The sequence below is a fragment of the Mesorhizobium sp. B2-6-4 genome (assembly GCF_006441495.1).
Classification (GTDB): Bacteria; Pseudomonadota; Alphaproteobacteria; order Rhizobiales; family Rhizobiaceae; genus Mesorhizobium.
The window spans coordinates 1-53,545 of sequence record NZ_VFUE01000027.1 but is presented as its reverse complement, the minus strand read 5'-3'; the positions used below and the strand labels follow the sequence as shown (position 1 = coordinate 53,545).

Here is a 53,545-nt window from a genome sequence, read left to right as displayed (position 1 = left end):
CGGAACTGACAAGAAATCTTTTTCATTCCCTGGGACTTGATCCGAGGCCCCTGAGCGCCGAGCAAAACCTGCTGCTGGAATGCTATCTGGCCGGGCAAATCCCGGAATCGGCTTGGAACGACTACGTCTTCGAGACACCCGACCTGGCGCGGCACGCCGAGGCGCGGCGTACCAGCCACTGACCGGTGAAGGCGGTGCTGGGCGAGATGGTTTGGTGGTAGTCGCTACCTGAGCGGCTGGCTGGCAGACGTTTTCCGTCAGGATTGCGTAAAAAATTGAAGCGGGATCGGCGATCCGAACGCCGAACGGCTCTAGCGCATTAAGCCGCGGCGCGCCCTGCGCGGAGAGTTGCGGAAAACAGCTATTGGCCGATCTTGGGAGATACGAATTGCAAGGTGAACACGTTGCCGGCAATCCCTTGCGCCAGTTGCGGCGAAAGGCTGAGCGGCGTGCAATTCTTCACCGCGGTCATTGCGGCGTCGATGAACGACTTTCGCGCCTTGTCGTCGCCGGCCACCTTGGCGGCGGTCGGCCGTGGCGGACCAAGCAGCGTGCCGTCGCGCTTGAAGCTGAAGCTCAGAGTGACGATGGAATTTCCAGCATCCGCCGGCGGCGTCCAGCATGCCTGGATCGCCGTGCCGACTTCGTCCATCGTGTTGAGCTGGGCGGCAGCCGACGGGCAGGTGGCGCCAATCGCCAATGCGCCGCTAATCAGGAGCATTCCAGCGGTTCTTTTCATTGCAATTCCTCCACCGTCGACCCTTCCGGCCGCCCGCGTGCGATCGTCAGGATTGATGGTAGGGCTGGAGATGGCAAGGGCAATATGCTTTGGCGAAAGCATTGGAGGCAGCCCTGCCCGCAGCGGCCGGCCAAAAAACAAAAGGCCGGCAGTGGGCCGACCTTTGTTTTCACCGCAGCGCCAGTACATCCGTGGTCGCGGGTGAATTGTCTCCAATAGACAGATTATAGGTAAACGAAACGTTAATCGAAGCCGCCATGCCATAGCTCCGAGCCCGGCTTTTGCCAGCGCTCCATGCGGTCATATGCGCGCATATGACGAAGCTTCCGCGGAGGCCTTGAACATTGTTTGATGCTGGAGGGATCATCAACGGCTGAGCCGTCGCCTTCTTGGTACGCCCAAGGGGAATCGAACCCCTGTTCCCGCCGTGAGAGGGCGGTGTCCTGACCGCTAGACGATGGGCGCGTTCAAGAACCGGCGATATAGGCTGGCGGCGGAGAAAAAGCAACTGGGGTCCGCCGGCTTTCCCGGGATCAAGAAAAAGCTGGCTGCTGCTAGCGTTTTGGCTCGATCAGGTCCCATAGATTGCCGTGGAGATCGGCGAAAACCGCCACCGTGCCGTAGGGCTCCAAGCGCGGTGGCTCGCGAAATTCGACGCCCTTCGCCACCATCGCCGCATGATCGCGGGCAAAGTTGTCGGTTTCCAGGAAGAGAAAAACCCGCCCGCCGGTCTGGTTGCCGATGCTCTTCCTTTGTGCCTCGTCGGAGGCCTCGGCCAGAAGCAGCCGCGCGCCGCGCCCGCTGGCCGGCGCGACCGTCACCCAGCGCTTGCCGCCGCCAAGGTCCACATTCTCCAGGAGCACAAAGCCCATTCGCTCGACATACCAGTCGATTGCTTCGTCATAGCTGTCGACGACCAGCGCAACGGTGGCGATATGACGGTTTTCGGCAAAGCCGGTCATTGCGCGCCGGGCTTCATTTGTTGCGGATTGCGAAGCGGCCGATTATGCGCCGCTCGCCCATATCGTAGACGAAGATCGTGCGGCTGCCATCGACAAGTTCGGCCTCGATCGAGACGCGATTGCCGGATAGCGACTGGCTGACCACCCTGGCGCCGACCGGCAGCACGATGTCTCCGCTGAGCGGTTCGCCGGCGGGCACCTGGATGTCGCCGGCCAGCGGCGGGCTCACCGGCGCTGCCTTGCGTGATTTGTAGACAATCGCCGCGATCACCACCATAAGGGCCAGCAAGAGCAGGCCGAGATTGATGGCCATGAAGCGGATGAGCCTGCCGCGCACCTTTTCGATCTGGGGGTTGAGCGGCTTTTCCCCGCCTTCAACAACGGCGTCTTCGTCGGCGGCGGGGCGGGCCATGGCAAACATTCCGGAACGATTCTCGATGAGCGCTCATAACGAAGAGGCCCCCGGATTGATAGAGGACCAATTCATGCAGGCAGAACCGATCGTGCTCGTGGCCGGCGCCGACGATGCCGGCCAGCGCATCGATCAGTGGCTGGCAGGCAGGCTCGGCCCGGAAATGTCGCGCAGCCGCGTGCAGATGCTGATCAGGCAGGGCGCGGTCTTGGTCGACGGCAAGGCCGTTGTCGAGACCAAGTGCAAGATGTCGCCGGGCGAAACTGTCTCGGTCGCCATGCCGGAGCCGGAACCGGCGGAGCCACAGGGGGAAAACATCGCCCTCGATATCCTCTATGAAGATGACGAACTGATCGTCATCAACAAACCCGCCGGGCTTGTCGTCCATCCCGGCGCCGGCAATTGGACCGGCACGCTGGTCAATGCGCTGATCCATCATTGCGGCGACAGCCTGTCCGGCATCGGCGGCGTGCGCCGGCCGGGCATCGTTCATCGCCTCGACAAGCAAACCAGCGGCGTCATGGTCGTGGCCAAGACCGACCGCGCCCACAAGGCGCTTTCGGAGGCCTTTGCCGATCACGGCCTGACAGGCGATCTCGAGCGCGCCTACCTGGCGCTGGTCTGGGGCATACCGCAGCGGCCGGCCGGAACGGTGGATGCCCCACTCGGCCGCGCCGCCGACCGTGTACGTCGCGCCGTAGTACCCGAAGGACGCGACGATGCCCGCCACGCCGTCACCCATTTTGCGGTGCAGGAGCGCTTCGGCGAAAACCAAAAGGAATTCGCAACCGCAAGTCTGGTTGAATGCCGGCTGGAGACCGGCCGCACCCATCAGATCCGCGTCCACATGGCCCATATCGGTCATCCGGTGCTCGGTGATCCCGATTACGGCCAAGCCTTTCGCACCAAGGCCAACCGGTTGCCCGAACCGCTGAGAAGCCAGGTCAAGGCCTTCTCCCGGCAAGCTTTGCACGCCTGGCTCCTTGAATTTCGCCATCCGACTACCCATCTATCGATGAGGTTCGAGGCACCGATACCGAGGGACATGGAGGAACTCGTCGGCGGCTTTCGCAGTCTTTGAATCCGCCGCCCGGCAAGCTTCAAATCAACCATCAAAAAACCTGACTGGCGTTGTTCACTTCAGCGTGACACACTGTTTCGTGTTGAACAAATGCCTGTCTTTTCTGGTTTTGTTCCTGTATATATCTGATGTCGCGAGCGAGCCTTTGGTGCTCGCGTCACATGCCCGCCGCGTTTCGGGGGCATCACTCCAATAGAGAGGGGGCGCTATCATGGCCCAGTCACTACCCAGTATCGTTTCCGGCGAAGGCGGCCTCAGCCGCTACCTGGAAGAGATCCGCCGCTTTCCGATGCTTCAGCCGCAGGAAGAGTACATGCTCGCCAAGCGTTATGCCGAGCATGAGGACACTTCCGCAGCGCACAAGCTCGTCACCAGCCATTTGCGGCTCGTCGCCAAGATCGCCATGGGCTATCGCGGCTACGGCCTGCCGATTGGCGAAGTGATCTCGGAAGGCAATGTCGGCCTGATGCAGGCCGTCAAGAAATTCGAGCCAGAGCGTGGCTTCCGCCTCGCGACCTACGCCATGTGGTGGATCAAGGCCTCGATCCAGGAATACATCCTGCGCTCGTGGAGCCTGGTCAAGATGGGCACGACCGCCAACCAGAAGCGTCTGTTCTTCAACCTGCGCAAGGTGAAGAGCAAGATCCAGGCGCTTGACGACGGCGACCTCAAGCCCGACCAGATCGCCGAAATCGCCACGAGGCTGAACGTCTCGGAAGCGGAAGTCGTGTCGATGAACCGCCGCCTGTCGGGCGACGCCTCACTCAACGCGCCGATCCGGGCGACGGAAGGCGAGTCCGGCGAATGGCAGGACTGGCTGGTCGACGACCACGAAAGCCAGGAAGAGATGCTGATCGAGCAGGACGAGCTGGAAAACCGGCGCGGCATGCTGTCGGGTGCTCTTGCGGTGCTCAACGAACGCGAACGGCGCATCTTCGAGGCGCGCCGCCTCGCCGATGAGCCGCTGACCCTGGAAGAACTGTCGGCTGAGTTCGACATCAGCCGCGAGCGCGTGCGCCAGATCGAAGTGCGCGCTTTCGAGAAGGTTCAGGATGCCGTCAAGGCCGCCGCCAAGCGCCAGACCCAGGCGCTGCGCACCATCGAGGCGCAGCCGGCGGCTTAAAGCCGGCATCGGCAACAAGATAGAACGGCGGCGTCAGGAGACTGGCGCCGCCTTTTTGTATACCGCAGCGGGTGCCGTGATTGCTTCAAAGCCCATCCAGCGGAAATTTCAGATACCGTCGGCCATTGGCTTCCGGTTCCGGCAGGCGTCCGCCATTCATGTTGACCTGCAGCGCATGCAGGATCAGCCTCGGCATCGGCAATGTCCGGTCGCGCGCCTCGCGCAGGGCAACGAATTCGGCCTCGCCGCGCGCGGCGGCAAGATGTATGTTGTCGGCTTTCTGCGCGGCAACCGTGCTCTCCCATAATGCCTGGCGCCCGCCGGGCTGATAATCATGGCCGACAAAGACGCGCGTGTCCTCCGGCAGGGCCAGAATGCCCTGGATCGAGTGCCACAGGCGCGCGGCGCTGCCGCCGGGAAAATCCGTCCTTGCCGTGCCGCTGTCGGGCATGAACAGCGTGTCGTGAACAAAGGCTGCATCCCCGATCACATAGGTGATCGACGCCAGCGTGTGCCCGGGCGAGAAAAGCACCCTTGCTGGAAGCGTTCCCACCCGAAAAACCTCGCCGTCGCCGAACAGCCGGTCCCACTGCGAGCCGTCGGCGGGGAAATCCGGCCAGTTGTAGATCGCCTTCCACAATTTCTGGACCTCGACGATCCTCTCGCCGATCGCCGTCGGCGCCGCGGTCCTTTGCTTCAGGTACTGCGCGGCCGAGAAATGATCGGCATGCGGATGGGTGTCGAGAATCCATTCGACGCTCAGTCCCTCCGCCCTGACGAAATCCAGCAGCGCATCGGCATTGGCTGTCGAAACTGCGCCGGACTTCTCGTCGAAGTCGAGGACCGGATCGATTATGGCACACCGCTTCGTCACCCGGTCGGCGACGACATACTGGATGGCGCCGGTCGGCTTGTCGTGGAAACCGGTGACCTCAGGCTTTGCCGAACCTATGTCCAATCCGACGTCCCCTCCGTTAGCCAGACAGGAATGATTTTCTCTGCCAGAGCAACATAAGAGCATGCTTGTCTAGCGGGGCCCTGCCGTCAAGCACGCCTTGCCAGAAAAGCGACGGAAGTCGAAAAATGCCGGCCAGGCAACTGGAGCAATTCCAAGCGGTTTCCCGGGAAAGGCGCGTGGCGCTTTGCCCAAGGAATTGCGCAAAAACAAAGAGATGGTTCGCCGTTTCCGTGAACCGGAGAGCCGCTTTACGCGGAAGGCTGCTTGGTCTTCCTGAGATAGGGCAGGATGGTCTCGTAGGCGCCGAAGCGCTTGATGGCGTCCTCGTTGGAAACGGCCGCGGTGATGATGACGTCCTCGCCCTGTTTCCAGTTCGCCGGCGTCGCCACCTGGTGCTTGGCGGTCAGCTGCATGGAATCGACCGCGCGCAGGATCTCGTCGAAGTTGCGGCCCGTGGTCATCGGATAGGTCAACACCAGCTTGATCTTCTTGTCGGGCCCAATGACATAGACCGAACGCACGGTGGCATTGTCGGCGGGCGTGCGGCCTTCCGAGGTCTCGCCGGCACCAGCAGGCAGCATGTCGTAAAGCTTGGCGACCTTGAGATCCTTGTCGCCGATCAGCGGATAGTTCACCGAATGGCCGGTCGCCGTCTTGATATCGTCCTGCCATTTGCCGTGGCTTTCGACCGGATCGACCGAAATGCCGATGATCTTGACATTGCGCTTCTTGAACTCGCCCTCGAGTCCCGCCATCGTGCCCAACTCGGTCGTGCAGACGGGAGTGAAATTCTTCGGGTGGCTGAACAGCACCGCCCAGCCGTCACCGATCCACTGGTGAAAGCTGATCGGTCCTTGCGTGGTCTCGGCGGTGAAATCCGGGGCGATATCGTTGATGCGAAGGCTCATGTTGTTTCCCTACCCTTGAAATGTTGCCGGCAACGGCTGGCGAGCGCTCAAATCTTTTTAACACCTCGGCGGCAACCCACAAATGCCTAAAGCCACAGGCGCCCGTCGCGCCCGCGAAAAAATTTCTCTTCTTGCCGCCAAGTTCGGCAGGAATTTCCGAGGAGACCGCTTATGCCTTGTTGACGGCCAGCGTCGCCGCAAGATCTTCCATGCGCTGCGCCAGCGCGCCAAGCGCATTTGTCAGCACGCTGTCGCTCTTGTCGGCCTTGGTCAGCGCCTCGTCGCGGGTCTTGCGCAAGGTCAGCACTTCGCTTTCCATGCCCTTGACGCGCTTCTGCAGCTCCGACAGTTCATCCATGACCATGATGCCGGCCATGACCGTCAGCCGCTGGTCGCCGATCTCGCCGAATGAATCCTTCAGATGCGAGACGTAGCGGTCGAAACGCTCGGCGAGATCGATCAGATGCTCTTCCTGGCCTTCGTCGCAGGCCATCCGATACTGCTTGCCGTCGATGGAAACCGTGACCTGTGCCATGAGCCTACCTATCCAACACAGCGCGGATGGTTTCCATGGCGGTCACCAGTCGTCGCGACACTTCCTTGTTGGCATCCTCCAGCCGCTCGGCGCGCGCCTCGGAATTGTCGAGCTCCTGCGCCAGCCGCGAGCGGTCGGCATTCATCCGCTGCACCTCGGCCTCGGCTTCCGAATAATCGCGCTCATGCTCGAGCTTGGCCGCGACGGCGTTTTCCAGGCCTTCCATGGCCTTGCCCAGCCTTGCGATGACTTCCTTGAGTGTCGTTTCCCCGGTCATGGCCTCGTCCTGTGCCCTGCCCATCACCGAATCGTTCGCGTTCAGAACGCGTTATCTCTGAAACATTAGGCACCGGGTGAAGGCGACGTCAACAAAGCTCTCGCGACTGTCCCCTGCTAACGCTAATATAGGCCTGCCCGCGGCATCACAAGGCCGGCAAATGCGCACCGGTTTGTTGACTAAAAGTGCGCGCCTGCTATGTGTCGCGCACGCTTTTCAAGGGCTCTCCCAAGGCCCCGAACCCCACCCCGGAGGAACCATGACGTCGCGTGAACAACATGACCGGATGGCCAATGCGATCCGCTTTCTCTCCATGGACGCGGTCGAGAAGGCGAACTCCGGCCATCCCGGCCTGCCCATGGGCTGCGCCGACATTGCCACGGTGCTGTTCACCCGTTTCCTGAAATTCGACGCCAAGGCGCCGCATTGGGCCGACCGCGACCGCTTCATCCTGTCGGCCGGCCATGGCTCGATGCTGCTCTACTCGCTGCTTTACCTGACCGGCTACGAAGACATGACGATCGACCAGATCAAACACTTCCGGCAGTTGGGCTCGAAAACCGCCGGCCATCCCGAATATGGCCACGCCGCTGGCATCGAAACAACCACCGGCCCGCTCGGGCAGGGCCTTGCCAATTCTGTCGGCTTCGCGCTCGGCGAGCGCATCATGAACGCCGCCTTCGGCAACGACCTCGTCAGCCACTACACCTATGTGCTGGCCGGCGACGGCTGCCTGATGGAAGGTGTCTCCCAGGAGGCGATCGCGCTTGCCGGGCACCTCAAGCTCAACAAGCTGATCGTGTTCTGGGACAACAACAACATCTCGATCGACGGCCCGGTGTCGCTGGCTGACAATACCGACCAGGTCGCGCGCTTCCAGGCTTCCGGTTGGAACGCCAGCCACATCGACGGCACGGATCCGGAAGCCATCGCCTATGCGATCGAAGCCGCCCGCCATTCCGACAAGCCGACGATGATCGCCTGCAAGACGACCATCGGCTTCGGCGCCCCGACCAAGGCCGGCACCAACAAGGCGCACGGCTCGCCCCTCGGCGCCGACGAGATCGCCGGCGCGCGCAAGTTCTTCAACTGGGAGTCACCCCCCTTCGAGGTTCCAGCCGACATCCTCGATGCCTGGCGCACGGCCGGCACGGCCGGCGCCGAGGCGCGCGCCGACTGGGAAGGTCGCCTCGCCAAGGCCGACGCCAAGCTCAGGGCAGAGTTCGAGCGCCGCGTTGCCGGCAAGCTGCCGTCCAACTTCGACGCCGTCATTGCCGACTACAAAAAGAAGCTCTCCGCCGACAAGCCGAAGGTCGCCACCCGCAAATCTTCCGAAATGGCGCTGGAAGTCATCAACGGCGCCGTGCCCGAAACCATCGGCGGCTCGGCCGATCTCACCGGCTCCAACAACACCAAGACCAGCCAGACCAAGAACATCACCCCGGACGACTACGGCCAGCGCTATGTCCACTACGGCATCCGCGAACACGGCATGGCTGCCGCCATCAACGGGCTGACGCTGCATGGCGGCCTGATCGCCTATGGCGGCACTTTCCTGTGCTTCTCCGACTACGCCCGCCCCTCGATGCGGCTGGCCTCGCTGATGGGCATCCGCTCGATCTTCGTCATGACCCATGATTCCATCGGTCTCGGCGAAGACGGCCCGACCCATCAGCCGGTCGAGCATGTGGCGGCACTGCGCGCCATCCCGAACCACAACGTGTTCCGTCCGGCGGACGCGGTCGAGACCGCCGAATGCTGGCAGTTGGCCCTTGAATCGGAAAAGACGCCGTCAACGCTGGCGCTGACCCGACAGAACCTGCCGACCGTGCGCACCGAATTCACAGAGAAGAACCTGAGCAGCCAGGGCGCCTATGAGCTCGCCGCCGCCAGCGGCGAAGCCGCGGTGACGATCTTCGCCACGGGTTCGGAAGTCGAGATCGCGCTCGGCGCCCGCGACCTCCTGGAGAAGCACGGCCATCCGACCCGCGTCGTCTCGGTTCCTTGCTTCGAACTGTTCGATAAGCAGAGCGAGGACTACCGCCGCAAGACGATCGGCAATGCGAAGGTGAAGATGGCGATCGAAGCCGGCATCCGCCAGGGCTGGGATCACCTCATCGGCTCCGATGGCATCTTCATCGGCATGACCGGCTTCGGCGCCTCGGGGACGATCGAGCAGCTCTATCCGCATTTCGGCATCACCGCCGAGGCGGCCGCCAAGGCGGCGGAAGCCCGCCTGCATGGCAAGTAAGGCCGTGCTTGTTGCCCAAAAGTGTATCTCGATTTTGGGACAGCGACATGTATGAAACAAGAACGCTCGGCGAAACCGCGTACAGCGGTTCCGCCGGACTGGCCTGACCTAATCGATTTAAATCCACGTCGCCGCGGCTGGATTCTTTCCGCTTCCGCCGCTATGAAGCTGCGGACCAATCGTCTGCCCTCCAGCTCCCAAGGAGAGAAAAATGACCGTCAGAGTTGCCATCAACGGATTCGGCCGCATCGGCCGCAACATCCTGCGCGCCATCCATGAATCCGGCCGCAAGGACATCGACGTCGTCGCCGTCAACGACCTCGGCCCGGTTGAAACCAACGCCCACCTCCTGCGCTACGACAGCGTACACGGCCGCTTCCCGCACGAAGTATCGGTTTCCGGCGACCAGATCACCGTCGGCAAGGAGACGTTCAAGGTCACCGCGATCAAGGATCCGACCCAGCTGCCGTGGAAGGAGCTCGGCGTCGACATCGCGCTCGAATGCACCGGCATCTTCACCGCCCGCGACAAGGCAGCCGCACACCTGACCGCCGGCGCCAAGCGCGTCCTCGTTTCGGCGCCCGGTGAAGGCGCCGACCTCACCGTCGTCTACGGCATCAATCACGACAAGCTGACCAAGGACCACATCGTCATCTCGAACGCGTCCTGCACCACCAATTGCCTGGCGCCGCTGGCCGCAGTCCTGCACGAGACGGTCGGCATCGAAAAGGGCATGATGACGACGATCCATTCCTACACCGGCGACCAGCCGACGCTGGACACCATGCACAAGGATCTCTACCGCGCCCGCGCTGCGGCACTCTCGCAGATCCCGACCTCGACCGGTGCCGCCAAGGCCATCGGCCTGGTGCTGCCCGAGCTCAAGGGCAAGCTCGACGGCATCTCGATCCGCGTGCCGACGCCGAACGTCTCGCTCGTCGACTTCAAGTTCATCGCCAAGCGCTCGACGTCGGCGCAGGAGATCAACGAGGCGGTGATCGCCGCCTCCAATGGCAAGCTCAAGGGCATCCTGTCGGTTACCCATCATCCGAACGTGTCGATCGACTTCAACCACGACCCGCACTCCTCGATCGTGGCGCTCGACCAGACCAAGGTGATGGACGGCAACTTCGTTTCGGTGCTGTCCTGGTACGACAATGAATGGGGCTTCTCCAATCGCATGGGCGATACCGCGGTCGCCTTCGGCAAGACCATCGCCTGATCGCGGGCCCATCTTCCAGAGACTTGAAACGCCCGGTTTCGTCCGGGCGTTTTCGTCGGAGTGCTCGGCAACGCGTCGCTTCGCTCCTGCTAAGCCCAAGGACGATGAAGTTGTGGGGCTTCGGCCCAAAAAACCGCTCTCCCGCCTTGCGCCGGCCATGCCTTCGCCCCACTCTTCCTTGAATCGAGAGAAGAGGCAGGGGACAAGTCACGGATGGAGCATGCGATCTATCTCGTCACGCTGGTGGGCACCGCGCTTGTCGTCGTCGCCGCGTTTTCGAGCCTGATCGCCTTCCGCTTCGGCGCACCGCTGCTGCTTCTGTTTCTCTGCATCGGGCTCGCCACCGGGACCGATGGCCTCGGCATCGAGTTCGACAATGCCCGCATCGCCTATTTTGCCGGCTCACTGGCGCTGGCGGTGATCCTGTTCGATTCCGGCTTCGGCACGCCTCTCAATGCCTTGCGGCAGGCAGCCGGGCCGGCGCTGTCTCTGGCCACATTCGGCGTGATCCTCACCACTGGCCTGTTCGGCGCCGCCGCCTACTATATGCTCGATCTCACCTGGCTGGAATCCTTCCTGCTCGGTGCCGCCGTCGCCTCCACCGACGCGGCCGCCGTGTTCTTCCTTTTGCGCGCCGGCGAGATCAATCTGCGCGAGCGCGTGCGCTCCACGCTGGAGGTGGAGTCCGGCACCAACGATCCGATCGCCATCTTCCTGACCATCACCCTGGTCGAGATCATAGCCGCCCATGCCGACCCCGAGGCCAATGTCCTGGTCACCAACCTCGTCCTCGGCTTCCTCATCAACATGGGCCTGGGCGCCATTGTCGGCGTGCTGGGGGGCCTCGCCATCGTGCGCCTCGTCGACCGGCTCAATCTCGACCATGGCCTGCTGCCGATCTTCGTGCTGACCCTATCGCTGATGGTCTTCGCCGCCGCCGGCGCCATCGGCGGCTCCGGTTTCCTGGCGGTCTATCTTGCCGGTCTCGTCGCGGGTAATTCCGACATCCGCGCCGTCACTATCCTCAAGCGCTTCCAGGACGGCATGTCCTGGCTGGCGCAGATCATCATGTTCCTGATCCTCGGCCTGTTCGCGACGCCCTCGCAATTTCCGGCAATCATGGTGCCGGCGGTGCTGCTCGGCCTGTTCCTGATGTTCGTCGCCCGGCCGATCGCGGTCTGGCTTTGCCTGGTCCCGTTTCGTCTGCCGCGCCCCGAAGTCGCCTTCGTTTCTTGGGTCGGCCTGCGCGGCGCCGTCTCGATCCTGCTTGCCATCACTCCCTTGCTCGGCGGGCTGGAGAATGGCCGCACCATCTTCAATGCTGCCTTCATCATCGTCCTGGTGTCACTCGTCATCCAGGGCTGGACCGTTGGTCCGCTGGCGCGCCGTCTCGGCCTGATCGTGCCGGCGCGGCTCGGACCTCTGGACAAGGTCGAGCTCGAACTGCCGGGCTCGGCCCATCACGAGCTCCTCGCCTACCGCGTCGCGCCGGGCAGCCCGGTGGCGCGCGGCGAGCGCATCCCGCGCTGGGCGCGGCCCTCGCTGGTGTTGCGCGATGGACGCTCGATGCGTTTCCAGGACATGGGCAGGCTTGCCGCCGGCGACCAGGTCTACATCTTCGTGCCGGACCGCTATCCACGCCTGCTCGACAAGCTGTTCGCCAGCCGCGCCGTCGTCGACCCCGAGGACGCCGATTTCTTCGGCGCCTTCGCCGTCGATCCGGCGCGTTCCGCTGCCGAACTGGAAGCCGCATACGCGCCGGGCCTGAGCGAGGCGGAACAGAACCTGACCGTCGGCGCTCTGGTCACGGCGCGGCTCGGCGGCCACGTCGAATACGCCGACCGCGTGCTGATCGGCCCGATCGAGCTGATCGTGCGTGACGTCGACGACAAGGGCAGGATCACAGGCCTGGGCCTCTCCTTCGAACCGACCGCGCCCGTGGCGCGGGTACCGGTCTTCCTCAGCGCCGGCGAGATCGCCGACCGGATCAAAGCTTTCGTCCAAACCTGGCGCAAGCCGGTGGAAACACCGATCACCGCGGCACGCGCAGACGAGAAAACCGAGCCGGCGGTGGAAAAGGCAACGACCGAAAGCTGACACGGCGATCCTTTGCGCCGCACCCATCCGCCTGCCGTGACGCTTCGCGACGTCGACGCCTTCGCCTTCGCCTTCGCCTTCGCCTTGAAAATTTCGCGCCCTCCCCAGCCAAGTCTTGCATCGTCGTCGGTGCGGGGTATGGTCCCGGCGATTTCTCAGCGAAAGGAACCAGCATGGCCAGCTTCAAGACACTGGACGATATCGGCAACATCAATGGCAAGCGCGTGCTGGTGCGCGTCGACCTCAACGTTCCCGTCGCTGACGGCAAGGTTACCGACACGACCCGCATCGAACGCATCGCGCCGACCATCGCTGAATTGTCAGGCAAGGGCGCCAAGGTCATCCTGCTCGCCCATTTCGGCCGGCCCAAGGACGGTCCCTCGCCGGAATTCTCGCTGGAGCCGATCGCCAGGGCGACGGCCGAGGTGCTTGGCCGTCCCGTGGGCTTTGCCGGCGACTGCGTCGGCGACACGGCGGGAAGTGCGGTCGCCGCCATGAACAAGGGCGACGTGCTGCTGCTCGAGAACACCCGCTTCTACAAGGCCGAGGAGAAGAACGACCCGGCCTTCACCGAACGGCTCGCCGCCAATGGCGATATCTTCGTCAACGACGCCTTCTCCGCTGCCCACCGGGCGCATTCCTCGACCGAGGGACTGGCGCATCTGTTGCCAGCCTTTGCCGGCCGCACCATGCAAGCCGAACTGGAAGCGCTGGAGAAGGGCCTTGGAAATCCTGTTCGCCCGGTGGTCGCCATCGTCGGCGGCGCCAAGGTCTCGACCAAGATCGACCTGCTGATGAACCTGGTCAAGAAAGTCGACGCGCTGGTCATCGGCGGCGGCATGGCCAACACCTTTCTCGCCGCACGCGGCACCGATGTCGGCAAGTCGCTGTGCGAGCACGACCTCGCCGCTACCGCCAAGCAGATCATGATCGAGGCGGCCGAGGCCGGCTGCGCCATCATCCTGCCCGTCGACGGCGTCGTGGCGAAGGAATTCAAGGCGGGTGCGGCCAGCGAAACCGTGGCCATCGCCGACGTGCCTGCGGATGGCATGATCCTCGATGTCGGCGAAAAGACCGTGAGGGCCGTTGCCGACTGGATCGACCGCGCCGCGACCTTGGTCTGGAACGGGCCGCTCGGCGCGTTCGAGATCGAACCCTTCGATCGCGCGACGATGGCGGCAGCCAGGCATGCGGCGGCCCGCACCAAGACCGGCAAGCTGGTTTCGGTGGCCGGTGGCGGCGATACCGTGGCGGCGCTCAACCAGGCCGGGGTTGCCGACGATTTCACCTATGTCTCGACTGCCGGCGGCGCCTTCCTCGAATGGATGGAAGGCAAGCCGCTGCCGGGCGTCGACGTGCTCAAGCGTTGAGACGATCAACTCGAGGCGAGCGCGCGGCGTTGCCGGGAGTTTCGATCGATTGGAGCTTTCCGGCGTCATTCCTTTGGCGGTAGTGTTCTGTCAGGCGTAGAACAACACCGTCAAGGAGAAGCACGATGAGCGAACGTCTTGAAGACATTGCCGCCGCGATGGTGGCCAACGGCAAGGGCCTGCTGGCCGCCGACGAAAGCTCGGGCACGATCAAGAAGCGCTTCGACGTCATCGGCGTCGAATCGACCGCGGACAGCCGGCGCGACTACCGCGAGATGATGTTCCGCACTAGCGATGCCATGACCAGGTATATTTCCGGCGTCATCCTTTACGACGAGACCATTCGGCAGAGAGCGGCCGATGGCACGCCGCTGGTCGATATCATCAAGGCTTCAGGCGCCATCCCCGGAATCAAGGTCGATGCCGGCGCCAAGCCCCTGGCCGGCTTTCCCGGCGACACGGTCACCGAGGGCCTCGACGGCCTGCGCGAGCGGCTCGCCGACTATTACAAGCTCGGCGCCCGCTTCGCCAAATGGCGTGCCGTGATCGACATCGACAAGGCCAAGGGCGTGCCGTCGGTCACCTCGATCAGCGCGAACACCCATGCGCTCGCCCGCTATGCGGCCCTTTGCCAGGAAGCCGGCATCGTGCCGATCGTGGAGCCGGAAGTGCTGATGGACGGCGCCCACGACATCGACACGTGCTATGAAATCTCGAGGGCGACGCTGACGAAGCTCTACGACGAGCTCTACGCGGCCCGGGTGGTGCTCGAGGGCACGATCCTGAAGCCCAACATGGTGCTGGCGGGCAGGAAGTCGGGCGCGGTGAGCAGCCCTGAAGAGGTCGCGGAAAAGACCATAAAACTGTTCCGTGAGGCCGTGCCGGCGGCGGTGCCGGGCATCGCCTTCCTCTCCGGCGGCCAGGAGGACGAGGAAGCGACCGCCAACCTCAACGCCATCAACGCCATCGGCCCGCATCCGTGGAAGCTGACCTTCTCCTATGGCCGCGCCCTGCAGGCTGCCCCGCAGAAGGCCTGGAGCGGCAAGGCATCCAATGTTGCCGCGGGTCAGGCCGCCTTCACCCACCGTGCCCACATGAACCATCTGGCGGCGCTTGGACAATGGAAGCCGAGCCTGGAGCAGGCTGCCTGACCACGGTTTTCCGTCTCTATCGGACCCGGGCCATGCGCCCGGGTTTTGCTGCGCTTCGCCGGACTTGGGATGAAGCGCCTCCATCCCTATTTCTCTCCAGCGCAGCCGGCGCGATGTCGGCTCATGCCCGTCCCGAACGTCCTTGGGATGAAGCCAGGGATAGGTTCATGCATCGCAACAAGGTCGTTTCACGCGAGGATTGGTTCCGGGCACACAAAGCGCATCTGGCGCGCGAGAAGGAATTGACGCGATTTCGCGAGCGCATCGCGGCGGAACGGCGCGAATTGCCTTGGCTGAAGGTGAGAAAGGACTACGTCTTCGAAACCGAGCAGGGTCCAAGATGCCTGGCCGAACTGTTCGCCGGCCGCAGCCAGCTGATCGTCTATCATTTCGTGTTCGGGCCCGGCTCGACCCATCATTGCGAAGGCTGTGCGTTCGTCGCCGACCACATGGACGGTGCCAATCAGCATCTGAGACACCATGACGTGTCACTTGTCGCGGTGTCACGCGCGCCGCTCGCCGAGCTGCTGCCCTACCGAGAGCGCATGGGTTGGAAATTCGACTGGGTCTCATCCTATGCCTCGGACTTCAACTTCGACATGCAGGTGTCGTTCACCGACAAGCAGATCGCATCCGGTGAAGCGATCTACAACTTCGAGACGCCCGTTCTGAAATCGAAAGACCTGCCGGGCACCACCGTGTTCTACCGGGACGAGACCGGCGACATCTTCCTGACCTTCATGTCGCGCGCCCGCGGCAGCGAACAGCTGATCGGCGCCTATCAATATCTCGACCTTGCGCCGAAAGGCCGCGACGAGACCGGGCCTTATAGAACCTTGATGGACTGGGTGCGGCTGCATGACCAGTATGGAAACAGGTCGCAAGCGGACAGGGCTTAGGCATTCAGCGATCCCATCGAACATTGGACGCTTGAAGGCGTCCGCCACCGGTGCAAGGATCGTTCACCTCCGGCGCAACATGCGTTAAATGCTGCTCGATGCGACGCTTTCCGGCTCTCCTCACTTGGCTCGCCTTCCCTGTCTATGTCTGGCAGGGGCTTGGCGTGCGCCGACGCACCTCGCGCATGCTGCCCGCGCAAGGCCCGGTCACGCATGAGATCGCCGGCGGCCAGCCGGCGGTCTGGCTGCTGGTGCTGGGCGATTCCTCCGCCGCCTCGGTCGGCATCGAAAAATCCGAGAATGGCCTGGCCGCGCAGCTGGCCGTCCTGATCTCGCAGCGAACCGGCCGCGCCGTGCGCTGGCGCGCCGCCGGGTTCAATTCGGCGACGTCGGGGCAGATCCGCGACCACGTCCTGCCCAATCTCTCGGCCGATCCGTGGACGCATATCGTGCTCGCCATTGGCACCAACGACACCAAGAATTTCCACTCCGTGCCCCGCTTCAAGAGAGCGTTCGGCGGTCTGCTCTACGCCCTGCGCGCCAAATGGCCTGAGGCCCGCGTGGTGTGGTCTCCTGTGCTGGAGTTCACGCAAGCGCCAGCCATGCCGCCGCTGCTCGGCAAGATCCTGGAAATTCGCGCCGGTGAGATGAACCGGATGGGCAAACGTCTTTGCCTCGAACGCGGTGCGGTGCCGGCGCCGCGCTTGCCGATCACCAATCCCGAAGCCGGCTTCGCCTCGGACGGATTTCATGCATCGGAAGCCGGTTACCGGGCCTGGGCCGGGCACCTCGTCGGCTGCGTGATCGAAGAGTGATTGCCGCCGGCTCGTGCCGGCCCGATATGCCATCCTGCGCATTCCAGGCGGGAAACCGCCAGACACCTTCCTGGAACTGCGCTACGTCCAATGTCCAAGCACGGCCGTTATCGAAATGGCCGCCATGGCCAGGAGCGCCAGCTTCCAGAAGTCGCTGCGCCGTTTCAGCCCCGGCCAGCCGAGCGGCTTGATCAACTGGATGACCATGATGCCAAGGATGACGAGGGCGAGGAGTTTCGACATGCCGCCTTTGACCAGCATCGCGGTCGGCTGTCAAAGCGCGTCGTTCGTCGCTCGAAAAAAATAGGCGCCGCGATCCGGACTGGAACGCGGCGCCAGCCTTTGTTCGGGGAACGATCTACTTCAGCGGCTTGAGGCCGGCCTCGATCGAAGCGCGCTTCGATTCCAGGAATGGCGGCAGGGCCAACTTTTCGCCCAACGTCTCCAGCGGTTCGTCGGCGGTGAACCCCGGCCCGTCAGTGGCGATCTCGAACAGGATGCCATTCGGCTCGCGGAAATAGAGCGAGCGGAAATAATAGCGCTCGACCTCGCCGCTCGACGGCAGACGGAATTCGGCCAGCCGCGCCGTCCATTGATGCAGCGTCTCCTGGTCCGGCGCCCTGAAGGCGACGTGATGAACCGCACCGGCACCTTGCCTTGCCGGCGCCAGTCCCGGCTGCACCAGGACGTGCAATTCCGCCGCCGGCCCACCCTCGCCCATTTCAAAGACCTGAACCTGGCCCTCCGGCGAGGCATAGTCTCGGACCTTGCGCATGTTCATCACTTGCGTCACCACTGCTTCGGTATTGGTGAGGTCGGGAACGCTGATGACGATCGGCCCGAGCCCGCGGATCTGGTGTTCGACCGGCACGCGGCTTTGCGCCCAGGGGCGGCTGTCGCCCTTGCCGTCATCGCTGACGAGGCGCAGACGCTGGCCCTCGGGGTCCTCGAAATCCAGGCTGGCGTAGCCACCGATGTCGGCAATCTCACTCGTGACGATATTTTCGTCAGTCAAGTGTTGCTTCCACCAGGCAAGGCTGTCCTCGCCACCAACCCTGAGGCTGGTCCGGACAATGCTGTGGGTGCCGCGTCGCTCGCGGCCGACCGGCCAGTCGAAGAAAGTAAGGTCGGTGCCCGGCGTCGCTTCGCCATCGGCATAGAAGAGATGGTAGGCTGAGGTATCGTCCTGGTTCACCGTCTTCTTGACCAGCCGCAAACCCAGCACCCTTGTATAGAAATGAAGATTTCCACGCACATTGGCGGTGATGGCGGTCAGATGGTGAATTCCTGTCAGTTGAAGGCTCATGGTCGTCTCCCTGTTTTTGGGGAAGAATTTTCTCCTTCCATATCAGAACTTCGGATCCCTGGCTGGAGACCACGTATCCTGACAGTCCGTCGCCAAAGGCTGAACAATGGATCATGACCAGGCATTGCATTAGTGAACAATCTCGGCCTTCTAAACCTGCTTCGGGCCGCGGTCTGATGCAGTGAAAACGACACCTTCACAGGGATAACGCACCGATCGCAACCAGCCCTGCCATCCTCCTGACAGACTGCTGTCAGGAGGGGTGTGCGATACTGTCTTCATTCACAGAGAGGAGACTAGCCATGACCGGTTCCACCATTCTGCGCGGCATGCAGCACTATGTCGGCAAGATTCGTACGATGCGCAACGAGATCCGCACCCAGCGGTTCATCAACTCGCTGCCGGCGGACATTCGCAAGGATATCGGCTGGCCGGACATGTATGCCGAACGTCGCCTTCGCGACAATTGAGACGAATTTTTCGGCAAAGCGGTTGGATGTAGGCGCCCCAACGCCCAGAGGATAAGTCCGGCACGCGAGGGACGGAGCGAGCGTATGCCCAAGCAGAAGACAATTGGCCTTCTTTTCATGGACGGCTTCGCCGACTGGGAATATGGCCTGCTGGCCGCCTCGGCGGTCGAATGGTTCGGCGCCCGCGCGGTTTCGCTGACACCCGATGGCAGGCCGGTGAGCGGGATCAGCGGTTTCCGGCTGACGCCCGACCGCTCGGCCGGCGCTGATGAAAATGCCGATCTCGATGCCATCGCCGTCATTGGCTCCGACCGATGGGCGGGCGAGGCGCCGCCCGAGGTGGCGGAATTGCTTAGGGACGTTGCGATGCGGGATGGTGTCGTCGGCGGTATCTGCGCCGGAACGCTGGCGCTGGCCCGAGCCGGCATGTTCGAGAAGGCGAGGCACACCAGCAATGGCCGTGACTGGATCAACCGCCACATTGCTGGCTATGCCGGCGATCACAATTATCAGGACGTGCCGCATGCCGTGTCCGATGGCAAGATCGTTTCCGCGCCAGGTTCGGCGCCCGGCACCTTCGCGCTGGCTTTCCTGAAGACGCTCTATCCTGAACGAAACGGCGAACTTGCCGAGATGCGGACGCTGTTCGCCAGGGAGTATGCTGAACCCTCCTGACAGAATGGTGTCAGGAGCGCCATGCCATAGATGCGAGCGGTGAACAGGACGAGCGATGAAGAGCTGGACCGACAGATTGAACACGCCGGGGGTCAACGGCATCAGACCGGCCCCGCGCACGGTGGCAGATGGAGTCGAAGACCAGACGACGCTGGTGCCGACGGCGCAACAGGTCGACGAATTCATCCGCTCGATTCCCGAAGGCGTCGAGATGGACGTTCGCGTGCTGCGCACGGCGCTTCCCTTTGAACGTGGCGCCGAAGTGACATGCCCGGTCGCGATCGGCTATCATCGGCGTACCGTTGCCGAAGCAGCCATTGAGTATCTCGGGCGCGGCATGACGCTGAGCGATGTCGCGCCTTTCTGGCGCGAGCTCGATGCCAATGACGCCGACAAGGAGGAAATTGTCCTTCGGCGCGGAATTTGTGGCCGCGCAGCGCAAGTGCGAAGGCTTGAAACCATGATGCATGCCGCCGAGTGTTCTGCGGTTTCGGAATAAAGGCATGCGCAAGAACACGATGCATGCAGCCCAACCGGTTTTGGGCGACATGCATAGGAACAACATCGAGGGACCATACGATGCGACGCGCCGACAGGCTCTTCCAGATCGTGCAGCATTTGCGCGGTGGCCGTCTGGTCACCGCGCAGAAGCTTGGCACATGGCTCGAGGTTTCCGAGCGAACCATCTATCGCGACATAGCCGACCTTCAGTCGACCGGAGTGCCGATCGATGGGGAAGCGGGCGTCGGCTACATGATGAGGGAGGGTTTCGACCTTCCACCGCTGATGTTCACGCGTGACGAGATCGTGGCGCTGGTCGCCGGCGCCCGCATGGTGCGTGCCTTTGGCGGTGCGGCCATGGCCCGGGCCGCTGATGAGGCTTTGGTCAAGATCGGCGCGGTGCTGCCCGATGCCGAAAAGGACCGTATCGCTCGCACCGAGATCCACACGCCGATGTGGGTGGTGAGCGATGCCGCGCGCGAGGCGATCGACCTGATCGAGCGCGCCATCGAGAAGCGCCAGGTGCTGACCATCGACTATTCGGACGAAGCCGGCCGCGGCACCGCCCGCGACATCAGGCCCTTGGGCCTTTGGTTCTGGGGCAAGGTGTGGACGCTGGTCGCCTGGTGCGAGATGCGCGACGATTTCCGCGCCTTCCGCATCGATCGCATCGCCTCGGTGGTCATCGCAGGCCGCGTCTTCAAGCCGGAGCGCGGCAAGCAGCTCGCCGATTTTTACCGGGCGGTGGAACGCAGCGAGGATTACGGCATGGCGCCGGACCGTGCGGCGCGAAGCTGAAATCTCCCAACCCGTAAAAAAGCCCGCTCGAAGCGGGCTTTTCGGTCGAGTTCGCGAGAATTCTACTCCTCGTCGTTATCCCTGTCCTTCGACTTCAGAGCCGAGAGCTTGGCGAACACGGCGTTGGCGTCGAGTTCGGCATCCTCGTCCTTCGGCTTTTCGGGAGCCGGAACCAGGCGCTCGGTCAGCGCCGCCGGCAGCAATGTGTCGCCGACCGGCTGTGCCTGCTCGCGGCCGCGCGATGCGCGGTTGACTTCCATGTCAAGATCGATCTGCGAGGCGAGACCGAGCGTCACCGGGTCCATCGGCTGCAGGTTGGCAGAGTTCCAGTGCTTGCGCTCGCGGATCTGCTCGATCGTGGACTTGGTGGTGCCGACGAGGCGCGAGATCTGCGCGTCCTTCAATTCGGGATGGTTGCGCACTAACCAGAGAATGGCGTTCGGTCGGTCCTGACGCTTCGACAGCGGGGTGTAGCGCGGCCCCTTGCGCTTGGATTCCGGCACCCGCACCTTGGGGTCCGAAAGCTTCAACCGCTGGTTCGGATCCTTCTCGGCACGCGCGATCTCGTCGCGGGTCAACTGGCCGGTCATGATCGGATCCATGCCCTTGATGCCTTGCGCCGATTCGCCGTCGGCGATCGCCTTGACCTCGAGCGGATGCAGCCCGCAGAACTGTGCTATCTGCTCGAAGGAAAGCGCGGTGTTGTCGACCAGCCAGACAGCGGTCGCCTTTGGCATCAGCAGCGTATTGGCCATTTTAAAAATCCTTCTCGTTCGCCCGCGTTCCCGCGCGGGCGGTGGTTTAGAGCCACCAAAATGGGAAATTCGCAGGTTATATAACCGCTCTCCGGCGGTTCCGCAATGTTTTTGGGAAGGCGTTTTTGGGAACGCCCGTCGATCTGGCAACCACACCGGGGCAGATCAATCACGGGCGGCATGAAAATGGTGCCGCGAATATGTTTGGGGTCCAGAAAGACAAAACCCGCCGGACAGGTCCGGCGGGTTCGGAACCGGCGACGAGCAAGCGTCTGCGGCTGCTCTGCTTTGCGACCCCGCCTTGCGGCGGGGCGGTTCTTGAAGTCAGATCGCCTGGCGGGCGATCTTTTCGATGTCGGCGCGGTTGATGCCGAGATCGCTGAGCTGGCGCGCGTTGAGGCGGTTCAGTTCGCGCACGGTCTCGTTGTACATACGCCAGTTACGGAAAGCGCGGATCGGGTTCATGTCAGTCCTCCAAATGGGGTGTTCGTTTCGATGATGCTCAAATAGTCATCATCGAGCGGCACTTGAATGGCTGATTTTGCATAGCAATGATGCAAATGCTGCATTGCACCATTAAGCTTTTGTTCAGCTTGCAGGCAGGGGCCGGGTCGCGGGTATGAGCCCGCCTCGGCCAGCCGGGCATCGGCAATGTTCCCGTCAGCCGACGTCGAGCACGATCTTGCCGATATGATCGCCTTCCTCCATACGCTCATGCGCCCGCCAGGCATCGGCAAGCGGGAAGATCATGTCCATGACGGGCGCGATCCGGCGCGTGCCGAGCAACGGCCACACCTGCGCTTCGAGCGCGGCTGCCAGCGCCGCCTTGAACTCGACGGTGCGCGGCCTCAGTGTCGAACCGGTATGAACAAGCCGCTTGACCATGATTTTCGAGAAATCGGCGCTCGCCACCGCGCCGCCTTGCAGGGCGATCTGGACGATCCGGCCCTCGACCGCCGCGGCCTCGTAGTTGCGCGCCACATAGTCGCCGCCGACCATGTCGAGGATGACGTCGGCACCCTTGCCGCCCGTCGCTTCCTTGACCGCTGCGACGAAATCCTCCTCGCGGTAGTTGATCGCCCGGTCGGCTCCGAGCTTCAGGCAGGCATCGCATTTCTCCTTGTTGCCGGCCGTAGTGATGACATGGGCACCGAAGGCCGATGCAAGCTGGATCGCCGTTGTGCCGATACCCGAAGAGCCGCCATGAACCAGCAGCGTTTCGCCTTTCTTCAAGCCGCCGCGCTCGAACACATTGTGCCAGACGGTGAAATAGTTTTCCGGCACGGCCGCCGCTTCCGTGTGGGTGAAACCGGCCGGCAGCGGCAGCACGCTGCCGGCATGAACCTTGACATATTCGGCATAGCCGCCGCCGGGGGTGAGCGCGCAGACGCGCTCGCCAAGGCGCCAGCGAGAGATTTCGTCGCCGAGCGCGGCCACTTCGCCCGACGCCTCCAGGCCCGGCAGGTCCGACGCACCGGGCGGCGGCGGATAGGCGCCCTTCCGCTGCTGCACGTCGGGCCTGTTGACGCCGGCGGCGCGCACCTTGATCAATATCTCGCCGGGACCGGGCACAGGCACATCGCGCGTCTCCGGTTTCAGCACCCTGGGCCCACCCGGCTCGGAGATCGCGATGGCCGTCATCCTTGCCGGAATTTTAGATCCGCTCGCCATGAAATCTCCCGTCTTTCCTCGCCGCATTCTTGCCGGCTGTTTGCATCGACGCCCCTGCCCTATGTATGCTCATTGGCAAATCAGGCAAATGGCCAATCGGTATGGCGGAGGAGGAGCACAAATGGCGATCTTCGACGACGAACCCAAGAAGAAGGCGCGTCCGCACGAGATCGGGCAGGACCTGTCGCTGCTCTCCGTCGGCGAGTTGTCGGAACGGATCGGCATCCTGCGTGACGAGATCGCCCGGTTGGAGGCTGAACTCAAGTCGAAGGACAGCACCAAATCCGCGGCCGAGGCGCTGTTCCGCCGCGGATAAGGCCGAAAAGACCCGCCTCCGAAAAGCCCGAATGCGACTGTCTTCAGACTCTGCGTCTCTCCTCGATTTCAGCCGGATCAAAAAATGCTCGCAGCCTACAGACCGATCCTTTCGCTGCTTCGGGGCACCGCCTTCCTTTTGGCAGCGTCGGGATTGCACGGCTTGCTGTTGCCGCTGCGCGGCCAGGTGGAAGGCTTCTCCACCGCATCGCTTGGCCTGATGGGCACAGCCTGGGCCGGCGGCTTCGTCACCGGCTGCTTCTTTGCACCACGTATCGTGCGCCGTGCCGGCCACGTGCGCGCCTTCGGCGCCTTCGCCGCGTCCGGCGCCATCGTTGCGCTGCTCACCGGACTGGTCATCGACGAATATGTCTGGATCCTGTTGCGCGCCTTCACCGGCTTCACCATGGCCGGCGCCTTCATGGTCATCGAAAGCTGGCTGAACGAAAAGGCCACCAACGAGAATCGCGGCACCGTTTTCGGCCTCTATATGATGGTCACCTATGCCTCGATCATGGGCGGGCAGATGATCGTCGCCGGCGGCGACGTGAAATCGGCCTCACTCTTCATGATCACCGGCATCCTGTTCTGCCTGTCACTGATCCCGACCGCGGTATCGACCGCCTCGCACCCCAAGCCGCTCCAGGACGTCAAGCTCGACGTCAAGGGGCTCTACGCCAACTCGCCGGTCTCGGCCATCGCTTGCGTCCTCATCGGCATCGCCAACGGCGCATGGGGCACGCTTGGCGCCGTCTATGGCGCCCGCATCGGCATCTCCACCGCTGAGATCGCCTTGATGATGAGCCTGGTGGTGGTGGCGGGTGCCGCCATGCAGCTTCCGGCCGGGCGTTTCTCCGACAAGACCGACCGGCGCTTCGTGCTGGCGGGTGCCGCTTTCGGCGCTGCGCTGTTCGCGCTCTTGATCTTCCTGTTCGAACCGCGCTCCGGCGTCTTCGTCATCGTCTTCACCGCCGCCTACGGTGCTTTCGCCTATACGCTCTACTCGATCGCCGTGGCGCATGCCAACGACCACGCCAGTGCCGAGGACTTCGTCAAGGTTTCGGGCGGCCTGCTGCTGCTCTATGGCTTCGGCACCATGATCGGACCCTTGCTGGCGGCCGCCCTGATGGGCTGGATGCGTCCGGAGGGCCTGTTTCTGGCGACCGCCTTCGCGCATCTTTCCCTGGCAGGCTACACGCTGCTGCGCATCAGCCGCCGCGCGCCGGTGCCGATCGAGGACCGCGACGCCTTCAAGACGCAGCCCGCCGACCGTTCGGTGACGCCGGAAGCATTGCGGCTTGACCCACGAAGAAAAGCAGAAGCAAACGGTTGAGATTCGAAGAACTTTGCCCCACAAATGAGGCATGATGCTTTCCGACGCCTTCATGGCGATCGCCGATCCCAACCGGCGCCATCTCCTGGAAGAACTTCGACGCGGTCCCAAAACCGTCAATCAACTGGCAGCCGGGCTGCCGGTCTCACGTCCGGCCGTATCGCAGCATCTGAAGGTGTTGCTCGATGCCGGCCTTGTCCACGCCAAGGCCGAAGGCACGCGGCGCGTCTATACGGTGAGCAATGCCGGCTTCCTGAAACTCAACATCTGGCTCGACCAATTTTGGGAGACTTGATCGTTCCTGTTCAAACGACCGGTCACGCACCACGATCAGCCATCATTATAGGGGAAGAGCTTGAAATAGGGCTGCGCCTCCTCAATCACCTGGGCGAAGGCCGGCCGCTGCAACAGCCGGTCATGGTAGCGACTCACGGCAGGATATCTGTCGCCGAATGGCTCGACCTTGTTGGCGTAGAACAGGGCCGGCGAGGCCGCGCAATCGGCCATGGTGAAGGCGTCGCCCACAGCCCAGTTCCTCGACGCCATCTCCTGCTCGATGATCGCATAGGAATTGCGCAACTGGTCGCGCGCCTGTTCGACGCCGAACGGATCGGTCCTACGTTCCGGGCGCAGCCGGTCCCCGACGATCTTCTGCATCGGTTCCTGCACATAGAGATCGTAAAAGCGATCGGCCTGGCGAACCGCGATTGCGAGGTCGATATCGGCGGGGACGAGGTCGACCGGTCCGGGATAGTGCGCGGCCAGATACTCGATGACGAGGGTCGACTCCAGCACGGTGCGGTCGCGCGCATCGTCACGCAAAGCGGGCATCTTGCCCCAGGGCGCTATCTTCAGGAAGGCCGCTCGCGACTGCTCGTCGCCGAGATCGACGATGACGGACGCGAACGGCGTGCCGTTCTCGTAGAGCGCGATCAGCGGCTTCCAGCAAAACGAGGCCAGCGGATGATAGTGAAGCGTCAGGGACATTTTTGCTCACCTGTCTCGGGGTTCACGTCGTCTAGTACCGAAATGTTTACTTAACTATTGCCCAAACTTGTGGCGTCAGGACCGCGCTTTGAGTGCCAATCGGCCCGGATATGAGCAACGATGCCGGTGACGATCACATCCCAATCGTCCGGATGCAGTTCGTGGCCACCGCCTTCAACCCGGAGGAGTTTCGCGCCGGCGACCGCCCCGGCCAGCGCTTCGCCATGCTCGACCGGAAAGATGGGATCGGCCGTACCATGGATTACCAGCAGCGGCGCGTTCATCTCGTGCAGTCGGCCCCTCCATCGATCACTATCGCCCTTGAGCAGGAAATGATTGGTCGCGCTGAGCAGGCCGCCGGAGCGATCATAGTCCCGCTCGATGAAGGCTCTCATGCGGCCCTCGTCGAAGGGATGCGCTGTGCTGGCGATCGCCTTGGCATCTTTGATCATGAAGTCCATGACCTGGCGGCGATCCGACCAGTCAATGTGCGCGCCTTCAGCCGAATGTTTGATATAGGCATCGCTGGTCTGCGGCAGGTTCGAGGTGTCCACTCCCATCGGCGAGCTGCTGATCACGGTCAGCGACGCGACGCGGGACGGATGCTTGAGCACCACGAGCTGCGTGATCATGCCGCCCATCGACATGCCGGCGATATGCGCCTTGTCGAGGCCGTGGCTGTCGAGAACGCCGATCGCATCGTCGGCCATGTCGTCGAACGTGTAGGGCGGCTCTCCCGGCGGATATTTGGTCGAGCGGCCGGTATCTCGATTATCATAGCGGATTACGAACAGTCCCGCGGCGGCGAGTTTCCGGCAAAACGCCTCCGGCCACCACAGCATTGAGGCCATCGCTCCCATGATCAGCAGCAGAGCGGGGTCGGCGGGGTCGCCAAAGGCTTCGGATATGATAGTGGGGCGTCCAGTCTTCGTCATCGCGTCGCCTCCTCATCTGCTTGCATTTTGCAATCGGTTGCACCATAATAAAACCGATACAATAATGCAACCGGTTTTGGAGAAGTCGAATGAACATCGATCGCCGCTCGGGTTGCCCGATCAATCTTTCGCTGGAAGTGTTCGGCGACCGCTGGAGCCTGATCATCCTTCGCGACATGATTTTTGGCGGCAGGCGCCATTTTCGCGAGTTGCTCAACGGGTCGATGGAAGGCATTGCTTCCAACATACTGGCCGACCGGCTGAAGCGGCTGATGGATCTGGGCATGCTGACCAAGGCCGACGATCCTTCGCACAAGCAGAAGGCGATCTACAGCCTGACCGAAATGGCGATCACCCTGGTGCCGATCCTGGCCCATCTCGGCGCCTGGGGCCGCGTCTGGCTGCCGGTCAGCGAGGAATTGTCGATCCGGGCCGAGCTTCTGGAAAAGGGCGGGCCGCCGCTATGGGAGAAATTCATGGATGAGTTGCGCCACGAGCATCTCGGCACGCCCCTCGATGCAGCGTCCGGCCCCTCTGTACGCGCGACCCTGCAGGCCGCCTATGAGGCCGTGCTCGCCAGCAAGGCTCTCGGCGCCAACCCGGCCGCGTGACCAACTATTTTCCCCGTTGAATGGCCGGCTCTGCTACAAGAGGCCGAAAATCACGTCACGAGATTGGAACAGACTCTTGGTTGAGAACTCTAGGGATACTGCCCGCGCGCGCGCCGATCTGCGCTTCAAGAAGCAGGAGGAAGCGGCCACGGTCCGACAGAAGGCGATGGCCGAGTATGTCGCCGAGAGCGCTGCCCGCAAGGTCAAGACCGACAAGCTGCGGGCGCTGCGGCTGGCCAAGGAAGCCGAAGACCTTGCCAACGCGCCGGCAGTGCCCGCCAAGAAGCCCGCCCGCGCCAAGAAGAAGTAGCACGCCGCTCCCGGTTGCTTCGTTGCCGGCCCTGAGCCGGTGGCCGTTGATCGCATTTGGTGGATCGCGGCATAGGCGCGATCCGGATCGGCGCGTTCACCCCGCTTTCCACGAAGCAATTTCAACCGGAACCTGGATTGCCTCGTCCGGCTGGCTGCCGATGATTATCCGTTCAAACAGGAGATCGCCATGACCGCACTGCCGCTCGACAAAGCCCTCGAGATCATCGATGCCGCCTTCACCAAGGGCGCGGAGCTCAAGCTCAGGCCGCTCGGCGTCTCGGTGCTCGACGCCGGCGGCCATCTCGTCGCCTTCCAGCGCCAGGACGGCGCCTCGTTCCTGCGCCCGCAAATGTCGGCCGGCAAGGCCTATGGCGCGCTCGCCATCGGCATGGGCTCGCGCCGCGTCGAGGCCTTCGCCAAGGAGCGCCCGCATCTCATGACCGGCATCTCCGACGTCTCGGGCGGACGCGTGTTGCCGGTCGTGGGCGGCGTGCTGATCCGCGACAAGGCAGGCAGCATCATAGGCGCGGTCGGTATTTCGGGCGACAGCTCGGACAATGACGAAGCCGCCGCCATCGCCGGCATCGAGGCCGCCGGCTTCACCGCCGATCCGGGCTGAGGCTAATTCAGGTTGATATCCCTGCTCGCCGACCGCATCGACACCGAGAAGCCGGCGAGCACGTCGAACAGCGCGATGATCATCAGCGTGAAGAAGACCGAATGCGCGGCGCCCTTGACCAGTAGGAACTCGACCAGGAAGGCCACGAAGACCAGCGTCGACAACAGATGGTCCATGATCGAGGCGTTCGTAGTGCGCGCCGATTTCACGATCTCGACGAAGAGGAAGATGAGCCCGATCAGCACCATAAGGTCGCCGAGCGTCATCGAGAACACCCCGCCGGACATCATGCCGACGGAAAAGACCTCGCTTGCCCAGGGATCGTCACCGCTGCCGAATATTCCGAGCAGCCCGAGATTGTAGAGGACAAAGGGCACGATCAGCAGCGGGACGGCACCGAACATCTGGCGTCTCCATTTGGGGGCACCCCTTTGTAGAGTGCGCCACCGGCACGCCGTCAAGAATTTTCGCAGCACGCCCCAAACACGCTAGAAAACCGAATGCAACAACGATGTCAGCCGGTTGTCCGGCCGACATCTTTGAAATCGAGCCGCGGGATGCGTGAACGCGCACCCCGCTCGCGATCAGCGCTTGAAGTAGCCGGCGCGCACGGCCGCGCCGATGACGTTGAGGATGATATGGCCGGCCGTCATCGAGGTGATCTCGTTGACGTCGCGCGCCGGCGCGATCTCGACGATATCCATGCCGACCAGCCTTCCTTTGCCGACCAGCCCCTTGATGAGCTCAATCGTCTGCCGGTAGCTGACGCCGCCCGGCTGTGGCCCCTCGACCGCCGGCATCACCGCCGGATCGAGGCCGTCGGCATCGATGGTGAGATAGTAGCGACCGCCGTCGGGAATTCGCTTCAGGAGCGCGGCGGTGCCGATGTCCTGCCATTCATTGGTGGTGATGATGTTGGCGCCATAGGCGCGGGCGGCCTCGACCTCCTCGGTGCGCGCGCTGCCTTGGCCGCGAACGCCGACCTGAAAAATATCCTTGATATGCGCCATTTCCGAGGCCCGCCGGATAGTGCTGGAATAGCCCTCCTTGACCCCGTTGACGTTGTCACGCCAGTCGAGATGGGCATCGAGCTGGACCAGCGTGATCGGACCCTCGCCGTCAAGCGCCCGGAAGATCGGGATCGGAATGCCGTGGTCGCCGCCGATTGTGATCGGCAGTGCGCCCGCGGCGCGGATCTTGCGGATCGCCGCTTCGGCTCTGCCATAGTGCCCGACATGATCGGCCGCCGCGCCGGGAACGTCGCCGACGTCTACCACCTTGATGTCCTTGCCGTCGAAGACTGGCCCACCAATGTCGAAATCATAGCGGTCGAGCGCCTGGCTGATCCGCTGCGAGGCGCGCCGCACTGCGGTCGGCGCATTGGTCTGGTCGTTGATCAACTCGTCGATCGTGTAGGGATCGCCATAGGGCATGCCGATGATGGCGACATCGGCCTTCAGCGTGTCGAGATCCTCGACCAGCGGAAAGTTCATGAATGTCTGGAAGACATCGCGCGGCGCGGTGGTGAGTTTGGACATGGGGTCTCCTCTGCGTTGAAGCTTTTTTGGATCAGGCGCCACGGCGGGCTGCGAGATGAGGCTGCAGCCTGTGCTCCAGGCTGCGCGAGATCGCTGCCACGAAGGCCGTCAGCCCCCAGTACAGCAATGCGATGGCGGTGAAGATCTCCACCGGCGAGAATGTGCGGCCAATGATATTCTGGGCCATGTAGGTGAGTTCCGGCACGGTGATCGCCGACAGGATCGCCGATTCCTTGATCAGCGTGATGGTGAGATTGGTGGCCGCGGGCAGGATGTAGCCGAGCACCTGCGGCACCAGGATCTTGCGGAAGATGGTCAGGTAGCGCAGTCCCAGCGCGTAGCCGGCCTCGACCTGGCCGTACGAAATCGACTGGATCGCGCCCCTGATGATCTCGGCGGAATAGGCGCTGGCGTAGGCCGACAGCGCCCCGATCGACACGACCACGGGCGAGAGCCTGACACCGAACATCGGCAAGGCGTAGAACAAAAGGAAGATCTGGATCAGGAACGGGATATTGCGGAATATTTCGACATAGGCCGAGACGATCGCCGTCGGCACCCGTCCGCCGCGCAGCCGGATCAGCGCCAGCACGGTACCGAGCGCGAAGCCGAACGGCAGTGCGACAGCGCACATCAGCGCCGTGTTGCCGAAGCCCTTGGCGAGTATGTGCCAGTTGTCCGCTATGACGGAAAAATCGAAGTTCATGCGCGTACGCCTTGCGCCTTGCGTTCCAGGCGCTTGGTCAGCACGCTGCATGAGAGCAGCACGACGAAATACAGCACCGCCGCGATGCAGAAGGCCTCGACCGGCCGGTAGGTGACGTTCATGATGTTCTGCGCGGTGCGGGTCAGTTCCACCACCGCGATCACCGACAGGATCGAGGATGCCTTCACCAGCATGGTGAACTCGTTGACCATCGGTGGGATAATGGCGCAGAAGAGCTGCGGCAGGATGACCTTGAACCAGGTCACGGCAGGCTTCAGCCCGAGCGCCTTGGCCGCCTCGTACTGGCCGGCGGGAATGCGCGTCAGCCCGGCGCGCAGGATTTCGGCGACGAAGGCCGCGCTGTTGAAGCTGAGCGCCAGCACGCCGGCCAGGAGCGGCGGCAGGTCGATACCGACGAGGCCCGGCAGCACGTAGTAGACCATGAAGATCTGCACGATCAGCGGCGTGCCTCGGATGAAGCTGGTGTAGACCGCGCCGATCCAGCGGATCACGCGCCAGCGCGACCTGCCACATGCGAGCAGGCCGAAGCCGATCAATGTGCCCACCAGAAACCCCAGCGCCGAGACGCTCAGCGTGATGCCGGCGCCGGCCAGGAATTCCGGCAGGAAGGTCAGCGTCTTTGAAAAATGGAACATTTTTCAGCTCGAATGATCCCTGGACGTCCGGGCCATCCGAGACCGGCGCGTCCAATGACTGGAACCACCGGTCCGGCAGCGCCGGGCGCCTGGTTGGGGGCTTAGAGCGCGCCAGGCGGCAGATAACCCTCGTCGGGCGTCTTCATCTCGAACCCGAACCATTTGAGCTGAAGCTCCTTCAGCTTGCCGCTGTCCTTCAAGTCGCCGATTTTGGCGTTGATGAAGGCGCGCAGATCCTTGTCCTCCGGCCGCACCACCCAGGAGAGATAGGAGAATTCGCCGATCGAGCCGACGACCTTGTAGGTATCGGGAACGTTCTTCATCAGAACGGCCGCCGAAGGCGAGGCGATGACGATGGCGTCGACCTGGCCGGAGGCCAGAGCGACATGGGTCTCGGGGAAGGAGGTGAACAGCTTCATCTCGCCGACACCCTTGCCGCCTTTATCCTTGAGCTCCTTGTCATAGGCCTCGATGATGGGCTGCACGGAGGAGGCGAGTTGCGTGGCCACCACCATGCCGTTGATGTCCTCCGGCTTCTTGATGCGCTCCTCGTCGACGCGCACGACGACGACGTTCTCGAACGAACCGGTTGGCCGCGTGTAGGCGTATTTCGCCGCCCGCTCGGCGTTGATGCCGGTCGAGGTCGCCATCAGGTCGAACTTCTTGGCCAGCAGCCCTGGCAGCAAGCCTTGGAAAGGCAGGTTGAGCTGGTCGAGCTTCACGCCGAGCTGGCTGACCACATAGTCGAGAATGTCCTTGTTATAGCCGACGATCTGGCCGTCGCGGACGAATTCGAACGGCTCGAACGCGGCCTCGGTTCCGACAAGGATGGTGCCGCGCTGCTTGATTTGGTCGACCAGCCCATTGGCATGGGCGGTGGCAGTGAACGGCAGGAGGAGCGGAGCGGCGGCAAGAAGGGTCAGGACGCGGCGGCGCGAAGCGGAAAGAAACTCACCCATTGTTACCCTCTTTTTTCTTCGGTTTTGCTGTGCTGGTAAGCCCGGCCGCTATGCTTGAAGACGCGACCGATCATGTAGCTCTCGGAATCCTTGATCCCGGGAACGTTGGCCAGTTCACTGACGAGGAAATCGTGCAGGCTGGTCGTGGATGGCAAAGTGAGCTGGATGATGATGTCGAACGGCCCGGTCATGGCGTAAACGCTGTCGACGAACGAGTATTCCGACAGTTTTCGAGCAACGCTGATGATGTGCTCGCGGTCGACGTCGAGCCCGACAATGGCCGCAATGCCGACATCGCTGCGCAAAGGGCGCACGACCGCCTGGATGCAGATATCCGGGTCCTCGAGCACACGGGCCATTTTCCGCCGCACCGTCGCTTCGGTGACGCCGATGCGCTTGGCGATATCCACACTCGACATCCGCCCATCGACTTTGAGTTGGGAAAGGACGGCCTGCTCGGTATCGTCGAGATCACTTGTGCTGACGAAATCCCACATCGAATTCCCAATCTGTGTCGATTTCCGACTATAAATTCAAAAATCGCATAAGAAACCGTCTATGGCAATCCCACAGATTACGAAAAACACCAGCGACGCTGCCTCCGGCGATTGCCGCGCATCGGGCTCACGGTTCGATCATTGGGAAAAGTCGTGTCGACCGAGTCGAAGGCGATGTGCGGTATGCAATCGGCCATGCCTCGAGGATGCACGATGAGGCGGCGTCCGGGCCGATCGGAGATCAAGGCCTGGAGACGCAGCTACGCTGTCGGTCGTCGGTCCCGCCAGACGCAAAAAGACCGGCCAGCGGCCGGTCTTTTTAGCTCAAACATCAGGAAAGCTGGTCTCAGCTTTCCTTGGGCGTCAGCACCTGGCGGCCGCGATACATGCCGGTCTTCAGGTCGATATGGTGCGGGCGGCGCATTTCGCCGGAGTTCTTGTCCTCGACATAGGTCGGGGCCTTGAGGGCGTCTGCCGAGCGGCGCATGCCGCGCTTGGACGGAGAGGTTTTTCGTTTTGGAACGGCCATGGATATGCTCCACTACATGGTCAAAAGCCCCGCCCGCCCTCGTGAAAGGGCCGTGTCAGGGGCCGGAATCTGAGAAAGTCGGGTGCCTATACACGCCCGGTGCCGTTTTGGCCAGCGCTGCCCGCGAATTTTTTTATGTCGGCTACTGGAGGCAGCCGACATAAGCGCCGGATCGGCCGGCGCGCCGCTCGATCAGGTTGGCCAGCCTCCTTAGCCCCGGCCCGGGCTTGGCCGGGTTGCGGGCGATCGGATTTGGCAAGCTGACGGCAAGCAGCGCGGCCTGACGGCGCGACAGCTGTTTTGCCGAAATACCGAAATGGTGCCGCGCCGCCGCCTCGATGCCGTATATGCCCGGCCCCCACTCGGCGATGTTGAGGTAGATTTCCATGATGCGCCGCTTCGACATCACCGCGTCGAGATACACGGCCAGCGGCAACTCGACCACTTTACGAACCGTGCCCAGCGGACGAGACCACAAAAACAGGTTCTTCACCGTCTGCATGGTGATGGTCGAGGCGCCGCGCGTCCCCTCGCCGGCCAGCGCGTCGTCGACGACACCCCGCAATTCGCCGAGGTCGACGCCGCGATGGAAACAGAACTGTCCGTCCTCCGACATGATCACCGAATTGGCCAGCACCGGTGCCACGTCGTCGATCGACACCCAGCGGCGGTCATAGCCGGAGAAGGTGGCAAGATCCTTCAGCATCAGCGTCGACACCGGATGCACGAAAGACGGCAGATAGAGAAAGGTCAGCACCGTAGGGATAAGCGCCAGCACGGCAGCCACGACGATACCGCGCCGGACCCAGCGTTTGAGAGCACGACGGTTCACGCCACGGGATCTCGTCGCCATGTCCAGCTTTTCGGTTTCATGATCGACGATCGGTTCCGCCAAGTCGCCCAACCCGTGTCTCTCCCTCCCCCGGCATAATGGCGCTTGTCTTCTTGCGCAACGTCTGAGTGTCGGCTACCGGTCCGGGCCATGACGAATGACGATGAAATGGCGTTCGAAACGGCGCTCGTCGCACGGGCCGCCGCCGTCGAGACGTTGCTGCGGCGATTGCTCGACGACCGCGCGCTCACGGGCGAGATCGCGCGGCCCGAGCGCCTTATGGCGGCGATGCGGCACGGCGTGCTCAACGGCGGTAAGCGCCTGCGCCCCTTTCTGGTGATGGAAAGCGCGGCCCTGTTTTCCGCCGACGGCGAAGCGGCACTGCGCGTGGCGGCCGCACTGGAATGCGTGCACTGCTATTCGCTGATCCATGACGACCTGCCGGCGATGGACGACGACGATCTGCGCCGCGGCCAGCCTACCGTGCACAGGGCCTTCGACGAGGCGACTGCCATCCTCGCCGGCGACGCCCTGCTGACGCTTGCCTTCGACATCCTCGCCGACGAGACTACGGCGCTGCCGGCGGAGCGGCGGGCCGCCCTTGTGCTGGCGCTCGCCCGCGCCGCCGGGGCCGGCGGCATGGTCGGCGGCCAGACGCTGGACCTCGAGGCCGAGCGCATCGCCCCGGACGAGGCCGGGATCATCCGGCTGCAGGCGATGAAGACCGGTGCGCTGATCCGCTTTGCCTGCGAGGCGGGCGCGGTCGTCGCCGGCGTGCCTGCCGGGGATCGCGAAAGACTGGCCGAGTTCGGCTCGGCGATCGGGCTTGCCTTCCAGCTTGCCGACGATCTTCTCGATTTGACCGCGGATGCCGCACAGATGGGCAAGGCGACGGGCAAGGACGCCGCCGCCGGCAAGGCAACGCTGGTGGCGCTGCACGGGGAGGCATGGGCACGCGCCCAGTTGCATGGCCTTGTCCATCAGGCGCATGCGCTGCTCGAACCCTATGGCGAGCAGGCCGGCCTGCTGAAGGCAGCCGCGACCTTCGTGGCGACGCGCAACAATTGAGATCGGGCAGACCCCGAGGCTTGGCGTGAAGGTTTCTGTTTAACGGGCCAATCGGGAGGATCAGGTTCGATGTCGACCAAATTGTTCGATCTCAGCGGGCGCACCGCCCTCGTAACCGGCTCCTCGCAAGGCATAGGCTTCGCCTTGGCCAAGGGTTTGGCCGAAGCCGGCGCCAGGGTGATCCTCAACGGCCGTGACGAGGCAAGGCTCGCCACCGCGATCAGGCAGATTCCCGGAGCGGAAAAGCTGGCCTTCGATGCTACCGATCATGAAGCGGTTCGCTCGGCGGTCGACGGTTTCGAACTGGACGGCGGAGCGATCGACATTTTGGTGAACAATGCCGGCATGCAATTCCGCGCGCCGCTCGAGGAGTTTCCCGCCGATGCGTTCGAGCGCCTGCTGCAGACCAACGTCGCCAGCGTCTTCCATGTCGGCCAGGCCGTGGCGCGCCATATGATCAGGCGCGGCCGCGGCAAGATCATCAACATCGCCAGCGTGCAGACCGCGCTCGCCCGTCCGGGCATCGCGCCCTACACGGCGACGAAAGGCGCGGTCGGCAACCTGACCAAGGGCATGGCTACGGATTGGGCCAAACATGGCCTGCAATGCAATGCCGTTGCACCCGGCTATTTCGATACGCCGCTCAACGCTGCCCTTGTCGCCGACCCTGCGTTCAGCACCTGGCTGGAAAAGCGCACGCCAGCCGGCCGCTGGGGAAAGGTCGAGGAACTGGTCGGCGCCTGCGTCTTCCTGGCCAGCGAGGCCTCCTCTTTCGTAAACGGCCATATTCTCTATGTGGACGGCGGCATCACAGCGTCGATCTGATCCGCCGCGCCGAACAGGCAGGCGCGCCAAATGCTGCCCGATCGATAACCGGTTGACGCGGAGCTGACATCACTCGTGGCAGCATTCCGCTGTTCGAAGATACGCGGCTGCGGTGGTCTCACTCCCGGCCAGAGCGTTTGGGGACCTTGCGTTTCGGGAACAATTGCACCCGTCGCGACGTTCGGGACCAGAAGCAGGAGGCAACCCATGAACGACAACAAGCATCGCAAACAGCCGAGGCCAAGCGATCGCGACTTGCGCAACGATCCCGGCATCGGCGCATCCAAAGGCACCATCAAGGGTGGCGACATTCTTGACGACGACGAGGAACTCGATGGCGAAAATACTTTTCGGGGCGATGTCGAGAACGACACCACCCCGCAAGGCGGTGTGAACCCCGACCAGACCGGCCGGACGAACAAATAGAGGGAGATATCCCATGACCGGCAAGAAGACCCACGAACAGCAGGTGCAAATCATCGAGGAGCGGGTGAACACCAAGAATGCGGACAAGAATTTCAACGCCGAGGACGAACTGAAGCGGTCGAAGCAGGAAAGAACGGCTCGCCAGCAGGGCCAGTCGCTCAGGGGCGGCGACGTCGATCTGGTCGATGCCGACGACCGTGAAATGCTTCGCGGCTCGAACCAGGAATCCCGGCATCACAAACGGCCCGCGGATTGAAATAATATCCGAAGCTTGACCGTCCCTTGAAGTGGCCGCGGCCCTTCATCTCGGCGCAGCCGGCAGGCTACATGGGAGGCTCGGCGGGAATCCGAAATCCTCGGTCGCCAAAACGAAATCTTAATGTAAATCAAGCGTAATCCCGACCGTTAAAATAATGCGTATGTGTTGGGGTTGCGCATGCCGGAATATTCTTCCTTCATACGGTCCATCCGGAGCCGTTATCTCTCAGGATTGCTGATCTTCGCGTTGGCTTCGCTGGCGATCATGCTCGCACTTGATCGCGTCAATTCCTTCCGCCACCAGATCGATGCACTGAGCAGCAACCTTGTCATCTTTACCCGCGATCTGCGCAACGCGACCAGCTTCGCCGAGACGACGGGAACCGCCTGGCGAGCGGAGACGCGCGATGCGCTGACCGCGTCGGCGCGCGGCCATTCGGAACGCCTGACCAGCGAGATTGGGACGCTTGCGGCCCAGATCGCCGCATTGCGTCCACGCCTGTCGACAAAGACGATCAACGAGCTCGAATCCGCTTCGGTCAATGGCGACCTGTTCTGGTCTCCGCGCGACATGATTCGAAACTTCAACCTGATGTCGGTGGCGCAGAAGGTCGATGAGTGGAGCTATCGCGAAATCCGCAACCAGAACGACCTGTTTGCCCAGCCGATGCTGGTCCGCGTCCGCACCGCCATGGACGACGAGCGCCATTTGGCCGACGCCTCCAGTGACCGGCTGCTGCTGTGGGCCAGCGGATTGCTGTTCGCGGTGCTCTCCATCGCCGCTTTCTGGATCTTCCGGCCGATGGAGCAAGCCATCCGCCGCGCCTTCGCCGAATCCGCCGAGTCGCTGTTCAAGGCCGAGGCGGCCGACCGCGCCAAATCGGAATTCCTCGCCAATATGAGCCACGAAATCCGCACGCCGATGAACGGCGTGCTCGGCATGGCCGAGCTGCTGGCCAAGACCGAGCTGACCGCGCGCCAGAAGACCTTCACCGACGTCATCGTCAAATCCGGCAATGCGCTGCTCACCATCATCAACGACATCCTCGATTTCTCCAAGATCAATGCCGGCCAGCTCACGCTCGACCCGGCGCCGTTCCGCCTTGCCGAGGCGGTCGAGGATGTGGCCACGCTCGTCTCCGCCCATGTCGCCGAAAAGAACCTCGAACTGATCGTGCGCGTCGACCCGCGCCTGCCGGCCTACGTCGTCGGCGACGCCGGGCGGTTCCGCCAGATTGTCACCAACCTGCTCGGCAACGCGGTGAAGTTCACCGAGAAGGGCCATGTGCTGATCGACGTCGGCGGCGAAACCGTCAATGACGTCGTCCAGCTCAAGTTGCGCGTCGAGGACACCGGCATCGGCATCCCGGCCGAAAAGTTGCAGAACGTGTTCGAAAAATTCGCCCAGGTCGACGGCTCCTCGACCCGCCGTCACGAGGGCACCGGCCTTGGTCTCGCCATCGCCGCCCGCCTCGTCGACCTGATGGCCGGCAAGATTGGCGTCGAGAGCGAGATCGGCCGCGGCTCCGTATTCTGGTTCGCGGTGCCCCTGCCCGTGCATCGTGCCGAGGCTCGCGACGAGATCGTGCCGGTCGACGTCACCGGCGCCCGCGTTCTGGTCATCGACGACAATCCGGTCAACCGCGAGATCCTGCTCGAACAGCTCAGGAGCTGGAGCTTCGACTGCGCCGCCGCCGAAAGCGGTGCGGTCGGCCTGGCTTTCCTCGACCGCGCCTGCCAGCTGGGGGCCGCCGTCGATTGCATCATCCTCGATTACCAGATGCCCGGTATGAACGGCGCCGATGTCGCGAAAGCCATTGCCGCCGACAGCCGGCTGTCGGCCATACCGGTCGTGCTCCTGACCTCGGTCGACCAGGTCGATTTCGGCAAGATGATCATTGATTTCGGCATTGCCGCGCACCTGACCAAGCCGGCGCGCTCCGCGGTCCTGCTCGGCACCGTCATCTCGGTCGTCCAGAAAGCCCGCTCGCAGGTCGGCAGGGCGCAGTTCGTTCGCGAACCTGTACCGGCGCTGCCGCAGGCGGCGCCGCCCGCCTTTACCGTCATCCGCGGCCCGGCAATGCCGGCCGTCCCCGTGCCGGAACCGACGGTCGCGCCGAATGGTCCGATCGACATCCTCATCGCCGAGGACAACGAGGTGAACCAGTTGGTGTTCGGCCAGATTCTCAACGGGTTGGGCTTGAGCTATCGTATAGCCGGCAACGGCCGCACGGCGGTCGAGATGTACCGCTCGTTGCGCCCGAGGCTGATCCTGATGGACATCTCCATGCCGGAGATGAACGGTTACGAGGCGACCCGCGCCATCCGGGCGACGGAGGCCTCGGATGGCAGCCACATTCCGATCATCGGCGTCACCGCGCATGCGCTGAAGGGCGACCGCGACAAGTGCATCGAAGCCGGCATGGACGACTATCTGCCGAAGCCGGTTTCACCCGACCGCCTCGGCGCCAAGATAGGCACCTGGCTCAGCGAAACGGTGGTGGCGAAGACGGCATAGCTATACCGTCGACGCCTCGGACGCCGCATCCAGATGATAACGGCGCATCCAGTCGAGGCCGGTCTCGTCGGCAAGCCTTGCGACGCCGGGTCTTATATCCCCAGCATCCGGTGCCTGAACCCCCAAGGCGTCGCAAACGGACGCCAACGTTGCAACCGGATCGCTCGACAGGCGCTCATAGCCGATCCGCAGCGGGATTACCTCTTGCTCCGCGAACCACATGTTCCAGGCAGTGTCATAACCATCGAGCCCGGCAACCTCATCCTTGATCCGCCCGAAATCATATCGAGGTTCTCCGGGAGGTCCCACCCTTTCCAGTTCGGTGCCATCGGGAGCGACATGCCAAAGGCCGGTTTGCTGCGCCTTGACCAGCGATACGGCCTGCGCAAGCTTGTCCTCGCGTGACAGATGTATGTAGAGAACACGGCCAAAAGCCCTCTCGAAACGAGCTTTATCCGAGACAAGCCCCGGGAAAATCCGGTCGAGTATCGCTGAAAGCTCATCCAGATTCTCTCGCATCAGGCGCAGGCCGAAAATGCCGGTTCCACCCTTGCCGGCGGCGATGGCCGCATTGAGATAGGCGGCATTGAATTCGAGTTCGCCCATCGTGTCGCGGCCGGGCAGCCCCCACTCTTCGGCCCATTCGGGCACGTCCTGCCGCCGATAGAACGAATGAGGATCGCCCGCCGCCTTCGTGGAGGCCAGGAGCTTGCACAGCAAAGTGCTTCCGGTCCTGGGCGTGCCGCAGATAACATATGCGTCGACCATCCTGCGGCCCTCATTGCTCGTTGAAGGCAGGGCAATGCCGGCCAATCCAGGGTCGCCTATAGCCGCGGCCGTCATTTTTATCGCCCCTTCACCCGCAACGACACACCCGCTATCGGTTGCGCACCACCACGCATGCCCCGCCGACACTTTGCAATTTCTGGCAGATAGCCCCGGCGGCGGCACGGTCGTCGACCCCGATCCTGACCGCGTAGATGCCGCGCCGGCCGATCGGCGTGCGCACCCGGCTGACCACCGGATCATGCCCGGCTAGCAGGGCCGGGAAGCGGCCCCTCACCCTGAGCCACTGGTTGACCGCGGCGCTGCGGCGGAAATTGCCGGCCACCTGGATTCCCCACGGCTTTATGTTGATGGAAGCCATCGCCACCGTGCGCGACATGATCACCGGGAGCTTACGGCAGGCCGCGACGAAATCGGATTTCGCGTCGAGCGGTCGCACGCTTCCGGCATAGGCGCGGTCGGCGAACTTATCGACCGGCTCGCCCATAATGTCGAAGACATAGCTTTCGGTTTCCATCGGCAGGAAGCCGCCCGAGCCCAGCCAGCGCGAGACCCGGTTTTCGCCGGCATTGTAGGCGGCGGCCGCCAGGCCGAGATTGCCATAGCTGGTCTTCATCTCGGCGAGGTATTTCGCCGAGGCCGGGATCGCTTGGTTGATGTCGAAGGAATTGGCGAGCCCGCGCATCTTGGCGGTCCCCGGCATGAACTGGGCGATTCCTTCGGCGCCGACCGGACTGACGGCGTTGGGATCGAACCGACTTTCCTTCCAGATCAGCCGGGCGAAGAAATCCCTGGGCAGGCCGTTCTGGTCGGCATGGGCCTGGATCAGGTTGCAGACCTTGTCGATCAGCCGCTGCTTGGCCGATTGCGGCGGATCGGCCTGGACCAGGGTAGGCCACCCGCACAGCAGGATCAGCGCAACCGGGAGGAAGCGCAGCATTCGACCTACTCTGCCGCGGCCTTGCCGCGACCAAATCGTTGTTCGATATAGTCGGCGACCATCTTTTCGAAATCCTGCGCGATCGACGGTCCGCGCAGCGTCGCCGCCTTCTTGCCGTCGACGAAGACGGGCGCTGTCGGCGTCTCGCCGGTGCCGGGCAGCGAAATGCCGATATCGGCATGTTTGGACTCGCCCGGGCCGTTGACGATGCAGCCCATCACGGCGACCTTGAGGTTCTCGACCCCCGGGTATTTCTCACGCCACGCCGGCATGTTCTTCCTGAGATCGGCCTGGATGTTCTGGGCCAGTTCCTGGAACACGGTCGAGGTTGTGCGGCCGCAGCCGGGGCAAGCGGCGACGATCGGCACGAATTGCCTGAAACCCATGGTCTGCAGCAATTCTTGCGACACCTGTACCTCGCGCGTGCGATCGCCATTCGGCTCCGGCGTCAGCGATATGCGGATGGTGTCGCCGATGCCTTGCTGCAACAGTATGCCCATGGCGGCGGATGAGGCGACGATGCCTTTCGAGCCCATGCCGGCCTCAGTGAGGCCGAGATGCAGCGCATGGTCGGAACGGCTGGCGAGCTCGGTGTAGACGGCGATCAGGTCCTGCACGCCGCTGACCTTGGCCGAGAGGATGATCTTGTCGCGGCCAAGGCCGATCTCCTCGGCCATCTCGGCCGAGAGGATCGCCGACTGCACGATCGCCTCGCGCGTCACTTGCTGTGCGGTCAACGGAAAGCCGCGGGCCTGGTTGTCGTCCATCAGCCGGGTCAGGAGTTCCTGGTCGAGCGAGCCCCAGTTGACGCCGATGCGCACCGGCTTGTCATGTTTGATCGCCATCTCGACGATTGCCGCGAACTGCCGGTCCTTCTTGTCCTTGAAGCCGACATTGCCGGGATTGATGCGGTATTTGGCCAGCGCCTCGGCGCAGGCCGGATGATCGGCCAGGAGCTTGTGACCAATATAGTGGAAGTCGCCGACGATGGGCACGTTGATACCGAGCCGCGCCAGCCGCTCCCGGATGCGCGGCACGGCGGCGGCGCTTTCATCGCGGTCTACGGTGATGCGCACGATCTCGGAGCCGGCGCGATGCAGCGCCGCGACCTGGGCGACCGTCTGGTCGACATCGGCGGTATCCGTATTGGTCATCGACTGCACGACGACGGGAGCACCGCCGCCAACCACCACGCCGCCCACATCGACGCCAACCGAGGTGCGGCGCGGGAAGGGAAAGGAATAATATCCGGTCATGCCGGCAGCCTTTAATCTCTGGAGCGCCGCGCGTCCACTTGGACGCACAAAAGCGCGCTCCGGGCCGATGCGCTGAAGTCCGGGCATGAGGTGGAGGAGCAAAGATGGCTTGTCAATGGCGACAGGTCGCCACTGGCCGCAATCGATGCCGCCGCCGGTTGCTCGGCGCCCGACTTTTATCGCTCGCTTGCGTCGGCCAATCGGCTACCTGGCGATTGGCAGGCCCCATCGCTTTGTCTTTCCCGGAACGAGTCCGTCATTTCGGGGAGGAGCAAGGAGAAGAGCGACGCAGCGCAGTCCCAGAATCCAAGCCCTGACCTCAGAGCGCCGCGGCAAGGCGGAATTCTGCTCCGCTGCACTCTTCGGTCAGTTATGGTAAAGGGGAGCCGCGACGAGCTTCGCCCCTACTCGTCCTGGGACTAGGAAGTCGGAAGGCCTCTGCCTGGTACGAATATCTGTGATGGTCGAGCTGAAATCGAAGATCAAAACCACCAGTCCGGCGGCAATTGCCGCCGGCAGGAAAGACCCGAATGGTGAGCGGTTATGTCAGTGGGGCATCAATGCGTCGTGGGTTTGGCCCTCAGTTTTTCAATCTCGTCCTTGATTGCCAGCTTGCGTCGCTTGAGATTCACGATTTCCAGGTCGTCCACCGACGGGTGATTCATCGCGTCATCGAGCTCGCGTTCGATGTCGCCGTGTTTCCGCTGCAACTCATCAAGATGGGATGCAAGAGACATGATTGGTTCTCCCTTTCATGATTTCCTCGATTGCAGCCGCCAAAGGCGCGTCCACCGCAGGCTCGCTCTGTGACGGCACAATGACAGTGTGCCACCTTCGCGCAGCGATGTCGAATGATCCGTGGTAGCATTCCACGACAACGTGAAATGTGATATGGGCTGCGCGCCGGTGGCAGAGAGTGCCACCCCCCGCCCAATCAGGCCCAGCTTTGGGCGCCGCAGACGTGCAGACGGTAGAGAATGTCCGATCAGGAACAGGCCGATATTCGCCTCGAATTTTCCCGGCTGAAGCAGGAACACGCCGATTTCGACGCCGCGATCAATGCGATGATCGCCATGAACTGCGACCCGCTGCAGATCCAGCGCATGAAGAAGAAGAAGCTTGCGCTGAAGGATCGGCTGATGAAGCTGGAAGACAGGATCATCCCGGACATCATCGCCTGACTTCAGGTCCAGGCCGCGATCGAAAGCCGCGCCGCGCGTTCGCGCAACAGGGCCAGGAGTTCGCCTGTCTTCTCCTGCGATGTGTCGATGGGCACCACTAGGCACATCGTCGCCTCGACGGTGCCGGGTGCTGAAAACACCGGCGCGGCGAGGCATTTCGTATAGGCGTCGACGAGCCCCGAAGTGATGCAATAGCCGGTGGCTCGCGCCGTCGCTATGTCGGCGATGAAATCGTCCAGCCGCAATCTGCGGCCATCGGGCAGCATAAGGTCGTCTTCCGATATCATGGCTTCGATCCGGGCCTGTTCGAGGCCGGCGAGCAGCAGCCTGCCTGACGCGGTCCAGGGCAGCGGAATCTGCAATCCGGTGGCGGAGCTGATGCGGAACGGCCGGGTGCCCGGGCTCGAGTGGACGATCGTGTAGCGGCCGCTCTGCAGCATGCACAGTTCGGAGGTCTCACCGGTCTCGCGCGACAGGTTGTCGACCTCCTGGCGTCCTCGCCTCAAGAGGTCGTTGCCGCGCACATAATCCATTCCATAGAGATAGAGCTTCTTACCGAAATAGACGCGGTTGCCGTCGCCGGCCATCTCCAGGAGGCCCGCATCGACCAGCGATCGCACCAGTGTGTAGGTGGTCGAACGCGGCGCGTTGACCCCCTTGGCGAGGTCGCCGATACCGATGGCGCGCTGCGTCGAATGAAGGAACTCCAGAATCTCGAGCACCCGGTTGAGGCCCTTCTCCCGAGAGGCCGAAATCTTTGCGTCCGCTGAGACCGCCAAGGCGCTGCCATCTTGCATTGTCGATTCCTGATGTTAGTATCTGTCTTGTACAGGATACACTCGTCCCTTGTAAGAGACAATTTCTGTAACGATCCGGGTGCGCGTATTGCCTGTGCGTAGGGGAACACAACACGAAAGGAGGTCGCTGTGGACGACACATCCAAAAGGCGTGATTTTCTGAAACTGGGTATGGCCGGACTGGCAACGGCCGGCGTCATGAGCGCGGCGGCAACGGTCGACGTCCAGAAGGCGGCGGCGCAGGCTGCGCCCGATAGCCTGCTACGCACCGTGCTGGAGCGCGGCAAATTGATTGTCGGCACCGGAAGCACCAATGCGCCATGGCATTTCGAGAACGATGCCGGCGAACTCGTCGGCATGGACATCACCATGGGGCGCATCCTGGCAAAGGGCTTGTTCGATGACCCGGCCAAGGTCGAGTTCGTCATGCAGGACCCGGCGCAGCGCATTCCGAACGTGACGACGAACAAGGTCGACATCACCATCCAGTTCATGACCATGACCGCGCAGCGCTCGCAGCTGATCAACTTCTCCAGGCCTTACTACGTCGAGGGCGTCGCCTTGCTGACTTTGCCCGGCGCTGAGAACAAGACCTTCGACAAGCTGCTTGCCGCAGGCTCCGCGACGCGCGTTTCCATCCTGCAGAATGTCGACGCCGAATCTTCGGTGCATTTTGCCTTGCCGGAGGCGCAGGTGATGCAGATCGATACACAGGCCAACGTGCTGCAGGCATTGGAATCCAAGCGTGCCGATGCCGCTGCCGTCGACCTCTCCACCGTGCGCTGGCTCGCCTCGCGCAATCCGGACAAATACTTCGATGCCGGCAAGAGCTGGTACTCGATGCTTTATGGCGCGGCGCTCCGGCAAGGCGATCTCGATTGGCTGACCTTCGTCAATCAGACCTTCACCATCGCCATGTTCGGCCATGAAACGGCGCTCTATGACGCCGCGTTCAAGGACTATTTCGGGCAGGAGCCGCCGGCGCGCCACCCCGGCTTCCCGGTTATCTGACGTCATCGGCGGAAGGGCGCCGACCCTTCCGCCTTTTTTCCTGGCGACGCGGCCAGCTTTGCGTCACATCGGGAGCACTGAGGCCGACGCATGGGTTATGCGCTCAATTTCAACCTGATCTGGCGGCATTTCGACAAGCTGTGGGGCGGTCTGCTGCTCAGCCTGGAGCTCGCCGTCATCTCGATCGCCATCGGCATCGTCATCGGCCTGGTCCTGGCGGTCTGGTACGTGTCGGCCGGACGCATGGTGCGCGGCATCATTGCCGCCTATGTCGAATTCATCCGAAACGTGCCGCTGATCCTGCTCGTCTATCTCGTCTTCTACGGTCTGCCGACCGTGGTCGACATCGCCTACAGCGCGCAAACCTCGTTCGTCGCCACGCTGGCGCTCTACAGCGGCGCCTATCTGGTCGAGGTGTTCCGCTCCGGTCTCGAAGCGGTGCCGCGCGGCCAGCTAGACGCCGGCAAGGCGATCGGCCTGACGCCCTGGCAAAGGCTGCTCCATGTGCGCCTGCCGACCATGCTGCGCATCACGCTGCCGGCGCTTTCCAACACTTTCATATCGCTGTTCAAGGACACCTCCGTCGCTTCGGTCATCTCGGTGCCCGAACTGACCTTCGGCGCGCAATGGATCAACTTCAACACCTTCCGCATCGTCGAGGTCTATCTCGTCGTGACGGCGATGTATCTGCTGACCGGCTACGCCCTGCTTTACGCGCTCCGGCTCGTCGAACGATGGTTCAAGGTGGTGCACTAGCATGCTTGGCCAGATCGCCTACGCCTTGCCTTTCCTGGCTCAGGGTTTTGCGCTGACGCTTTGGGTGTCGCTGCTGGTCGTGACGTTCTCGCTCGTCGCCGGTGTCGTCCTTGGCGTCGGCCTGGTCTATGGCCCGGCGCCGGCGCGCTGGGCGGTGCGCATCTTCAGCGACACTATTCGCGGCATACCGATCCTGGTGCTCATCTTCTTCGTCTACTACGGGATGCCGGCCGTCGGGCTTCACCTGCCGTCCTTCTGGGCTGCCGTGCTGGCGCTGACCTTGTTCAAGACAGCCCAGGTCGTCGAATATCTCCGGGGCGCCGTCGGCTCCATCCCGAAGGGACAATCGGAGGCGGCAATGGCGATCGGCCTGACCTTCCGCCAGCGGCTGGCCCATGTCATCTTTCCGCAAGCGTTCAGGCGTTTCCTGCCGCCCTGGATCAATGGCGTCACCGACGCGGTCAAGGGCAGCGCGCTGGTCTCGCTGCTCGGCATCACCGATCTCATGCAGGCCATCAACCAGGTCATCGGCCGCACCTATGAGGCCATGCCGCTCTACATCCTTGGCGCCCTCATCTACTTCGCCGTCAACTATGCGCTTTCGCTTGCCAGCAGGCGGCTGGAGCGGCGTTTCTCCTTCATCCGGGAATAGCAATGTCCACAAGCTCGAACGATGCCCCGGCCCTTCTCGACATCCGCGATGTGTCCAAATCCTTTGGCGCCGTCCAGGTCCTGCGCTCGGTCAGCCTGCGCGTGGCGCGCGGCGAGGTGGTGACGGTCATCGGGCCCTCGGGCAGCGGCAAGACCACGCTGCTGCGCTGCGTCAACTTCCTGGAGAGCTATGACAGCGGGTCCATCCGCATCGACGGCAAGGAGGTCGGCTTCCGAGAAACCGGAGCCCGCCAGCGCCGCAGCGAACGCGACCTTGCCGCGATGCGCGCCGAGACCGGCATGGTGTTCCAGAGCTTCAACCTGTTTCCGCATCTCACCGCCGCCGGCAACATCATGCTCGGCCTCACCAAGGTGCGCGGCAAAAGCACCGTGGAGGCGCGCACGATTGCCGAACACTGGCTCGGCCGCGTCGGTCTTGCCCATAAGGCCGACAGCCTGCCGGCGGAGCTCTCCGGCGGCCAGCAGCAGCGCGTCGGAATTGCGCGCGCCGTGGCCATGGGGCCGAAAATCCTGCTGCTCGACGAGATAACCTCCGCCCTCGATCCGGAACTCGTCGGCGAGGTGCTTGAAGTGGTGCGCAGCCTCGCCGAGGACGGCATGACGATGGTGATGGTCACGCATGAGATGGCCTTTGCCCGCGACGCCTCGAGCCGCATCGTCTTCATGGCCGATGGCGGCGTCGGCGCGGTCGGCCCGCCGAAGGAGATTCTCGCAGCAGACGCCGAGAATGAGCGTCTGCGCAATTTCCTGGCGCGCTTCCGCGCCTCGCATTTCTGACATTGGATGGTTGACACCATCCCAAGGAGCCTTCTTCCATGACGCCTTACACCAGGCTCACCGAACTCGGCCTCACATTGCCCGAGCCGCCGACGCCCATCGCCAACTTCGTTACCCATGCCGAGAGCGGCCGGCTGATCTTCCTGTCCGGCCAGGGACCGCTTCGGGCCGACGGCTCGCTCTGCACCGGGAAGGTGGGCGAGGATGTGACGGTGGAGGAGGCTTATCAGCATGCCCGCCTCACCGGCCTCAACCTGCTTGCCGTCATGCATGCTGCCGCCGGCGATCTCGGCCGCATCGTGCGCGTCGTCAAGCTGCTCGGCTTCGTCAACGCCACGCCGACCTTCAGCGACCACCCCAAAGTGGTGAATGGCTGCTCCGATCTTTTCGCCGACGTTTTCGCCACGATCGGCGGGCATGCCCGCTCGGCGATCGGCGTCGGCTCCTTGCCGGGAAACATCACCGTCGAAATCGAAGCGGTCGTCGAGATCGCTGCCTGATCTGTCATCCACGGGATTGCTCACATGAAAACATATTCAGACACCGGCTCCAACACCACGATCCGCGAACGGCTCGGCCTTCGCCCGATCATCAACGTCTCCGGCACGATGACGGCGCTCGGCGCGTCGATCATCGTGCCTGAAGCGATCAGCGCCATGTCTGAAATGGCATCGCAATGGGTGGAAATGGACGATCTGCAGCGCGCCGCAAGCGCCGTCGTCGCGCGCCTCACCGGTGGCGAGGCCGGCTTCATCACCGCCTGCTGTGCCAGCGGCATCACCATGGCGATCGCCGGCGCGATGACGGAAACCAACCTGCTCGCCATCGAACGCCTGCCGGACGACACCGGCGACCTCAAGTCGGAGGTGATCATCCAGCTTGGCCACATCGTCAACTACGGTGCCCCGATCGACCAGTCGGTCCGCGTTGCCGGCGCCAAGGTGGTGCCCGCCGGCACGGTCAGCGTCACGCAGGACTATCATGTGCGCGACGCGATCAACGACCGCACGGCGGCAGGGCTCTATGTCGTCGCGCATCACACCGTACAATACGGCATGCTGTCGCTGGAGGAGTTCTGTGAAATCTGCCACGCCAGGGGCGTGCCGGTGATCGTCGACGCGGCTTCCGAATATGACCTGCGCGGCTTCCTGGCGCGCGGTGCCGACATCGTCATCTACAGCGGCCACAAATTCCTGAGCGGCCCGACCAGCGGCATCGTCACCGGACGCAAGGATCTGGTGCGCGCCGCCTATCTGCAGAACCGCGGCGTCGCCCGCGCCATGAAGGTCGGGAAGGAAAGTATCGCCGGCACCATGGCAGCGCTCGAAGCCTGGGAGAAGCGCGACCACGCCGGCATCCGCCGGCGCGAAGAGGCCGCCCTCAACCTTTGGAAGGATGCTCTGCAGGGTATCCCGGGCATTGGCGCGGAGATCATTCCCGACCCGACCTCCAACCCGCTCGACCGCCTGCAGGTCTTCGTGCTGCCGGAAAGCCGCTTCACCGCTGCCGGCCTAGCCTCGGCGCTTGCCGGTGGATCGCCGCCCATCATCGTGCGCAATCACGAGGTCGAACGCGGCCATTTCTTCCTCGACCCCTGCAATCTTCATCCCGGAGAGGCGGAGAGCGTCGCCGAACGGCTGCGCGCCCTGTTAACCGCGAAGGACCGGCCCGCCGACGCCATGAAGATTGCTCGCAAGGACTCTTCCGGCGCCTTGCGCTGGCCGGATTGAGCGCCAAGCGGACCAACGAACCCAAAGCACCGGCTGATCACGTAACCGTGAACAGCCGGATGCGTACGCGGCGGGAATAAATCTCGGCCGCAACGGGTCTCCTCGACATAGGCCGCTACAGGCGTTGAGGAGATCCGCATGTCCGTCATCATGAACACGACAGCGAACATGGCCGCGGCGTCGGCGGCCGCCATGTGCTGGAGCGCATGACCTCAACCGGCCTCTCTCCCATGATGCACGGCTTTCCCATTGCGCTTGACACTGGTGACGCAGATGAATTCACTTTCGCCACGGCAGGCGGCTTTGCCTGTTGCCGAGGGTTTCGCCCGCACGGGCGGGGCGAGACCGCCGGTATTGCTTGAAAGCGCACGGCCTGTTCCTCGTGGAGTATCGGATGGTGCTGCTTTGAGCGAGAAGGCCGGAGCCGAGCGCTTCAGCGAGGTGGTGCTGCCTCATCTCGGTGACGCGCTGGCGCTTGCCCGCTGGTTGACCGGCAATGGCGCCGATGCCGAGGACGTCGTGCAGGACGCCTGCATAAAGGCGCATGCGGGCATATCAGGCTATGCCGGCGGCAATGCCCGCGCCTGGCTGCTGACCATCGTGCGCAACACCGCCTATACCTGGATGTCGCGCAACCGGCCGCGCGGCATGTTGGCCGTCGGTGATCTCGGCGATCTCGACGAGATGGCGGCGGCACACGGCATCAGCGTGCCGGACGAATATGGTCCGGAGGCAAGCCTGATCGCCAAGGCCGACACGGTGGCGCTTGAAACGGCGATAGCAGCCCTGCCGCAGCCGTTTCGCGAGACGCTTGTGCTGCGCGACATCAGCGGCCTCAGCTATCGCGAGATAGCGGCCATGCTCGGCGTGCCGATGGGCACGGTGATGTCCAGGCTGGCTCGCGCGCGGAGCCTGCTTATGTCTGACCTGGGGAGAGCGCCATGACCATGCATGACGATGGACTGCCCAATGATCCGGAAGGCATCAGGCTGATGATCCACGCCCTCGTCGATGGCGAACTTGATGCAGCGGCCGCGCTTGCGGTGGAGCGGCGCATTGCGGCCGATCCGCGGCTTGCCTCGGAGCATGCCCGCATCGTGGCCTTGCGGGGCGCGGTCAGCCGCCTGCCGCACCCAGATGTCGGCGACGCCTTTCGCGCGCGCATCGCGGCCATTGGCGCCGCGCCCACCGCACAGCCGGCAGGCGGAACGGCCAAGCCGCAGCAGGGCTCGCAGGTGCTCCCAGGGGTGCTTGCCCCGGGCGGGGGAGGCCAGAGGCGAAACGCCGATACGCGGCTGTCACCAAGTCGAGCGCGCCGCTTCGGCTCGTTCGACTGGCGCGCTCTTGCCGCCTCGATCATGATCAGCGCGGTGCTGGCCAGCGGGGCAACGCAATGGGTGATGGTCAACGGCGCGTCCGACAGCTTCGCCGCGGCGGTCGCCAGCGGCCATCGCCGCAGCCTGCTTGCCGCCAGCCCGATCGACATCGTCTCGTCGGATCGCCATACGGTAAAACCCTGGCTCGACGCCCGGATCGGCGTGTCGCCGCCGGCACCGGATCTTGCCAAGGACGGTTTTGCGCTGATCGGCGGCCGGGTCGAGGTGATTTCCGGCCGCCCGGTGCCGGCACTTGTCTACCGCCACCGCGAGCATCTGATCACGCTGGTCGCCGAACCTCAGCAGGGCGGCAAGGCCAGCGAGCCTGACGATCTTTCCTCGGGCGGCTTTTCGCTGGTGCAGTGGAGCGACGGCGCCTTCTCCTACTGGGCGATCTCCGACATGGAGCGGCCCGAACTCGACGATTTCGTTGCCTGCTTCCGCAAGGCTGCGGCATAGGCCGATTTCCCGGCCGGACCCCGGCAATGCCCCGCATCCTTGCCGCCGCCGCCGAATTCCGCTAAGGCGCGCCTTTGTCGCCGGGAGCAGAAGCTTGGACGGTCAACGCGTCGACGTCGCCATCATCATGGGCAGCCAGTCCGACTGGGCGACCATGCGCCATGCCGCCGAGACACTGGAGGCGCTTGGCATCCCGCACAAACGGCTGATCGTCTCGGCGCACCGCACCCCCGACCGGCTCTATGCCTTCGCCAAGGGCGCCAAGGCCGCCGGCTACAAGGTCATCATCGCCGGTGCGGGCGGTGCGGCGCACCTGCCCGGCATGACGGCGGCGATGACACCGCTGCCGGTGTTCGGCGTGCCGGTGGAATCCAAAGCCCTGTCGGGACAGGATTCGCTGCTGTCCATCGTCCAGATGCCGGCCGGCATTCCGGTGGGGACGCTGGCCATCGGCAAGGCCGGTGCTGCCAATGCAGCCCTATTGGCTGCCGCCGTTCTGGCGCTCAACGACGACAAGCTTGCCGGGCGGCTCGATGCCTGGCGCGCCTCGCAGACCGCCAAGGTCGCGGCCGAACCCACGGACACGCCGTGAGCCTGCCCGCCGGATCGACCATTGGCATCATCGGCGGCGGCCAGCTCGGCCGCATGCTGGCAATGGCGGCCGCTCGCCTCGGCTACCGCACCGTGGTGCTGGAGCCGCAGCCGGATTGCCCCGCGGCACAGGTCGCCAACCGTCAGGTCACGGCCGCCTACGATGATCCCGCCGCGCTTGCCGAATTGGCCGAGGCAAGTGCCGTCGTCACCTATGAATTCGAGAACGTTCCGGTTGCCGCCGCCGAGGCGCTCGCCGCAAAGGTGCCGGTCTATCCGCCTGCGCGCGCGCTTGATGTGGCGCAGGACCGGGTGACCGAAAAGACATTTCTCAACGGCATCGGCATTGCCACGGCGGATTTCCGCGCGGTCGACAATGACGGCGAGCTGACCGCAGCGCTGAAATCCTTTGGCGGCAGCGGCATATTGAAGACGCGGCGCATGGGCTATGACGGCAAGGGCCAGCGCGTCTTCCGTGACATGCAAGCCGGCGGCTTCGCCGGCACCTGCGAGGCCATGGGCAGCGTGCCGCTGGTCCTCGAGGCCTTCGTTTCCTTTGAGCGCGAAGTCTCCGTCATCGCCGCGCGCGGCATCGATGGCGTCGTCGCCGCCTACGATCCGGCCGAGAACGTCCACCGCAACGGCATTCTCCACACATCGACCGTGCCGGCCGCGATCGCGCCCCGGACAGCCGAGGCGGCCCGGACAGCGGCGGTGAAGATCCTGTCGGCGCTCGACTATGTCGGCGTCATCGGCGTCGAGTTCTTCGTGCTGGCCGATGGCTCGCTGCTGGCCAACGAGATCGCGCCGCGCGTCCACAATTCAGGCCACTGGACGGAAGCCGCCTGCACCGTTTCGCAGTTCGAGCAGCATATCCGCGCCGTGGCCGGCCTGCCGCTCGGCGACCCGCGACACCATTCCGACTGCGTGATGGAGAACCTGATCGGCGACAATATCTCGCGCGTTCCGGAATTGCTGGCGGAGCCCGACCTGATGCTGCATCTCTACGGCAAGGCCGCAGCGCGGCCCGGCCGCAAGATGGGCCATTTCACCCGGATCAGCCGCCGCGCCTGACAGCAATCTCGACGCCGCGAGCTACCGGGCAGGAAAACTCGGCGCATGGCGTTCTCAAGTCACGTGGCGACCACCACATCATACCAGCCGGTGCCGAGCCATTGGCCGATTGCGGATATTTGACGACACCGGGCATTCATCTCCGCTACCGGGCATGCTTGCGGTTGACACGGACAAGGCTCCTCGTTTATGAGCCACCCACAGTTCAAAGGCGCGTCTTCTGGCGCGCCTTAAAATTTCGACCCGGACCGGGTCCACACCGACAGGCAAGACCATGAAGATCAAGAATTCGCTCAAGGCGCTGAAGGCGCGTCATCGCGACAACCGTCTGGTTCGCCGCAAGGGCCGCGTCTACATCATCAACAAGACCGCCCCCCGCTATAAGGCGCGCCAGGGCTGAGCTTCGTCGCGAGGCTTTTGCCTCCGCAGTTGGTGTTTATCGTCGGTCCGCCGGCCGTTCACGCTAAAATCAGTTTGACGTTCCGCCGCCCGGGACTAGATTCGGGCGATGCGGATTCTTTTTGCATTTTTGACGGTCCTTCTCTTTTGCAGCGCCATCTCGTTGCCGGCGCGGGCCGATGATCGGGCGGTCATGCAAGCGGCCCCGGAGCCGGCGCCTCCGGATGCCCAGCCAGTGCCGCAAGCCGCGCCTCCCGCAATGAACAGGGAAGCCCGCCTCGACAAGCTGTTTGCCGATCTCAAGCGCGAGCGCAACGAAAAGGCGGCAGAGCGTATCGCCGGCATCATCTGGAGCGAATGGTCCCAGTCGGGCAGCGCCTCGATCGACCTGATGATGCAATGGTCGCAGAAGGCGCTCGAGAACCAGAAATTCGACGTAGCGCTCGATTTCCTCGACCAGGTGGTCACCTTGCAGCCGGCCTATGCCGAGGGCTGGAACCGGCGCGCCACGGTGCATTTCATGATGAAGAACTACGGCAAGTCGATGTCCGACATCGACCATACGTTGCAACTCGAACCACGCCATTTCGGCGCGCTGTCGGGCCTGGCACAGATCATGACCGTGACCGGACGCAAGCAATCGGCGCTCGAGGCCTGGCAGAAGGTCCTTGCCATCTATCCGATGCTGCGCAGCGCCCAGGACCAGGTCGGCACGCTTTCGGAAGAGCTCGCCGGCGAAGGCATTTGATATTTTAAGGCAGTAGGGAAATAGGGCAGTAAGGCAGTAGGAAAGAGATCGCCCGGAAATACTTGCCCTACTCCCCTACTCCCCTACTCCCC

65 protein-coding genes and 1 tRNA gene (1 of these 66 cut by a window edge) are annotated in these 53,545 nt (G+C 63.3%); 38 read left to right on the top strand and 28 right to left on the bottom strand.

Annotation, left to right across the window (positions count from 1 at the left end):
- Positions 1-182 carry the 3' portion of a hypothetical protein gene (locus FJ426_RS28035; protein ID WP_140500562.1) on the top strand. It extends 22 nt beyond the left edge of the window, so the window shows 182 of its 204 coding nt (coding positions 23-204); its start codon lies beyond the left edge, outside the window; the stop codon is at positions 180-182.
- Between the two features lie 179 nt (positions 183-361).
- Here FJ426_RS28035 and FJ426_RS28030 read toward each other — a convergent pair whose 3' ends face one another.
- The 4 genes from FJ426_RS28030 to FJ426_RS28015 all read right to left on the bottom strand — a co-directional run bounded on the left by FJ426_RS28030 (position 362) and on the right by FJ426_RS28015 (position 2,113).
- Positions 362-739 (bottom strand): hypothetical protein, encoded by a 378-nt coding sequence (locus FJ426_RS28030; RefSeq protein WP_140500560.1) that lies wholly within the window; start codon positions 737-739, stop codon positions 362-364.
- 390 nt (positions 740-1,129) lie between these two features.
- Positions 1,130-1,204, bottom strand: a tRNA-Glu gene (locus tag FJ426_RS28025).
- Positions 1,205-1,293: 89 nt separating this feature from the next.
- Positions 1,294-1,701 (bottom strand): VOC family protein, encoded by a 408-nt coding sequence (locus FJ426_RS28020; protein ID WP_140525467.1) that lies wholly within the window; start codon positions 1,699-1,701, stop codon positions 1,294-1,296.
- Positions 1,702-1,714: 13 nt separating this feature from the next.
- A complete protein-coding gene (locus tag FJ426_RS28015; protein WP_140561558.1) occupies positions 1,715-2,113 on the bottom strand; it encodes a fimbrial protein in 399 nt (132 codons plus the stop codon).
- Positions 2,114-2,138: 25 nt separating this feature from the next.
- On the opposite strand from FJ426_RS28015, the gene FJ426_RS28010 reads away from it, so the two are divergent.
- Together FJ426_RS28010 and rpoH are read left to right on the top strand one after the other, a co-directional pair.
- Positions 2,139-3,194, top strand: a complete 1,056-nt coding sequence (locus tag FJ426_RS28010) for an RluA family pseudouridine synthase (protein ID WP_140517878.1) — start codon at positions 2,139-2,141, stop codon at positions 3,192-3,194.
- Positions 3,195-3,405: 211 nt separating this feature from the next.
- Positions 3,406-4,317, top strand: a complete 912-nt coding sequence (gene rpoH / locus FJ426_RS28005) for an RNA polymerase sigma factor RpoH (RefSeq protein ID WP_140825661.1) — start codon at positions 3,406-3,408, stop codon at positions 4,315-4,317.
- An 85-nt stretch (positions 4,318-4,402) separates the two neighbouring features.
- Here rpoH and FJ426_RS28000 read toward each other — a convergent pair whose 3' ends face one another.
- The 4 genes from FJ426_RS28000 to FJ426_RS27985 all read right to left on the bottom strand — a co-directional run bounded on the left by FJ426_RS28000 (position 4,403) and on the right by FJ426_RS27985 (position 6,995).
- On the bottom strand, positions 4,403-5,275 hold the full coding sequence (locus tag FJ426_RS28000) for an MBL fold metallo-hydrolase (protein ID WP_140500555.1): 873 nt from the start codon (positions 5,273-5,275) through the stop codon (positions 4,403-4,405).
- Positions 5,276-5,523: 248 nt separating this feature from the next.
- Entirely contained in the window at positions 5,524-6,183 is a 660-nt protein-coding gene (locus tag FJ426_RS27995; RefSeq protein WP_140500553.1) for a peroxiredoxin, read from the bottom strand.
- A gap of 169 nt (positions 6,184-6,352) precedes the next feature.
- Positions 6,353-6,718, bottom strand: coding sequence for a cell division protein ZapA (locus FJ426_RS27990; protein ID WP_140500552.1), 366 nt, complete (start codon positions 6,716-6,718; stop codon positions 6,353-6,355).
- A 4-nt stretch (positions 6,719-6,722) separates the two neighbouring features.
- Positions 6,723-6,995 carry a DUF4164 domain-containing protein gene (locus FJ426_RS27985; RefSeq protein WP_023763725.1) on the bottom strand — a complete coding sequence of 91 codons (273 nt, stop codon included), beginning with the start codon at positions 6,993-6,995 and terminating at the stop codon, positions 6,723-6,725.
- Between the two features lie 259 nt (positions 6,996-7,254).
- Here FJ426_RS27985 and tkt point away from each other — a divergent pair, with 259 nt between their 5' ends.
- From tkt to FJ426_RS27950, 7 genes are all read left to right on the top strand, one after another.
- Positions 7,255-9,246, top strand: coding sequence for a transketolase (gene tkt, locus FJ426_RS27980; RefSeq protein WP_140525465.1), 1,992 nt, complete (start codon positions 7,255-7,257; stop codon positions 9,244-9,246).
- Positions 9,247-9,457: 211 nt separating this feature from the next.
- On the top strand, positions 9,458-10,468 hold the full coding sequence (gene gap, locus FJ426_RS27975) for a type I glyceraldehyde-3-phosphate dehydrogenase (RefSeq protein WP_140561556.1): 1,011 nt from the start codon (positions 9,458-9,460) through the stop codon (positions 10,466-10,468).
- A 213-nt stretch (positions 10,469-10,681) separates the two neighbouring features.
- Positions 10,682-12,565, top strand: a complete 1,884-nt coding sequence (locus FJ426_RS27970) for a potassium/proton antiporter (protein ID WP_140561554.1) — start codon at positions 10,682-10,684, stop codon at positions 12,563-12,565.
- Positions 12,566-12,738: 173 nt separating this feature from the next.
- Positions 12,739-13,935, top strand: a complete 1,197-nt coding sequence (locus FJ426_RS27965; RefSeq protein ID WP_140561553.1) for a phosphoglycerate kinase — start codon at positions 12,739-12,741, stop codon at positions 13,933-13,935.
- A gap of 125 nt (positions 13,936-14,060) precedes the next feature.
- Complete coding sequence (locus FJ426_RS27960; RefSeq protein ID WP_140561551.1) at positions 14,061-15,086, top strand: class I fructose-bisphosphate aldolase; 1,026 nt, start codon at positions 14,061-14,063, stop codon at positions 15,084-15,086.
- A gap of 167 nt (positions 15,087-15,253) precedes the next feature.
- Positions 15,254-15,985 (top strand): thioredoxin family protein, encoded by a 732-nt coding sequence (locus FJ426_RS27955; RefSeq protein WP_140561549.1) that lies wholly within the window; start codon positions 15,254-15,256, stop codon positions 15,983-15,985.
- Between the two features lie 98 nt (positions 15,986-16,083).
- On the top strand, positions 16,084-16,800 hold the full coding sequence (locus FJ426_RS27950; protein ID WP_140561548.1) for an SGNH/GDSL hydrolase family protein: 717 nt from the start codon (positions 16,084-16,086) through the stop codon (positions 16,798-16,800).
- A gap of 81 nt (positions 16,801-16,881) precedes the next feature.
- Here FJ426_RS27950 and FJ426_RS27945 read toward each other — a convergent pair whose 3' ends face one another.
- Positions 16,882-17,061, bottom strand: coding sequence for a hypothetical protein (locus FJ426_RS27945; RefSeq protein WP_181165425.1), 180 nt, complete (start codon positions 17,059-17,061; stop codon positions 16,882-16,884).
- 97 nt (positions 17,062-17,158) lie between these two features.
- Positions 17,159-18,106 (bottom strand): ring-cleaving dioxygenase, encoded by a 948-nt coding sequence (locus FJ426_RS27940; protein ID WP_140500536.1) that lies wholly within the window; start codon positions 18,104-18,106, stop codon positions 17,159-17,161.
- 302 nt (positions 18,107-18,408) lie between these two features.
- Here FJ426_RS27940 and FJ426_RS27935 point away from each other — a divergent pair, with 302 nt between their 5' ends.
- From FJ426_RS27935 to FJ426_RS27920, 4 genes are all read left to right on the top strand, one after another.
- Positions 18,409-18,576, top strand: coding sequence for a hypothetical protein (locus FJ426_RS27935; RefSeq protein ID WP_140500534.1), 168 nt, complete (start codon positions 18,409-18,411; stop codon positions 18,574-18,576).
- A gap of 84 nt (positions 18,577-18,660) precedes the next feature.
- On the top strand, positions 18,661-19,251 hold the full coding sequence (locus FJ426_RS27930; RefSeq protein WP_140561546.1) for a type 1 glutamine amidotransferase family protein: 591 nt from the start codon (positions 18,661-18,663) through the stop codon (positions 19,249-19,251).
- A 55-nt stretch (positions 19,252-19,306) separates the two neighbouring features.
- Entirely contained in the window at positions 19,307-19,750 is a 444-nt protein-coding gene (locus FJ426_RS27925) for a hypothetical protein (RefSeq protein ID WP_224519157.1), read from the top strand.
- An 80-nt stretch (positions 19,751-19,830) separates the two neighbouring features.
- Positions 19,831-20,550, top strand: coding sequence for a YafY family protein (locus tag FJ426_RS27920; RefSeq protein ID WP_140500532.1), 720 nt, complete (start codon positions 19,831-19,833; stop codon positions 20,548-20,550).
- Between the two features lie 62 nt (positions 20,551-20,612).
- Here the strand turns inward: FJ426_RS27920 and FJ426_RS27915 are convergent, their stop codons facing one another.
- The 3 genes from FJ426_RS27915 to FJ426_RS27905 form a co-directional block, all read right to left on the bottom strand.
- The gene (locus tag FJ426_RS27915; RefSeq protein WP_140517606.1) at positions 20,613-21,305 is read right to left on the bottom strand and encodes a DUF1013 domain-containing protein; all 693 of its coding nucleotides are present in this window, start codon (positions 21,303-21,305) and stop codon (positions 20,613-20,615) included.
- Positions 21,306-21,629: 324 nt separating this feature from the next.
- Positions 21,630-21,770 (bottom strand): DUF1127 domain-containing protein, encoded by a 141-nt coding sequence (locus FJ426_RS27910; RefSeq protein WP_140500528.1) that lies wholly within the window; start codon positions 21,768-21,770, stop codon positions 21,630-21,632.
- Between the two features lie 195 nt (positions 21,771-21,965).
- On the bottom strand, positions 21,966-22,976 hold the full coding sequence (locus tag FJ426_RS27905) for an NAD(P)H-quinone oxidoreductase (protein WP_140500527.1): 1,011 nt from the start codon (positions 22,974-22,976) through the stop codon (positions 21,966-21,968).
- Positions 22,977-23,097: 121 nt separating this feature from the next.
- Between FJ426_RS27905 and FJ426_RS27900 the strand changes: the two genes are divergently transcribed.
- The 3 genes from FJ426_RS27900 to FJ426_RS27890 all read left to right on the top strand — a co-directional run bounded on the left by FJ426_RS27900 (position 23,098) and on the right by FJ426_RS27890 (position 24,919).
- On the top strand, positions 23,098-23,292 hold the full coding sequence (locus FJ426_RS27900; RefSeq protein ID WP_140500525.1) for a DUF1192 domain-containing protein: 195 nt from the start codon (positions 23,098-23,100) through the stop codon (positions 23,290-23,292).
- Positions 23,293-23,376: 84 nt separating this feature from the next.
- Positions 23,377-24,624, top strand: coding sequence for an MFS transporter (locus FJ426_RS27895; protein ID WP_140500523.1), 1,248 nt, complete (start codon positions 23,377-23,379; stop codon positions 24,622-24,624).
- Between the two features lie 31 nt (positions 24,625-24,655).
- Positions 24,656-24,919, top strand: a complete 264-nt coding sequence (locus FJ426_RS27890; protein ID WP_140500522.1) for a metalloregulator ArsR/SmtB family transcription factor — start codon at positions 24,656-24,658, stop codon at positions 24,917-24,919.
- Between the two features lie 35 nt (positions 24,920-24,954).
- Here the strand turns inward: FJ426_RS27890 and FJ426_RS27885 are convergent, their stop codons facing one another.
- On the bottom strand, positions 24,955-25,611 hold the full coding sequence (locus tag FJ426_RS27885) for a glutathione S-transferase family protein (protein ID WP_140517605.1): 657 nt from the start codon (positions 25,609-25,611) through the stop codon (positions 24,955-24,957).
- Positions 25,612-25,661: 50 nt separating this feature from the next.
- Positions 25,662-26,546, bottom strand: a complete 885-nt coding sequence (locus FJ426_RS27880; RefSeq protein ID WP_140517604.1) for an alpha/beta hydrolase — start codon at positions 26,544-26,546, stop codon at positions 25,662-25,664.
- A gap of 89 nt (positions 26,547-26,635) precedes the next feature.
- Here FJ426_RS27880 and FJ426_RS27875 point away from each other — a divergent pair, with 89 nt between their 5' ends.
- The 3 genes from FJ426_RS27875 to FJ426_RS27865 all read left to right on the top strand — a co-directional run bounded on the left by FJ426_RS27875 (position 26,636) and on the right by FJ426_RS27865 (position 28,088).
- A complete protein-coding gene (locus tag FJ426_RS27875) occupies positions 26,636-27,157 on the top strand; it encodes a helix-turn-helix domain-containing protein (protein ID WP_140500517.1) in 522 nt (173 codons plus the stop codon).
- A 76-nt stretch (positions 27,158-27,233) separates the two neighbouring features.
- Positions 27,234-27,467 (top strand): hypothetical protein, encoded by a 234-nt coding sequence (locus FJ426_RS27870; protein ID WP_140562418.1) that lies wholly within the window; start codon positions 27,234-27,236, stop codon positions 27,465-27,467.
- A 189-nt stretch (positions 27,468-27,656) separates the two neighbouring features.
- Positions 27,657-28,088 (top strand): heme-binding protein, encoded by a 432-nt coding sequence (locus FJ426_RS27865; RefSeq protein ID WP_140562417.1) that lies wholly within the window; start codon positions 27,657-27,659, stop codon positions 28,086-28,088.
- Positions 28,089-28,090: 2 nt separating this feature from the next.
- Here the strand turns inward: FJ426_RS27865 and FJ426_RS27860 are convergent, their stop codons facing one another.
- From FJ426_RS27860 to FJ426_RS27825, 8 genes are all read right to left on the bottom strand, one after another.
- Positions 28,091-28,492, bottom strand: coding sequence for a hypothetical protein (locus FJ426_RS27860; protein ID WP_140500511.1), 402 nt, complete (start codon positions 28,490-28,492; stop codon positions 28,091-28,093).
- A 180-nt stretch (positions 28,493-28,672) separates the two neighbouring features.
- Positions 28,673-29,626, bottom strand: a complete 954-nt coding sequence (locus FJ426_RS27855; protein WP_140562415.1) for an agmatinase — start codon at positions 29,624-29,626, stop codon at positions 28,673-28,675.
- 31 nt (positions 29,627-29,657) lie between these two features.
- On the bottom strand, positions 29,658-30,332 hold the full coding sequence (locus tag FJ426_RS27850; RefSeq protein WP_181165382.1) for an amino acid ABC transporter permease: 675 nt from the start codon (positions 30,330-30,332) through the stop codon (positions 29,658-29,660).
- Positions 30,329-30,988: an amino acid ABC transporter permease gene (locus tag FJ426_RS27845; protein WP_140562412.1), complete on the bottom strand. Its 660-nt coding sequence runs from the start codon at positions 30,986-30,988 to the stop codon at positions 30,329-30,331. The genes FJ426_RS27850 and FJ426_RS27845 overlap by 4 nt, the downstream gene beginning before the upstream one ends.
- Before the next feature lie 101 nt (positions 30,989-31,089).
- Positions 31,090-31,947 (bottom strand): transporter substrate-binding domain-containing protein, encoded by an 858-nt coding sequence (locus tag FJ426_RS27840; RefSeq protein WP_140500505.1) that lies wholly within the window; start codon positions 31,945-31,947, stop codon positions 31,090-31,092.
- Positions 31,948-31,949: 2 nt separating this feature from the next.
- Positions 31,950-32,444 (bottom strand): Lrp/AsnC family transcriptional regulator, encoded by a 495-nt coding sequence (locus FJ426_RS27835; protein ID WP_140500504.1) that lies wholly within the window; start codon positions 32,442-32,444, stop codon positions 31,950-31,952.
- A 346-nt stretch (positions 32,445-32,790) separates the two neighbouring features.
- Positions 32,791-32,973: a 50S ribosomal protein L32 gene (rpmF, locus tag FJ426_RS27830; RefSeq protein ID WP_008834724.1), complete on the bottom strand. Its 183-nt coding sequence runs from the start codon at positions 32,971-32,973 to the stop codon at positions 32,791-32,793.
- Positions 32,974-33,115: 142 nt separating this feature from the next.
- Positions 33,116-33,877 carry a transglycosylase domain-containing protein gene (locus tag FJ426_RS27825; RefSeq protein WP_140500502.1) on the bottom strand — a complete coding sequence of 254 codons (762 nt, stop codon included), beginning with the start codon at positions 33,875-33,877 and terminating at the stop codon, positions 33,116-33,118.
- Between the two features lie 78 nt (positions 33,878-33,955).
- On the opposite strand from FJ426_RS27825, the gene FJ426_RS27820 reads away from it, so the two are divergent.
- The 5 genes from FJ426_RS27820 (at position 33,956) to FJ426_RS27800 (ending at position 38,900) form a co-directional block, all read left to right on the top strand.
- Entirely contained in the window at positions 33,956-34,873 is a 918-nt protein-coding gene (locus FJ426_RS27820) for a polyprenyl synthetase family protein (RefSeq protein WP_140558867.1), read from the top strand.
- A 69-nt stretch (positions 34,874-34,942) separates the two neighbouring features.
- The gene (locus FJ426_RS27815; protein ID WP_140500499.1) at positions 34,943-35,698 is read left to right on the top strand and encodes an SDR family oxidoreductase; all 756 of its coding nucleotides are present in this window, start codon (positions 34,943-34,945) and stop codon (positions 35,696-35,698) included.
- Between the two features lie 207 nt (positions 35,699-35,905).
- Positions 35,906-36,124, top strand: a complete 219-nt coding sequence (locus FJ426_RS27810) for a hypothetical protein (protein WP_140517598.1) — start codon at positions 35,906-35,908, stop codon at positions 36,122-36,124.
- 13 nt (positions 36,125-36,137) lie between these two features.
- Positions 36,138-36,380, top strand: coding sequence for a hypothetical protein (locus FJ426_RS27805; protein WP_140500496.1), 243 nt, complete (start codon positions 36,138-36,140; stop codon positions 36,378-36,380).
- 180 nt (positions 36,381-36,560) lie between these two features.
- Positions 36,561-38,900 (top strand): response regulator, encoded by a 2,340-nt coding sequence (locus tag FJ426_RS27800; RefSeq protein ID WP_140825660.1) that lies wholly within the window; start codon positions 36,561-36,563, stop codon positions 38,898-38,900.
- On the opposite strand, the gene FJ426_RS27795 is transcribed toward FJ426_RS27800, so the two are convergent.
- The 4 genes from FJ426_RS27795 to FJ426_RS27780 all read right to left on the bottom strand — a co-directional run bounded on the left by FJ426_RS27795 (position 38,901) and on the right by FJ426_RS27780 (position 42,619).
- Positions 38,901-39,713: a Stf0 family sulfotransferase gene (locus FJ426_RS27795; protein ID WP_246675623.1), complete on the bottom strand. Its 813-nt coding sequence runs from the start codon at positions 39,711-39,713 to the stop codon at positions 38,901-38,903. It abuts the gene before it with no gap.
- Positions 39,714-39,777: 64 nt separating this feature from the next.
- Complete coding sequence (locus FJ426_RS27790; protein ID WP_140562409.1) at positions 39,778-40,626, bottom strand: lytic transglycosylase domain-containing protein; 849 nt, start codon at positions 40,624-40,626, stop codon at positions 39,778-39,780.
- A gap of 5 nt (positions 40,627-40,631) precedes the next feature.
- A complete protein-coding gene (gene ispG / locus FJ426_RS27785) occupies positions 40,632-41,882 on the bottom strand; it encodes a flavodoxin-dependent (E)-4-hydroxy-3-methylbut-2-enyl-diphosphate synthase (RefSeq protein WP_140517596.1) in 1,251 nt (416 codons plus the stop codon).
- A 557-nt stretch (positions 41,883-42,439) separates the two neighbouring features.
- A complete protein-coding gene (locus FJ426_RS27780) occupies positions 42,440-42,619 on the bottom strand; it encodes a YdcH family protein (protein ID WP_097571999.1) in 180 nt (59 codons plus the stop codon).
- A 240-nt stretch (positions 42,620-42,859) separates the two neighbouring features.
- Between FJ426_RS27780 and FJ426_RS27775 the strand changes: the two genes are divergently transcribed.
- On the top strand, positions 42,860-43,063 hold the full coding sequence (locus tag FJ426_RS27775) for a YdcH family protein (RefSeq protein WP_140500489.1): 204 nt from the start codon (positions 42,860-42,862) through the stop codon (positions 43,061-43,063).
- Positions 43,064-43,065: 2 nt separating this feature from the next.
- Here the strand turns inward: FJ426_RS27775 and FJ426_RS27770 are convergent, their stop codons facing one another.
- Entirely contained in the window at positions 43,066-43,860 is a 795-nt protein-coding gene (locus FJ426_RS27770) for an IclR family transcriptional regulator (RefSeq protein ID WP_140562407.1), read from the bottom strand.
- Positions 43,861-43,989: 129 nt separating this feature from the next.
- Between FJ426_RS27770 and FJ426_RS27765 the strand changes: the two genes are divergently transcribed.
- From FJ426_RS27765 to FJ426_RS27710, 12 genes are all read left to right on the top strand, one after another.
- Positions 43,990-44,871 carry a transporter substrate-binding domain-containing protein gene (locus FJ426_RS27765; RefSeq protein WP_140500486.1) on the top strand — a complete coding sequence of 294 codons (882 nt, stop codon included), beginning with the start codon at positions 43,990-43,992 and terminating at the stop codon, positions 44,869-44,871.
- Between the two features lie 90 nt (positions 44,872-44,961).
- Entirely contained in the window at positions 44,962-45,627 is a 666-nt protein-coding gene (locus tag FJ426_RS27760; RefSeq protein ID WP_140500485.1) for an amino acid ABC transporter permease, read from the top strand.
- 1 nt (position 45,628) lies between these two features.
- Complete coding sequence (locus tag FJ426_RS27755) at positions 45,629-46,279, top strand: amino acid ABC transporter permease (RefSeq protein WP_140500483.1); 651 nt, start codon at positions 45,629-45,631, stop codon at positions 46,277-46,279.
- Between the two features lie 2 nt (positions 46,280-46,281).
- Entirely contained in the window at positions 46,282-47,076 is a 795-nt protein-coding gene (locus FJ426_RS27750; protein ID WP_140517594.1) for an amino acid ABC transporter ATP-binding protein, read from the top strand.
- Positions 47,077-47,114: 38 nt separating this feature from the next.
- Complete coding sequence (locus FJ426_RS27745; protein WP_140517593.1) at positions 47,115-47,576, top strand: RidA family protein; 462 nt, start codon at positions 47,115-47,117, stop codon at positions 47,574-47,576.
- 24 nt (positions 47,577-47,600) lie between these two features.
- The gene (locus tag FJ426_RS27740) at positions 47,601-48,806 is read left to right on the top strand and encodes an aminotransferase class V-fold PLP-dependent enzyme (RefSeq protein WP_140517592.1); all 1,206 of its coding nucleotides are present in this window, start codon (positions 47,601-47,603) and stop codon (positions 48,804-48,806) included.
- Positions 48,807-49,211: 405 nt separating this feature from the next.
- The gene (locus FJ426_RS27735; RefSeq protein ID WP_140500476.1) at positions 49,212-49,751 is read left to right on the top strand and encodes a sigma-70 family RNA polymerase sigma factor; all 540 of its coding nucleotides are present in this window, start codon (positions 49,212-49,214) and stop codon (positions 49,749-49,751) included.
- The gene (locus FJ426_RS27730) at positions 49,748-50,641 is read left to right on the top strand and encodes an anti-sigma factor (RefSeq protein ID WP_140676860.1); all 894 of its coding nucleotides are present in this window, start codon (positions 49,748-49,750) and stop codon (positions 50,639-50,641) included. Before FJ426_RS27735 ends, FJ426_RS27730 begins: the two co-directional genes overlap by 4 nt.
- Before the next feature lie 94 nt (positions 50,642-50,735).
- Positions 50,736-51,233 carry a 5-(carboxyamino)imidazole ribonucleotide mutase gene (gene purE / locus FJ426_RS27725; RefSeq protein WP_140562403.1) on the top strand — a complete coding sequence of 166 codons (498 nt, stop codon included), beginning with the start codon at positions 50,736-50,738 and terminating at the stop codon, positions 51,231-51,233.
- On the top strand, positions 51,230-52,306 hold the full coding sequence (locus tag FJ426_RS27720) for a 5-(carboxyamino)imidazole ribonucleotide synthase (protein ID WP_140500470.1): 1,077 nt from the start codon (positions 51,230-51,232) through the stop codon (positions 52,304-52,306). The genes purE and FJ426_RS27720 overlap by 4 nt, the downstream gene beginning before the upstream one ends.
- 274 nt (positions 52,307-52,580) lie before the next feature.
- Positions 52,581-52,706: a type B 50S ribosomal protein L36 gene (ykgO, locus tag FJ426_RS27715; protein ID WP_125004464.1), complete on the top strand. Its 126-nt coding sequence runs from the start codon at positions 52,581-52,583 to the stop codon at positions 52,704-52,706.
- 108 nt (positions 52,707-52,814) lie between these two features.
- Complete coding sequence (locus FJ426_RS27710) at positions 52,815-53,453, top strand: hypothetical protein (protein ID WP_140562401.1); 639 nt, start codon at positions 52,815-52,817, stop codon at positions 53,451-53,453.
- The last annotated feature ends 92 nt before the right edge of the window (positions 53,454-53,545 follow it).

Bases quoted from the DNA above. Each gene is read 5' to 3' on its own strand.
- FJ426_RS28030 (WP_140500560.1), bottom strand. From the start codon at position 739: ATGAAAAGAACCGCTGGAATGCTCCTGATTAGCGGCGCATTGGCGATT.
- FJ426_RS28020 (WP_140525467.1), bottom strand. From the start codon at position 1,701: ATGACCGGCTTTGCCGAAAACCGTCATATCGCCACCGTTGCGCTGGTC.
- FJ426_RS28015 (WP_140561558.1), bottom strand. From the start codon at position 2,113: ATGGCCCGCCCCGCCGCCGACGAAGACGCCGTTGTTGAAGGCGGGGAA.
- FJ426_RS28010 (WP_140517878.1), top strand. From the start codon at position 2,139: ATGAGCGCTCATAACGAAGAGGCCCCCGGATTGATAGAGGACCAATTC.
- rpoH (WP_140825661.1), top strand. From the start codon at position 3,406: ATGGCCCAGTCACTACCCAGTATCGTTTCCGGCGAAGGCGGCCTCAGC.
- FJ426_RS27995 (WP_140500553.1), bottom strand. From the start codon at position 6,183: ATGAGCCTTCGCATCAACGATATCGCCCCGGATTTCACCGCCGAGACC.
- FJ426_RS27990 (WP_140500552.1), bottom strand. From the start codon at position 6,718: ATGGCACAGGTCACGGTTTCCATCGACGGCAAGCAGTATCGGATGGCC.
- FJ426_RS27985 (WP_023763725.1), bottom strand. From the start codon at position 6,995: ATGACCGGGGAAACGACACTCAAGGAAGTCATCGCAAGGCTGGGCAAG.
- tkt (WP_140525465.1), top strand. From the start codon at position 7,255: ATGACGTCGCGTGAACAACATGACCGGATGGCCAATGCGATCCGCTTT.
- gap (WP_140561556.1), top strand. From the start codon at position 9,458: ATGACCGTCAGAGTTGCCATCAACGGATTCGGCCGCATCGGCCGCAAC.
- FJ426_RS27970 (WP_140561554.1), top strand. From the start codon at position 10,682: ATGGAGCATGCGATCTATCTCGTCACGCTGGTGGGCACCGCGCTTGTC.
- FJ426_RS27965 (WP_140561553.1), top strand. From the start codon at position 12,739: ATGGCCAGCTTCAAGACACTGGACGATATCGGCAACATCAATGGCAAG.
- FJ426_RS27960 (WP_140561551.1), top strand. From the start codon at position 14,061: ATGAGCGAACGTCTTGAAGACATTGCCGCCGCGATGGTGGCCAACGGC.
- FJ426_RS27955 (WP_140561549.1), top strand. From the start codon at position 15,254: ATGCATCGCAACAAGGTCGTTTCACGCGAGGATTGGTTCCGGGCACAC.
- FJ426_RS27950 (WP_140561548.1), top strand. From the start codon at position 16,084: ATGCGACGCTTTCCGGCTCTCCTCACTTGGCTCGCCTTCCCTGTCTAT.
- FJ426_RS27945 (WP_181165425.1), bottom strand. From the start codon at position 17,061: ATGCTGGTCAAAGGCGGCATGTCGAAACTCCTCGCCCTCGTCATCCTT.
- FJ426_RS27940 (WP_140500536.1), bottom strand. From the start codon at position 18,106: ATGAGCCTTCAACTGACAGGAATTCACCATCTGACCGCCATCACCGCC.
- FJ426_RS27935 (WP_140500534.1), top strand. From the start codon at position 18,409: ATGACCGGTTCCACCATTCTGCGCGGCATGCAGCACTATGTCGGCAAG.
- FJ426_RS27930 (WP_140561546.1), top strand. From the start codon at position 18,661: ATGCCCAAGCAGAAGACAATTGGCCTTCTTTTCATGGACGGCTTCGCC.
- FJ426_RS27925 (WP_224519157.1), top strand. From the start codon at position 19,307: ATGAAGAGCTGGACCGACAGATTGAACACGCCGGGGGTCAACGGCATC.
- FJ426_RS27920 (WP_140500532.1), top strand. From the start codon at position 19,831: ATGCGACGCGCCGACAGGCTCTTCCAGATCGTGCAGCATTTGCGCGGT.
- FJ426_RS27915 (WP_140517606.1), bottom strand. From the start codon at position 21,305: ATGGCCAATACGCTGCTGATGCCAAAGGCGACCGCTGTCTGGCTGGTC.
- FJ426_RS27910 (WP_140500528.1), bottom strand. From the start codon at position 21,770: ATGAACCCGATCCGCGCTTTCCGTAACTGGCGTATGTACAACGAGACC.
- FJ426_RS27905 (WP_140500527.1), bottom strand. From the start codon at position 22,976: ATGGCGAGCGGATCTAAAATTCCGGCAAGGATGACGGCCATCGCGATC.
- FJ426_RS27900 (WP_140500525.1), top strand. From the start codon at position 23,098: ATGGCGATCTTCGACGACGAACCCAAGAAGAAGGCGCGTCCGCACGAG.
- FJ426_RS27895 (WP_140500523.1), top strand. From the start codon at position 23,377: ATGCTCGCAGCCTACAGACCGATCCTTTCGCTGCTTCGGGGCACCGCC.
- FJ426_RS27890 (WP_140500522.1), top strand. From the start codon at position 24,656: ATGATGCTTTCCGACGCCTTCATGGCGATCGCCGATCCCAACCGGCGC.
- FJ426_RS27885 (WP_140517605.1), bottom strand. From the start codon at position 25,611: ATGTCCCTGACGCTTCACTATCATCCGCTGGCCTCGTTTTGCTGGAAG.
- FJ426_RS27880 (WP_140517604.1), bottom strand. From the start codon at position 26,546: ATGACGAAGACTGGACGCCCCACTATCATATCCGAAGCCTTTGGCGAC.
- FJ426_RS27875 (WP_140500517.1), top strand. From the start codon at position 26,636: ATGAACATCGATCGCCGCTCGGGTTGCCCGATCAATCTTTCGCTGGAA.
- FJ426_RS27865 (WP_140562417.1), top strand. From the start codon at position 27,657: ATGACCGCACTGCCGCTCGACAAAGCCCTCGAGATCATCGATGCCGCC.
- FJ426_RS27860 (WP_140500511.1), bottom strand. From the start codon at position 28,492: ATGTTCGGTGCCGTCCCGCTGCTGATCGTGCCCTTTGTCCTCTACAAT.
- FJ426_RS27855 (WP_140562415.1), bottom strand. From the start codon at position 29,626: ATGTCCAAACTCACCACCGCGCCGCGCGATGTCTTCCAGACATTCATG.
- FJ426_RS27850 (WP_181165382.1), bottom strand. From the start codon at position 30,332: ATGAACTTCGATTTTTCCGTCATAGCGGACAACTGGCACATACTCGCC.
- FJ426_RS27845 (WP_140562412.1), bottom strand. From the start codon at position 30,988: ATGTTCCATTTTTCAAAGACGCTGACCTTCCTGCCGGAATTCCTGGCC.
- FJ426_RS27840 (WP_140500505.1), bottom strand. From the start codon at position 31,947: ATGGGTGAGTTTCTTTCCGCTTCGCGCCGCCGCGTCCTGACCCTTCTT.
- FJ426_RS27835 (WP_140500504.1), bottom strand. From the start codon at position 32,444: ATGTGGGATTTCGTCAGCACAAGTGATCTCGACGATACCGAGCAGGCC.
- rpmF (WP_008834724.1), bottom strand. From the start codon at position 32,973: ATGGCCGTTCCAAAACGAAAAACCTCTCCGTCCAAGCGCGGCATGCGC.
- FJ426_RS27820 (WP_140558867.1), top strand. From the start codon at position 33,956: ATGACGAATGACGATGAAATGGCGTTCGAAACGGCGCTCGTCGCACGG.
- FJ426_RS27815 (WP_140500499.1), top strand. From the start codon at position 34,943: ATGTCGACCAAATTGTTCGATCTCAGCGGGCGCACCGCCCTCGTAACC.
- FJ426_RS27810 (WP_140517598.1), top strand. From the start codon at position 35,906: ATGAACGACAACAAGCATCGCAAACAGCCGAGGCCAAGCGATCGCGAC.
- FJ426_RS27805 (WP_140500496.1), top strand. From the start codon at position 36,138: ATGACCGGCAAGAAGACCCACGAACAGCAGGTGCAAATCATCGAGGAG.
- FJ426_RS27800 (WP_140825660.1), top strand. From the start codon at position 36,561: ATGCCGGAATATTCTTCCTTCATACGGTCCATCCGGAGCCGTTATCTC.
- FJ426_RS27790 (WP_140562409.1), bottom strand. From the start codon at position 40,626: ATGCTGCGCTTCCTCCCGGTTGCGCTGATCCTGCTGTGCGGGTGGCCT.
- ispG (WP_140517596.1), bottom strand. From the start codon at position 41,882: ATGACCGGATATTATTCCTTTCCCTTCCCGCGCCGCACCTCGGTTGGC.
- FJ426_RS27780 (WP_097571999.1), bottom strand. From the start codon at position 42,619: ATGTCTCTTGCATCCCATCTTGATGAGTTGCAGCGGAAACACGGCGAC.
- FJ426_RS27775 (WP_140500489.1), top strand. From the start codon at position 42,860: ATGTCCGATCAGGAACAGGCCGATATTCGCCTCGAATTTTCCCGGCTG.
- FJ426_RS27770 (WP_140562407.1), bottom strand. From the start codon at position 43,860: ATGCAAGATGGCAGCGCCTTGGCGGTCTCAGCGGACGCAAAGATTTCG.
- FJ426_RS27760 (WP_140500485.1), top strand. From the start codon at position 44,962: ATGGGTTATGCGCTCAATTTCAACCTGATCTGGCGGCATTTCGACAAG.
- FJ426_RS27755 (WP_140500483.1), top strand. From the start codon at position 45,629: ATGCTTGGCCAGATCGCCTACGCCTTGCCTTTCCTGGCTCAGGGTTTT.
- FJ426_RS27750 (WP_140517594.1), top strand. From the start codon at position 46,282: ATGTCCACAAGCTCGAACGATGCCCCGGCCCTTCTCGACATCCGCGAT.
- FJ426_RS27745 (WP_140517593.1), top strand. From the start codon at position 47,115: ATGACGCCTTACACCAGGCTCACCGAACTCGGCCTCACATTGCCCGAG.
- FJ426_RS27740 (WP_140517592.1), top strand. From the start codon at position 47,601: ATGAAAACATATTCAGACACCGGCTCCAACACCACGATCCGCGAACGG.
- FJ426_RS27730 (WP_140676860.1), top strand. From the start codon at position 49,748: ATGACCATGCATGACGATGGACTGCCCAATGATCCGGAAGGCATCAGG.
- ykgO (WP_125004464.1), top strand. From the start codon at position 52,581: ATGAAGATCAAGAATTCGCTCAAGGCGCTGAAGGCGCGTCATCGCGAC.
- FJ426_RS27710 (WP_140562401.1), top strand. From the start codon at position 52,815: ATGCGGATTCTTTTTGCATTTTTGACGGTCCTTCTCTTTTGCAGCGCC.